Raw genomic sequence first — 56,414 nt, forward strand, 5'->3', positions numbered from 1 at the left:
CGCCATCACTCACCACAAGATGTCCATTTATCGATGATGGACATCTAGCTGATACTCCATCCAGTCGTCAGAGCGGGACAACCGGACGGATACGAACTGCCTCCTTCTCTACCTTTTCCTGAACCGTCCGGAAGACCTCCACACCAAATCCGCTATGTGTGCCCAGGATCAGACGCATCTTGATCCGATCCTCGCGCGGTTTTCGGATTGCCATATCCGTCAGATAGGTTGCGACCCTCGCTTCCTTCATCTTGGCTTTCAAAAGCCGCAAGATCTTCGTCTCGATGGAAGCCTCGGGCAGCGCCTCGAACGCTGCTTTCCAAGCAGGGTCCGCAAGGAACCGCCCAACAGACTCTGCGACACCATCCCAACCGGCATGACGGTTCACTTCCTCGGCCATGAAGTTGAACAGGAACTCCCCATTCAATGCTCTTAGGAAATCAAAGACCTTGAAGGATTCGACGTTCCAACCTGTGGGGTCGATGAACGTGAAGGTGAAGCCGTCGCGGCATTCACTTCGGATACCATCGAGATTGTCCTCAAAGGGACCGGAGAAAACCTTGATGTCAAACTCGGATTTCTGCGCCGCGAACTGCGTAAGTTTTGCGACTGAGGCCGGGTTTCGTTCGCAGAACCGGAAACGCACCTTGAGGCCTGGCCGCCCCATTTCGAGCAATGACTTGCGCACTGTTTCAAGCGTCTCAATGGCTTGCGAGAAGGAAGCGTCAGAGTACATGTTCGTGTCTGACACGCGCCAAGGCCCAGCGAATGCGTCGACGAAATTGAACACCGGCGATCTGCCCTGAAAAAGCTTGTAGGCGGCAGACTCGAGATATTTGTTAAGAAACAGGTGCTTGATGAATGACTGTTCGCGTCCTTGGTAGTTTTCGATCCGAGGCGGCATCAAGCATCCTCTGGCTGTAGAGCACGAATTATCGGTTCAGGGACGATCTGCCAAGGAAAGCCGTTCCACTCTTCGCCATCGAGCAGACGCCCCCCGGATTTTGGTCGCGCGCCGCCCCACTGTTTGAAAAAGAACGCTACATCGTCACGGTCGCAGGTGTCACGAAGCTCGCGAGCCCAAACTTCCTCCATGGGCCGCGCCCGGGGACCGCTTTCACCTCCGACGATGGCCCACGCGATCCCTCGCAGATTGACATCGCCGATCGCCCCGAGCAGCGGTTCAAACGAGATGAAGCGGGCATCCGAGTTGATCTGTTTCAGATGTTCGATACGGCTGGTGTGTGCGGCGTCCTCAACCGAGACGCCTAGCCAGATGTGGCGTGGGACTGGCCCGCCGTCATACCGCGTCCGGATATAGTTGCGCATGAGCGAACTCCGCTTGGTCAGAACCTGATAGACATGCCAATCCGCGTGCTCCATGGCGTCGAACACCTGGTCGATGTATGCGCGATCGATTTCCTTGTGGAAGAGGTCGCTCATCGAGTTCACGAAAATCATGCGCGGCTTTTTCCAAAGCGCTGGCTGTCGTAGCCTTGATGGCCACAGTTTCAGGTCGAAGCCTTGTTCGTACGGATGCCCCGGAATTCCACGCCAGCGCTCCGCGAAACGCTCTGCGTAACAGTTGTCACATCCCGGACCAACTTTGGTGCAGCCCGTGACCGGGTTCCAAGTTGCGTCTGTCCACTCGATCTCCGACTTCTGCGCCAACTGCTCGCCTCACGCTTTTTTGACATCGTAGCACGATCCTGGCACAGCACAAAGCGCGAACGGATATAGCGTTGTCATTTGGAAGCCGGAGTGGATTCACGGCCATCGCAGCTCTACTGTTCGATCTCGGTTCCGTCCGGCATCCGGATGAACTTGCAAAACTATCGAGATGCGCTGTTCCAATTAATGCTGCCACACCAATGCTTTAACGCTGATAACCGGAATGGCTGCGGTTAACAGGTCCGGAGAATAATGGCCCGGAGAGAACGCTTCCGGGCCTCATGCAACCGAAGCCGGTTAACAGCCCCACCCGCATAACCCTCGAAAACAACGGGAAATTCTGACCGCAGCCGGGTCGGGAGAAACGTTTCTCAGGGCAAGTGGCGGAGGCTCAGGGATTCGAACCCTGGGAGGGCTCACACCCTCGGCGGTTTTCAAGACCGCTGCAATCGACCACTCTGCCAAGCCTCCGTGGGCGGCGTCTTACTGCGGGACGCGGGCCACAGCAAGCGGCGACCGAAGGCCACAGGGCCCCCTGCTGCCGGGACGCCGAGCCGGCCTGCGGCCCCCTCACGCTTTGGCGAAAACCCGCGCCGGGACGGGGGCACGGCCTTTCATGTTGGCACGCGTCTCGCTAATGTGCCGAAAAATGCGGGTGGCCGGACCATCCGCACGGTTGGGTGCGCCGCACGACAGATCCTGTCGAACCGCTGGCGCAAACGCGAACACACGAGGGGCGAGCGATGGTCGACGGGCTGCAGATCACGATCAGGGACACTGGCACAGACTCCGGCCCCGCCCGCGGCCATGGTCGGGGCCTGCGGCGATGGGGCGCGCTTGCCGCGCTGCTGACCAGCGTGGCGGTCGCGGGCTGCGACAAGTTGCCGGCGCGCGATGCAGCAGCCGGTGCGGCCGACGCGGTCACCGCGGATGGCATGGCGCTGGCCGACAGCGACATCGAAGCGCCCGAGATCTTTTCCAAGTCCGAGGCGGGCCTGTGGGACGGTCGCCCGTCGCTGGGCGGCGTCTGGGTGGCCCACCCGGAGGTGACGGACCCGGAGCGCGTTATCATCCGCAATACCGCGAACGGCAACTTCGTGATCGGTGCGCTGTTCCGGCGCGAGCTGGAGAACCCCGGACCCGCGCTGCAGGTGTCGTCAGACGCCGCCGAGGCGCTGGGCCTGCTGGCAGGTGCGCCGGAAACGCTGGAGGTGGTGGCGCTGCGCCGCGCCGAAGCGCCGGCCCCCACGGCCACCGCGATCACCGATTTTGAGGCACCCGAGGTCATCGCCGCCGTGCCGCTGGACGATGCGGCACCGACCACCGGTGGCGCCGCGGCCTCGCCCGTGACGGAAACGGCGCTGGTGGACGACACCGCCACGGCGGCACCCGCCGCCCCCGCGCCAGCCGCCACCGTGGCCACCGGATCCGCCATCGCCCGTCCCTTCCTGCAGATCGGCATCTTCAGTGTCGAGGCGAATGCGAACGAGACCGCCGAACGGCTGCGCAGCAACGGCCTGTCGGCCAGCGTGCTGGCAGGGAACAGCCAGGGCAAGCCGTTCTGGCGCGTGGTCGTGGGCCCCGCCCCCACCGAATCCGACCGCGACGCGGTGCTGGCCACCGTGAAGGGGCTTGGCTTTCCCGATGCCTACGCCGTGACGAACTAGGACCCCAGACCCGGAGCGACTGCCATGATGCGTGCCCTGACCCGCCCCTTCCTCTTGTTCGCGCTGTGCCTGTCGGCCGGTGCGGCAGGTGCGCAGGCGCTCGAAACCACGGCCGGTGCCGCCTATGTGCTGGACGCCGGCACCGGCACGGTGCTGCTCGACAAGAATGCCGACCAGCCGCTGCCGCCCGCGTCGATGTCCAAGCTGATGACCATCTACATGGCGTTCGAGGCCGTCGCGGACGGCCGTCTGCGCATCGACGAAGAACTACCCGTGTCCGAACACGCGGCGTCCTTCGGCGGCTCCAGCATGTTCCTCGACACCACCGACCGGGTCAGTGTCGAAGACCTGCTGCGCGGCGTGATCGTGCTGTCGGGCAACGACGCCTCCGTCGTGCTGGCCGAGGCGCTGTCGCCGGACGGCACCGAGGGCGGGTTCGCCCGCATGATGACCGAACGCGCGCGCCAGATGGGCATGACGAATTCGACCTTTGCCAATTCCAGCGGCTGGCCGGCGGCGGGGCATCTGATGTCGATGCGCGATCTGGGCACGTTGGCCGATCACCTGATCACCGACTTTCCGACGTTCTATCCGATCTTTTCGGAAACCGAGTTCCCGTTCGACGGGCGCGTGCCGTCCAACACCCAGAACCGCAACCCGATCCTCGGGCTGGGCATCGGGGCCGACGGCCTCAAGACCGGCCACACCGAAGAGGCGGGTTACGGCCTTGTCGGGTCCGCACAGCAGGACGGGCGGCGCATCATCTTCGTGCTGACCGGCATGGACACCGCGGCGGAACGGCGCGAGGAATCGGAAAGGGTCGTCAACTGGGCGTTCCGCCAGTTCGCACAGCGCGACATGGCCCGCGCGGGCACCCGCATCGCGGACGTGGACGTGTGGATGGGCGCGCTGCCGCAGGTCGGCCTGACCGTGGCCGAGGATCTGTCGCTGCTGGTGCCCAGCCTGCAGCAGGACGGGATCGACGCACAGGCGGTGTTCAACACCCCCGTGCAGGCCCCCATCGCAGCGGGCGAGCAGTTGGGCGAGCTGGTCATCACGCTGGACGGTCTGCCCGAAAAGCGGGTCCCGCTGGTCGCCGACCGTGACGTGCCCATGGGTGGCTTCATGCCGCGGATGCGGACCGCGGCGCAGGTCGTGATGGGCAAGATCGTCACGCCGCCCGCCGAGGACGCCCCCACAAGCGCCCCGCAGGTTGAGGATGCCGAGGTCACCGACCCCGCATGACCGCGCCTGCGCCGGTGCCCGCGACACCCCAAGGGCGGTTCATCACCTTCGAAGGGATCGACGGGTCCGGTAAGTCCACGCAGGCCCGCCTGTTGGCCGACGATCTGGGCGCGCAGGGGACCGATGTCCTGCTGACGCGCGAACCGGGCGGCAGCCCCGGCGCGGAAGAGATCCGCAGCCTGCTGCTGACCGGCGATCCCGACAGATGGAGCGCGCAGACCGAGATCCTGCTGTTCACCGCCGCCCGCCGCGACCACATGGAAAAGACCGTGCTGCCCGCACTGGCGGCCGGGCGCACGGTGATCTCGGACCGCTTCGCCGACAGCACCCGCGTCTATCAGGGGGCGACGCGCGGCGATCTGCGCACCCTCGTGGACCGGCTGCACGACCTGATGATCGGGCGCGAGGCGGACCTGACCTTCGTCATCGACATGGATGCGGCCACGGCCCTGCGCCGGGGGCTCGCGCGGTCAAGCGGCGAGGACCGGTTCGAGGACATGGGGCTGGCCTTTCAGCAGGCGCTGCGCGACGGCTTCCTGTCGCTGGCGCAGGCGGCCACAGATCGCTGCATCGTCATCGACGGCGACCGCGATCCCGCAGTGGTCGCCGCAGACATTCGGTCGCACCTGTGACCGACCTGGCCGAACCCGACCGCATCACCGGCGCCCCCCACCCGCGCGAGACGCAGGTCCTGTTCGGTCAGGACGCCGCAATCGCCGATTTCCTGACCGCCTGGAACACCGGGCGGCTCCATTCGGGATGGATGCTGACCGGCCCGCGCGGCGTGGGCAAGGCAACGCTGGCGTGGAAGATCGCGCGTTTCCTGCTGTCGCAGCGCCAAACCGACGCGGGCGGCTTGTTCGGTGACCCACCCCCTGTTACGGCGCTGGACGTGGCCCCCGACAATCCCGACGCCCGCCTGATCGATGCAGGAAGCCATCCGGGCCTCTTCGTGCTGCGCCGCGTGCCCAACAAGGACGGCACGGCCCTGCAGCAGGACATCACCGTGGCCGCCCTGCGCGGACACGACGACGGCGACAACCGGCTCAAGCAGTTCCTGCAGATGTCCGGCACCGACGGCGGCCAGCGGGTCGTCATCATCGACGCCGCCGACGAAATGAACGTCACCGTCGCCAACTCCATCCTCAAGCTGCTGGAAGAACCGCCCGCCCGCACCACCTTCATGCTGATCGCGCACCAGCCGTCGCGGCTGCTGCCGACGATCCGGTCACGCTGCCGCGTGCTGCGCTGTAAGCCGCTGTCGCCGCAGGATCTGGGGGCGGCGCTGCTGCAGGCCGGGCACGACACGGCGGCGAGCGAGGCGCTGGCGACCCTGTCGGCCGGGTCCGCTGGCGATGCCCTGCGCCTGCTGACGCAGGACGGGCTGCAGACCTATGCCCAGATCATCGGGCTGCTGACCAGCCTGCCGCAGATGGACCGCACCGCCGCGATCAAGCTGGCCGAAGGCTGCACCGGGCGCGCGAACGAGGCCCGCTTCGCCCTGACCCTCGATCTCGTGGACCGGTTCCTTGGCCGGGCCGCGCGCGCCGGGCTGATGGGCGAACCCGTGACGCAGGGTGCGCCCGGCGAGGCGCGCCTGCTGGCCCGCCTGTCGCCGCACGATGCCGCCGCCCGCGCCTGGGCGGATGTGCAGCAGACGGCCACCGCCCGGGCCCGTCACGGGCGGGCGGTCAACCTTGACCCTGCGGCGCTGATCCTCGATATGCTGTTCAGCATCGAACGGACGGCACAGGCCACCGTCGCCCGCTGAAGGTATCCGCGCCATGATCCGTCCCACTCCCGTCGATGCGCACAACGTCGGTGATGCGCCCCCCCTCGTCGATGCGCACTGCCATCTGGATTTCGCCGACTTCGACGACGAACGCGACGCGGTGATCGCCCGTGCGCAGGCGGCGGGGGTGACGCGCATGGTGACGATCTGCACCAAACTGCCCAACGCCCCCCGCGTCGCAGCCATCGCGCGCGCCCATCCGGGCGTGTTCTGGGCCGCAGGGGTCCACCCGATGAGCGTGGCCGACCATGCCCCCGTCACCGTGGACGACCTCGTGGCCCTTGCTCAGGATCCCAGGATGGTCGGCATCGGGGAGACCGGCCTCGATTACCACTACACCGCCGAGACGAAGGCGGCCCAGCAGGACAGCCTGCGCATCCACATCGCCGCATGCCGCGAAACCCGCCTGCCGCTGATCATCCACGCGCGTGACGCCGACGACGACATGGCCCGCATCCTGACCGAGGAGCACGCCGCAGGCCCGTTCACCTGCATGATGCACTGCTTTTCGTCCTCGCCCGCGCTGGCGCAGGCCGCGCTCGACCTCGGGTTCTACCTGTCGATGTCCGGCATCGCGGCCTTTCCGAAATCGACCGACCTGCGCGCCATCTTCGCGTCAGCTCCCATCGAGCGCATCCTGATCGAGACGGACAGCCCCTACCTCGCCCCGCCGCCGCACCGGGGGCGGCGGAACGAGCCCGCCTTCGTGGCGCACACGGCGCAGGTCGGTGCCGACACCTTCGGCATGTCGCTGGAGGCGTTCGCCGCCGCGACCAGCGCCAACTTCGACCGGCTGTTCTGGAAGGCCGCATGACCTACCGCTTTACCATCCTCGGCTGCGGATCGTCGGGGGGCGTGCCGCGACTGGGCGACCGCCCCGGCGGCCACTGGGGCGACTGCGATCCAGGCGAGCCGCGCAATGCCCGCAGGCGGTGTTCGCTGCTGGTGGAACGCTATGGACCGGACGGCACCACCCGCGTCGTGATCGACACCAGCCCCGATTTCCGCGCGCAGATGCTGGACGCGGGCGTAGGCTCGCTGGATGCCGTCGTCTATACCCACCCCCACGCGGACCATGTCCACGGCCTCGACGACATCCGCATGGTCGTGTTCAACATGCGCAAGCGCCTCGACATCTGGGCCGACGCACCCACCACACAGGCCCTTCTCGACCGCTTCGGCTATGCGTTCGAGACGCCCCCCGGCTCCGCCTATCCGCCGATCTGCGATCTGCGCGCGATCCGGGGCGACGTGCACGTGGACGGCGCCGGTGGCCGCATCGTGCTGACACCGTTTCAGGTGGCGCACGGCACAATCCCGGCGCTGGGCTTCCGCATCGGCGGGCTTGCCTATCTGCCGGACGTGTCCGACATTCCGGGGCCGGTGTGGGACATGCTGTCGGATCTCGACATCTGGATCGTCGATGCGCTGCGCCGCACCCCGCACCCCAGCCACAGCCACCTGAGCCAGACGCTCGACTGGATCGCCCGCGCGCGGCCCCGGCAGGCGGTGTTGACCAACATGCACATCGACCTCGACTACCGCACCCTGCTGGCCGAGCTGCCCGCAGGCACCATCCCCGCCCACGATGGTCTCACGCTCACGCTGCCGTCCTGAGGCACCCCAACCCGGCCTCCACACTGTAGGCCTCGCTTTTTGCCAAATACTCCTGCCGGAGGCCCTTTCTTCCGCCCCTCCCCCCGCCACCGCCAGCCCGCGCATCATCCTGCCAAGAATACACCCGTCGGAGGCCCGTCCCTCGTTTCCACCCCGGCCCCCGCCCAATTCCCGGCCCCCGCCCCCATTGCCGGCCCCCGCCCCCAGCACAGGCCCCGCCCATGAGCGCGCTCCTCGACGTCATCCTGCCGGTCTTCCTCGTGATCGGCGGGGGCTATGCCGCCGTCTGGCGCGGCCTGTTCAGCGATGCGGGCGTGGACGGGTTGATGCAGTTCACCCAAAGCTTCGCCATCCCCTGCCTGCTGTTCCGCGCGATCAGCACGCTGGATCTGGGCCAGAACTTCAGCGCGGGGCTGCTCTTGTCCTTCTACACCGGGGCCACGGTCTGTTTCCTGGCAGTGCTGATCGGGGCGCGGGTCCTGTTCAAGCGCGACTGGGAGGATGCGGTCGTCTTCGGCTTCTGCGCGCTTTTTTCCAACACGCTGCTACTTGGCCTGCCGATCACCGAACGCGCCTATGGCACCGATGCGCTAGCCGCCAACTATGCGATCATCGCGGTGCACTCGCCCTTCGGCTATGCGCTGGGCATCACCGCGATGGAGGTGGCGCGCAACCGCGGGCAATCCGCCCGCGCCCTGCCGGGCAAGGTTGCGAAGGCGATCTTCAGCAACGGGCTGATCATCGGGATCCTGCTGGGACTGGCGGTGAACCTGTCGGGGGTGGCGCTGCCGGGCACGCTGACCGACGCCATCGATCTGATGGTGCGGGCTGCCTTGCCCGCTGCCCTCTTCGGACTTGGCGGCGTCCTCTATCGCTACCGGCCCGAAGGCGACATGCGCGCGATCCTGTTCGTCGTCTCGCTCAGCCTGATCCTGCACCCGGCGATCGTCTGGGTACTGTCGGGGCCTGCCCGTCTGACCGTGCCGGAACTGCGATCCGCGATCCTGACATCGGCGATGGCGCCCGGGGTGAACGCCTATGTCTTCGCCAACATGTATGGCCGCGCCCGCCGCGTCGCGGCGAGTGCGGTGCTGATCGCCACCGCCCTGTCGATCCTGACGGTCTGGGGCTGGCTGGCGATTTTACCCTGAAGGCTGGCCTGCCGTGACCGGCCCTCAGACCCCTTCGACGAGGATGATCGTGCTTTCGGCACAGGCGCGGCGGATGCCCGCGACCTCCTGATAGGCCGGATCCTCGTAGGCCGCTTTGGCTGCGGCATAGCTGTCGAACTCGATCACCACGTGGCGGCCCATGTCGACGCCTTCGGGTGTCACGCTGGCCCCGCCGCGCACGATGAACCGCGCGCCGTGGGATTCGAGGATCGGCGTGTCGCGCCGGACGTATTCGGGATAGCCTTCGGGGTCGGTGACCCGGATGTGGCCGATGAGGTAGCCTTTGGGCATGATCGCTGTCCTTTCGCTGAGCCGTTCGCAGCAGGATAGCGTGGGTGCGGGACAAACGACCAGCCCAAGCGCGACAGGTCACCGCCGGTGCATGTCGCCTCCGCTCTGACCATGATGTGGTGGGATTTGCCCTGGTGCGGTCGGGGGGACTCGAACCCCCACTCCGGTTAAAGAACAGCGACCTCAACGCTGCGCGTCTACCAATTCCGCCACGACCGCAAGCCAGGGCTGGCGCGCGTATAGACCGCCCCATCCGGCGTGCCAAGAGGCGAAATCGCACCCTTCCAAACCGCTCGCCGAACCGCCATATCGAGGGCATGGTGGAATGGATCATCTCCGACGGCCTCGTGCCCTATCCCTGCGCGCTCGCCGTCATGGAGGCGCGGGCCGCAGCCATCGCCGCAGGCGAGGCGGACGAGGCGATCTGGCTGCTGGAGCATCCGCCCCTTTATACCGCTGGCACGTCGGCCAAGGTGGCCGATCTGCGCGATCCGGACCGCTTTTCGGTGTTCGAGGCGCGGCGCGGCGGGCAATACACCTATCACGGCCCCGGTCAGCGGGTGGTCTATGTGATGCTGGACGTGGGACGGCGGGGGCGCGACGTGCGCCGTTTCGTGCAGGATCTGGAACACTGGATCATCACCACGCTGGACACGTTCAACGTGCGCGGCGAAATCCGCGCTGGCCGCGTCGGCGTCTGGGTCGCCCGCCCCGACAAGCCGCTGGGCCCCGACGGGGCCATCGCCGAGGACAAGATCGCAGCACTCGGCATCCGCCTGCGCCGCTGGGTCAGCTTTCACGGGCTGTCGATCAACGTGGAACCCGACCTGACCCATTTCGGCGGCATCGTGCCCTGCGGCATCAGCGATCACGGCGTCACCAGCCTCGTGGACCTCGGCCTGCCCGTGACTATGGCTGATCTGGACGCGGCCCTGCGGCAGACGTTCGACGCAACGTTCCCGCCGCTGGCCGCGCCGACGGCAGCCCCTGCGCCAAAGTAACCCATCGCGCACCGCCCTATCCGTGTTGCGACCGCCCCGATGACGCACTAGAACCATGCGCAAGCATGCCGCGCGTCGTCTGACTCGCACCTTGCGTCCGTAGCCAATACCCCAGGGAGAGCCACATGGCAGACGCCGCCATCCACGGCCATGACCACAAAGACGAACGCGGGTTCTTCACCCGCTGGTTCATGTCCACCAATCACAAAGACATCGGGATCCTGTACCTGTTCACCTCGGGGCTGGTCGGCTTCATCTCGGTGGCTTTCACGGTGTTCATGCGCATCGAGCTCATGGAACCCGGCGTCCAGCACATGTGCATGGAAGGCGCGCGCCTGTTCACCGACGCGGCATCCCCCTGCACGCCCAATGGCCACCTCTGGAACGTGCTGATCACCTATCACGGCATCCTGATGATGTTCTTCGTGGTCATCCCGGCCCTGTTCGGCGGTTTCGGCAACTACTTCATGCCGTTGCAGATCGGTGCCCCGGACATGGCGTTCCCGCGGATGAACAACCTGTCTTACTGGATGTTCGTCGCAGGCACGGCGCTGGGCATCGCGTCCATGCTGGCACCGGGTGGCAACGGCCAGCTCGGCTCCGGTGTGGGCTGGGTCATGTATCCGCCGCTCTCCACCTCCGAATCCGGCATTTCGATGGACTTCGCGATCTTCGCCGTGCACCTGTCTGGTGCCTCGTCGATCCTGGGTGCGATCAACATCATCACGACGTTCCTGAACATGCGTGCCCCCGGCATGACCATGCACAAGGTGCCGCTGTTCGCCTGGTCGATCTTCGTCACCGCATGGCTGATCCTGCTGGCCCTGCCGGTGCTGGCGGGTGCGATCACGATGCTGCTGATGGATCGCAACTTCGGCACGACCTTCTTCCAGCCCGAAGGCGGCGGTGACCCGGTCCTGTACCAGCACATCCTGTGGTTCTTCGGCCACCCGGAAGTGTACATCATCATCATCCCCGGCTTCGGCATCATCAGCCACGTGATCGCGACCTTCAGCAAGAAGCCGATCTTCGGCTACCTGCCGATGGTCTATGCGATGGTCGCGATCGGGGTGCTGGGCTTCGTCGTCTGGGCACACCACATGTACACGGCGGGTCTGTCGCTGACGCAGCAGTCCTACTTCATGATGGCGACGATGGTCATCGCGGTGCCCACGGGCGTCAAGATCTTCTCGTGGATCGCGACGATGTGGGGCGGCTCGGTCGAGTTCAAGACGCCGATGCTGTGGGCGATGGGCTTTTTGTTCCTGTTCACCGTCGGTGGCGTCACCGGCATCGTGCTGAGCCAGGCCGGCATCGACCGCGTGTATCACGACACCTACTACGTCGTGGCGCACTTCCACTACGTGATGAGCCTCGGCGCCGTGTTCGCCATCTTTGCGGGCATCTACTTCTACCTGCCCAAGATGTCGGGCCGCATGTATCCCGAATGGGCCGGCAAGCTGCACTTCTGGATGATGTTCATCGGCGCGAACATCACCTTCTTCCCGCAGCACTTCCTGGGTCGTCAGGGCATGCCGCGCCGCTACATCGACTATCCCGAGGCGTTCGCCCTGTGGAACTACGTCAGCAGCTGGGGTGCGTTCCTGTCCTTCGCATCGTTCCTGTTCTTCATCGGCGTGCTGTTCTACACCCTGTTCCGTGGCGCGAAAGTGACCGAGAACAACCCGTGGAACGAATGGGCCGACACGCTGGAATGGACCCTGCCCTGCCCGCCGCCCGAGCACACGTTCGAGCAGCTGCCCAAGCGCAGCGACTGGGACAAGAGCCACGCCCACTGACGCAGGCCATCCACACCATCCATCAAGGCCCCGGAGCGATCCGGGGCCTTTCGTCAATCAGGACCCCCACCATGCCAGCGACCCTCGAAACCCTGCTGCAGCGCTATCCCGGTGCCACCACCTTCACCTATGGCGACAGCGCGGCCCTGTCGGCGCGTCTCGTCGCGCTGACCGCCAGCGGTGCCAAAACCGCCACCACGGGCGCGCTGCGCGACTACGAGACGGGCGACGAGGTCCTGCCATGCGTCGGTCGCCGCGACATCGTGCTGGGCTGGGACGGCGCGCCCGTGCTGGTGATCGAGACGCTGGAGGTCGTCACCTGCCGCTTCGACGCGGTGACCGAGGAAATGGCCCTCGCCGAGGGCGAGAACGACGACCGCGCCGGCTGGGCTGCGGATCACGCCGCCTACTTTGCCCGCAACGGTGGTTACGCGCCCGACATGTTGGTCGTCTGGGAACGCTTCCGCGTGATCGCGGATCTGACCTGACCGCTGCACGATCAGACAGGACCCAAGGCGGCCTTTGATCCAGCGCGCCGATTTGTCCGACACCCGCGGGTGTCGGCCAGCCGCCGGACGCATCGCGGTCGTTTCGACCGCCGCCCCGTTCAGCCCGACAATCCGATGTCGTAGGTGACCCATGGGGTCTTGCGCGCCACCCGGTCATACACCGCCCGTGCGGCGGCGTTGTCGGCGGCCGTGATCCAGCGGATGACCGACCACCCTTCGGCGCGGCCCATGTCGGCCACGGCCGCGATCAGGGCCACAGCCACGCCCTGCCCGCGCGCGGCGGGGTCCACGAACAGATCGTCGAGGAACCCGCCCACCGACGCCGACAGGGGCCGCGCGAACGGCCTGACATGCGCCAGTCCCACCAGCGCGCCGTCATCCGTCACCGCAACCAGCCCGGTCGTGCCGTGCCCCGCATCCATTAGCCAGTCCCAGACCACCACCCGCATTGCAGGGGTCTGCGCCACGCCGTAGAAGGCGGCATATCCTGCATAGAGGGTCTCCCACCCCGCCCGGTCCCCGACCGCCACCGCCCGCACCGTCACAGCCATCGTGACACTCCCTGCATCGCCTCGACCGCCGCACCTTGGCACGCCTCCATCCATCTGACCAAGCAAACTCCCGCCGGAGGCGCACGACAATACCACGCCAGCCCAGCGCCCGCAGCATGACCGCCCCACGCGACCAAGCGGCGCAGTTGCCAGCCCGATCCGGCCTGATACAACCCGCCCATGCCTTACGAATGGTCACCCACCCCCGCACCGGATCAGCCAGAGTTCAGCCTCGCCCTCTGGCCCTACCGTTCGCTGTTGCGGCGGGATTTCGTGCTGTTCATGGGGGCGACGGCTGCGATCATCGCGCTGCCGCTGCTGACCGTGCTCGGCTCTGCGGCGCTGTGGGGCTTGCTTCCGTTCTTCGTCATCGCCTTCACCGGGCTGTGGTATGCGATCAACGTCAGCTACCGCCGCGGCGAGGTGCTGGAGGAGTTGCATGTCACCGGTGACACCGCCCACCTGACGCGCCACGATCCGCGCGGACGTCGCCGCGACTGGGAGGCGAACCGTTATTGGGTCAGCGTCCACCTGCACCCAAAGGGCGGGCCGGTCGAGAACTACATCACCCTGCGCGGCGGCGACCGCGAGGTCGAGATCGGCGCGTTCCTCGATGCCGCAGAGCGGCTGACGCTCTACGACGACCTCAAGCGGGCATTGCGGGGCAGCGATCGCGTGCACTAAACAGGGCGGCCGGCCCGTCTGTTCGACACGACACATCATATGGCGTCGCCAGAAGCCAGCCCGGCCAGGCCACTCCGACGCAGCCACCGCGACTTGCGGCAGTGCCCCTTCCAGCTTCTTCTGGTTGAAAATATCCTGGGGTCCGGGGCAAGGCCCCGGAAAATCTTGCGCCGCGCGGCCACCCGCCGAAAACAGATCGACGAGCGTGCTCGCCCCCCCAAACGTCAGCCCAGACGGTCCTTCACCAACGGCCCGACGCGACCGAAGTCCATCTGCCCGGTATAGCGGTCCTTCAGCGCCGCCATCACGCGGCCCATGTCGCGGATGCTCGCGGCCTCCGTCTCGGCGATGGCGGCATCCACAGCTGCCGCCGTCTCGTCTTCGGTCAACTGCCGAGGCAGGAATTCCTCGACGACCTTGATCTCGGCCAGTTCCTTCTGCGCCAGTTCCAGTCGTCCACCCTCCTCATAGGCGCGCGCGCTTTCCTGCCGCTGCTTGACCATCCGGCCCAGAATCGCCAGCACGTCCGCCTCGCCGACGACGGCACCCTCCTCGGCGCCGGTGCCGCGCAGGGCGATGTCGCGGTCCTTGATCGCGGCGTTGATCAGGCGCAGGGTAGACAGGCGGTCCACCTCCTTGGCCTTCATCGCATCCTTGAGAGCCAGTGAAAGCCGCTGTCGCACGTCCATGGTCGTTCCATTCCATAAGGTCGCAAGACCATAGGCCCACCCCCGGATGCTGACAAGCCGACCGGACGTGGCGTCAGCCTGCCTCTTGACCCCGCACCCCCACCTGCGTAGGACACCGCCGATGTGTGCGCCCGCACCTGTGCCCCGGACCTGCACCGGACGGCGCTGCGGTCCACCGCGCAGGCATCTGCAACGGGGGACCTATGACCAGCACGACCACCGCCCAATCCACGACACGACCGACCGCCTGCCTCGCCCTTGCCGACGGGACCGTGTTCTATGGCCGCGGCTTCGGCGCCACCGGGCAGACCACGGCGGAACTCTGCTTCAACACGGCCATGACTGGCTATCAGGAGATCATGACCGACCCGTCCTATGCGGGTCAGGTCGTCACCTTTACCTTTCCCCACATCGGCAACACCGGCACCAACGCCGACGACGACGAGACGGCGGACCCGGTCGCCGCCGGCATGATCGTGAAATGGGATCCGACGCAGGCGTCCAACTGGCGCGCGACCGAGGAGCTGACGACCTGGCTGGCCAAGCGTGGCCGCATCGGCATGGGCGGCATCGACACGCGCCGCCTGACCCGCGCGATCCGCCAGCAGGGCGCGCCGCATGTGGCGCTGGCCCACGATCCCGAAGGCAACTTCGACATCGCCGACCTCGTGGCCGCCGCACGCGGCTTCTCGGGCCTCGTGGGCCGCGACCTCGCACGCGACGTGACCTGCGCGCAAAGCTATCGCTGGGACGAGATGCTGTGGGCCTGGCCGGACGGCCACGGCCGCCAGACCGCCCCCCAGCACCGGGTCGTAGCAGTGGACTACGGCGCGAAGCGCAACATCCTGCGCTGCCTCGCCTCCGCCGGGTGCGACGTGACGGTGCTGCCTGCGACGGCGACCGCCGACGACATCCTGGCGCTGAACCCGGACGGCGTGTTCCTGTCCAACGGCCCCGGCGATCCGGCGGCGACCGGCGTCTATGCGGTGCCCACGATCAAGGGCGTGCTGGAGCGCAGCGATCTGCCCGTCTTCGGCATCTGCCTCGGTCATCAGATGCTGGCACTGGCGTTGGGGGCGCAGACGGTCAAGATGAACCACGGCCACCACGGCGCCAACCACCCGGTCAAGGACATGACCACCGGCAAGGTCGAGATCACGTCGATGAACCACGGCTTCACCGTGGACAGCCAGACCCTGCCCGCCGGCGTCACGGAAACGCACGTCAGCCTGTTCGACGGATCGAACTGCGGCATCGCACTGGCCGACCGGCCGGTGTTCTCGGTGCAATACCACCCGGAGGCCAGCCCAGGCCCGCAGGACAGCTACTATCTGTTCGAGCGCTTTGCCGCCGCCATGGCCGCCCGCAAGGCCGGCTGAGGCGGCAGGCCTTCGACACCGGCGGGCGGCCTTGGCCCGCCGACGTTAACCCCGCATTAACTTCGATCTGCGCTGATGTCGCCATAGCGCAGGTGGATCATGTCGTTCGTTGCCCCCCATCACCGACCACACGCCGGGTGTGCCACGGACGTCAATCCTGCGGCGGACGTCACCCCGGCGCGCGGACCGCCACCGCATCTGTCGGACCACCTCGTCGCCGGACGCCATCTGTCCCGTGGCAGCGCTGAGATTGCCTCGGTGATCGCCACCGCCGAGGGGCTTGATCTCGGGCGCGTGCTGCAGACACGCTTCGGGCTGTCGCAGCGCAGCCTTCTCGTCGCCGAGGGCGAGGCGTTGGCCGCACGGATCGTCGATCCGCTGGCGTTGCCGCCCGACGCGGCGCTGGTCTGCCGCTTTGGCGCGGCGGCGGCCATGGCCTGCGGGGTGCTGCCTTGGCGGCGGGCGGGGGATGTCACGCTGGTCCTGTGCGACACCTTCGCCACCTTCACCCTGCACAGACCAGCACTGGAACGCGCGCTGGGCCCGGTGCGCATGATGCTGTCCACCCGCGACCAGATTACCGGGGCGCTGTCCCGCGACCACGCCGCCGATCTGGTGATCCGCGCCGAAACGCGCCTGCCCGCCGGGCAAAGCAGCCGCAACTGGCGCGCGGGACGCGCGATGGCGGCGATGGCCGCCGGCACCGCGGCCCTGCTGGGGGCCGCCATCGCGTCGCCCGCAACCCTTCTGGCCGTGCTGTCCGCGCTGGCGGTGGTCCTGCTGGCGGTGAACGGCGCGGTCAAGGTGGCGGCCGCCCTCGCTGGTCTGCGCGCGCCGATCCCGGTCCCCATTCCGGCCCACCTGCACGGCCCCTCACCCGGCGACGGGTCCTTCGTCGACGCAGGCCCGCTTCCGGTGATCACGTTGCTGATCCCGCTCTACCGCGAACGGGCGATCGCGGAACACCTGCTGGCCCGCCTCAAGGCGCTGGATTACCCGCGCGAACTGCTCGACGTGTGCCTCGTGCTCGAGGACAACGACACCACCACCAGGGCCGCGTTGCACCGGGCGCGCGTGCTGACGTGGATGCGGCGCATCACCGTGCCGCAGGGCACCCTGCGGACCAAGCCGCGGGCACTGAACTATGCCCTCGACTTCGCGCGCGGCAGCATCGTCGGCGTCTACGACGCGGAAGACGCGCCAGCCCCGGACCAGCTGCGCGTCGTTGCCGCAACCTTCGCCCGCGCGGGGCCGCGGGTCGCCTGCCTGCAGGGTGTGCTGGATTACTACAACAGCAGCGCCAACTGGCTGACCCGCTGTTTCACCATCGAATACGCCAGCTGGTTCCGGGTCGTGCTGCCGGGCTATGCGCGGCTAGGGCTGGTGGTGCCGCTGGGGGGCACCACGCTGTTCTTTCGCCGCGACATCCTCGACGCGTTGCACGGCTGGGACGCCCACAACGTGACGGAGGATGCGGATCTGGGCCTGCGGCTGGCGCGGGCGGGCTACACCACCGTCTTCATCCCCACCGTCACGATGGAGGAAGCGAACGGCCGCCCCTGGACCTGGGTCAAGCAACGCTCGCGTTGGCTGAAGGGGTATGCGGTCACGTGGTGCGTCCACATGCGCGACCCGGTGCGCCTGTGGCGCGATCTGGGGGCGTGGCGGTTCTTTGGCGTGCAGGTGCTGTTCGCGGGCACCTTGTCGCAATTCCTGCTGGCACCGCTCCTATGGGCGTTCTGGCTGATCCCGCTCGGGTTGCATCACCCCCTCGCAACGCTGTTGTCGCCGCAGGCATTCCGGGCCATGGTCGGTCTGTTCATCGCGGCCGAAGTCGCGAATTTCGCCATCGCAGCCCTTGCGCTGCACCGCGCGGACAAGCGCTGGCTGGTGCCATGGGCGCTCAGCCTGCAGCTTTACTTTCCGCTGGGCGCGCTGGCGGTGTACAAGGGACTGCTGGAACTGGCGTGGAAGCCATTCTACTGGGACAAGACGCAGCATGGCCTGCTGCTGCCGCCGGATCACCGGGTCACGGCACGCGTGCCAACCGTTCTGGCGTCCCGTGACAGCGCGGCCCCCGTGGACGCCGATACACCCGCACCCACCCCCGCGCCCGCCGATACGCCGCCTGCAGCGACTGGAAACGAAGGCCGCCTTACGGTCCTGCCTCGACCTTTGCCGCGTCCAGCTTCAGCCGCGTGACGAACGCCTGAGAGATGTGGTCGCGCAGCGCCGCATCGGCCCCGTCGCCGTCGCCATCGGCAATCGCCGCCACGATCCGCGCATGTTCCGCCAGCGTATCGCCGCCCCGCCCCTGCGCGGAAATGGATGTCGTCGCCAGCAGCGCCATCGACCGGTGCACCAGATCCAGTTGCTGCACGAGGAAGCGGTTGTGCGACGCCAGATGGATCTGCTTGTGGAACCGCCGGTTGGCACGTGACAGCGCGTCGGGATCGTTCACCAGCGCCTGATCGGCGGCCAGCATGTCGCGCAGCACCGCCACCTCTTCCGGCGTGGCGTGGCGGGCGGCCAGACGCGCCGCCAGCCCCTCCAGCACGCCGCGCACGACGTAGAGTTCGGACATCTGCGTATGATCGAGCGAGGCCACGATCAACGACCGTCCGTCGCGGGTCAGCAGGTTCTGCGTTTCCAGCCGTTGCAGCGCCTCGCGCACCGGGGTGCGGCTGACGCCCAGCCGGTCGGCCAGATCGCTTTCCACCAGACGATCGCCCGGTTTGTAGATGTGACTGTCGATGGCCTCGAGGATCAGCGCATAGGCGTCCTTCTGTGGTGTCGCGCGATCCGCCATGGTGTGTGTCCTTCCCGTGATGCTGCAGCATAAGGGGGCCACCTGCGGACCCGCAAGGGTGCGCCACAGCGCTGTCGTCGTCATGTCGCAGCCGCGCGGTCTTTGCGGGGCCCCGCCCATGGCCTACATACGGGGCATGGACACACAGCATACAGACATCCTTATCAGCGGCGGCGGCGTGGCAGGCCTTGCGGCCGCGGCGGCTTTCGGTGCTGCCGGTTTCACCGTCACCCTCGTCGATCCGGCGCCCCCCGTCACGGATGCGGCCACGGATGGGGCCGACCTGCGCACCACGGCCTTCCTGCAACCGGCGCAGGCATTTCTGGACCGCGCCGGCGTCTGGGATGCGGTCGCCCCGCATGCGACCGCGCTGCAGACCATGCGCATCGTCGATGCGGGCCGCGACCCCGCCGTGACCCGCGATTTCGTGGCCGCCGACATTTCCGACGCGCCGTTCGGCTGGAACGTGCCGAACTGGCTGATACGGCGGGTGCTGGTGGACCGGATCGCCGCCTTGCCCGGCGTCACCCTACGCACGGGCGTGGGGTTCGAGGGGATGGTGCCGCGTCTGGACACCGCCATCGTACGCCTGACCGACGGCACACGCTTGCGGGCGCGTCTGGTGATCGGGGCGGACGGGCGCAATTCCGCCGTGAGGCAGGCAGCGGGCATCGACGTGACGACCACGCGCTATGGGCAAAAGGCGATCACCTTTGCCGTGACACACCCCGCCCCACACGACGGCGTGTCGACCGAGGTCCACCAGTCGGGCGGCCCCTTCACGCTCGTGCCGTTGCCGGACCACGACGGCCAGCCCTGCAGTTCCGTGGTCTGGATGGACGGTGGCGCACGGATCGCGGCGCTGGCCGCGATGGACGATGCAAGTTTCACCGCCGCCGCCAATGCCCGCAGCCACGGCGTGAACGGCCCGCTGACGCTGGTCGGCAAACGGTCGGTCTGGCCCATCGTCAGCCAGATCGCGGACCGAATCACCGCCCCCCGCACCGCACTGGTGGCCGAGGCCGCCCATGTGATGCCCCCCATCGGCGCGCAGGGCCTGAATATGTCGCTGGCCGACATGGCGGGCCTGCTGGACCTTTCCGTGGCGACGCCGGATGCCTTGGGCGAGGCACCGATGCTGGCGGCCTATGCGCGCGCGCGCCATGGCGACATGCGCCTGCGGGTCACGGGGATCGACGCGCTGAACCGCGCCTCGATCGCCGTCAGCCCGCTGGTCCACGATCTGCGGGCACTGGGCGTGCGCGCCCTGCACGACGTGGCCCCGGTGCGCCGCCGCCTGATGCGGCTGGGGCTGGGCGCGCGCTAGGCCTTTGCCGCCAGCACGCGGTCCAGCACCGGCGTCAGCCGCGCCAGCGTGGCGTCCACGTCGACCAGCTTGTCCAGCCCGAACAGGCCCAGCCTGAAGGTCATGAAATCGTCGGGCTCGCCCACCTGCAACGGCACGCCCGCCGCGATCTGCATGCCCTCGGCCATGAACGCCTTGCCGGACTTGACCGCCGGCTCGTCGGTATAGCTGACGACCACGCCCGGCGCCTCGAAGCCTGCCGCCGCGACCGACTGCACCCCCAGCCCCGCCAGATGCGCGCGCACGGCGCGACCCAGGCCCCACTGCGCGGCCTTCACGGCCTCAAACCCCACACCTTGCGTCTCGACCATCGCATCGCGAAACGCGCGCAGCCCGTCGGTCGGCATCGTCGCGTGATATGCATGGCCGCCATCCTCGTAGGCCTGCATGATCTGCCGCCATTTCTTCAGATCGCCAGCAAAGCTGGTGGAAGTCGTTTCGGCCAGTCGCGCCACGGCCCGGTCCGACAGCATCACCAAACCCGCGCACGGCGTGGCCGACCACCCCTTTTGCGGGGCGGAGATGAGCACGTCCACGCCTGTCGCCGCCATGTCGACCCAGACGCAACCCGACGCGATGCAATCCAGCACCATCAGCGCGCCGACGTCATGCGCCGCCGCCGCCATGGCGGTGATATAGTCGTCCGGCAGGATCAGCCCCGCGCTCGTCTCCACATGGGGCGCGAAGACAACGTCGGGGCGTGCCTCAAGGATCGCCTGCACCACCTCTGCGATGGGCGGCGGCGCATAGGGGGCCTGATGCGCGTTGCCGGACCGGGCCGCCATCTTCACCGTGGTCTGCGCGGCAAAGCCGCCGGCGTCGATGATCTGGCTCCAGCGGTAGGAGAACCAGCCGTTGCGGACGATCATGCAATGCGCACCGCCGCCGAACTGCCGCGCCACCGCCTCCATCGCGAAGGTGCCGCCACCGGGCACGATGGCCACGGCAGTCGCTGCGTAAACCTCCTTCAGCATGGCCGATATGTCGGTCATCACGCCCTGAAATGCGCGGCTCATGGAATTGAGTGACCGGTCGGTGAACACCACCGAAAACTCCATCAGCCCGTCCGGGTCAACCGCCGAGCCCGTGTTCATCGCATCCCTCATCGCACCCTCCATCGTTGCGCCACCCTAGGCCCGTCGCGGCGCGTCTGGCAAAGCCAAACCGACGCCTCCTCACAGCGGGCCCGGCCTGCGCTCCTCGCTCAGCAGCACGTTGGCCTCGACCGTGCCCACGCCGGGCAGCGTCATGATCCGGCGCCGCAGGACCCGTTCGAAATCCGCCAGATCCCGCGCCACGACCCGCAGGCGATAGTCATAAAGGCCCAGCACATGCGTCACGACCTGCACCTCGGGGATTGCCCCCACGGCCCGCTCGAAATCCTCGAGGCTGACGCCCCCCTTGGTCGCGAGCTTGACCCCCAGAAACACCGTCACCCCGAACCCCAGTGCTGCGGCATCCAGCACCAGCCGCCGCCCCGCCAGCACGCCTGCGTCCTGCAACCGCTTCACCCGCCGCCATGTCGCGGGCTGGCTCAACCCCAGCTGCCGCCCCAGCACGCTGGCCGGCTGGCCTGCGTCGGCCACCAGCAGGCGCAGCAACGCGCGATCAGTATCGTCGAGGGTCACAGCGGCAACCTCTCGTCCGCCTTCACCGCCGCCACGTCCATCAGCGCCTCGATGTCGGCGATATGCGGCAGCGACAGGATGCGTGTGCGGTAGAGCGTCTGGTAATGTGCCAGATCCCGCGCCACGAGGGCCAGGCGCACATCGACGCGGCCAAGAAACGTCTGGATCTCCAGCACCTCCGCCACATCCCGCGCCGCGGCCAGAAAGGCGTCGAACGTCCCCGGCACCGTCTTGTCGAGCGTCACCCGCAGACTGACCCGCAGGGGATAGCCCAGTGCCGCCCAGTCGATTACCGCCACCTGCCCCCGGATCACGCCGTCCGCCGCAAGCCGGTCCAGCCGCCGCGCCGTCTGCCCCGGCGACAGGCCTGCCAGCACGGCCAGTTCCGGCACGGTCAGGCTCGGCTCAGCCTGCCAGCGCCGCACCAAGGTCCTGTCCACATCGTCAAGCATGAAATCTCCGTAGACGATCAAATCGACGCATGACTATCATTCATCCGATCAAATAAACTCGAAAAATCTTCCTTACAACCCTGTCCCAAATCCCTATGGTCCCCCCAAATCCAACCAACCGAAGGACGACACCCATGCGCGTTTACTACGACCGCGATTGCGACGTGAACCTGATCAAGGACAAGAAGGTCGCGATCCTCGGCTACGGCTCCCAGGGCCACGCCCACGCCTTGAACCTGCGCGACAGCGGCGCGCGCAACCTCGTCGTCGCGCTGCGCGACGGCTCGCCCTCTGCCAAGAAGGCCGAGAGCGAGGGCCTGAAGGTCATGGGCATCGCGGAAGCCGCCGCCTGGTGCGACGTCATCATGTTCACCATGCCGGACGAGCTGCAGGCCGAGACGTATAAGAAATACGTCCACGACAACCTCAAGGAAGGCTCCGCCATCGCCTTCGCCCACGGCCTGAACGTGCACTTTGGCCTGATCGAGCCGAAGCCCGGCGTCGACGTCATCATGATGGCCCCCAAGGGCCCCGGCCATACGGTGCGCGGCGAATACACCAAGGGCGGCGGCGTGCCCTGTCTCGTGGCCGTGCATCAGGATGCGTCGGGCAAGGCGATGGACATCGGCCTGTCCTATTGCTCCGCCATCGGCGGTGGCCGGTCCGGCATCATCGAGACGAACTTTCGTCAGGAATGCGAAACCGACCTGTTCGGCGAACAGGCCGTGCTCTGCGGCGGTCTGGTCGAGCTGATCCGGATGGGCTTCGAGACGCTGGTCGAGGCCGGTTACGAGCCCGAGATGGCCTATTTCGAGTGTCTGCACGAGGTGAAGCTGATCGTCGACCTGATCTATGAAGGCGGCATCGCCAACATGGACTACTCGATCTCGAACACTGCCGAATACGGCCAGTATGTCTCCGGCCCGCGCATCCTGCCCTACGACGAAACGAAGGCACGGATGAAGGCCGTCCTGAAGGACATCCAGTCGGGCAAGTTCGTGCGAGACTTCATGCAGGAAAACGCCGTGGGCCAGCCGACGATCAAGGCATCGCGCCGCGCCAACGACGAACACCAGATCGAGGTCGTCGGCGGCAAGCTGCGCGAGATGATGCCTTGGATCAGTGCGGGTCGCATGGTGGACAAGGCGCGCAACTAAGGCCGCATCACCCTGATACGCAAAAGGCCCGCCATCACGGCGGGCCTTTTCACATCAACGGTCCAGCGTCTTCACCGGATCGGGTCCGGGTCCGTCTGTGGCCAACGCCGACTTCGGCGCGGTGGGATCTTTGCGCTTCCGGTCGGTCGCGGCCTTGCTGTAAAGCGAGAAGACGAGGGCCGCGAGCAGCGTGAACATGGCCAGCAGCGGCAGCAGAAAATTGAAATCCATGGCATTTCTCCAGATGGGCTCGGGATGTGGCGTGGTGGGGTATGGTAACGCAATGCATGGAACGGCATCCGGTTCCCCGGCACTTCCCGTGGCGACCGCACCGACACCGGCCAATTGGGCGGCCATCGGCCTGCTGGGCCTCGTCTGGGGCGGGACCTTCATGGTCGTCGCGGTGGCCCTGCAGGGCTATGGCCCCCTGACGGTCGCCTGCGCCCGCACGACGCTGGGCGCGGTGGCGCTGCTGGCGGTGCTGGCCGTCCTGCGCCGCCCGTGGCCCGCGTGGCACCCCCGCCTGATCCGGTCCATCGCCGTGATCGGCGTGCTGAACACCGCCGTCCCGTTTGCCCTGCTGGGCTGGGGCCAGCAATTCGTGCCCTCGGCGTTCGCGGGGATCTCGATGGCGGCGCTGCCACTCTTCGTGCTGCCGATGGCCCATGCCTTCGGCGGAGAGCCGATGTCACGCAACCGGCTGATCGGCGTCATCGTGGGCTTTGCCGGTGCAGTGGTGCTGGTCGGCCCCGGCGTCCTGCGCATCGGCTCGGGGATGGAGCCGCTGGGCCAGATCGCCTGCCTTGGCGCCGCCTTCTCCTACGCCTGCGGCAGCATCATGACGCGCCGCTGCCCGCCCGTCGATCCAATCCTGCTGGCTGGCCTGACGCTGTGCGTGGGCGCCGTCATCCTGATCCCCGCCATGCTGGCCGTCGAAGGCGTCCCCGCCCTCGCAGCCCCCCTGCCCACCGCCGCCATCGTATTCCTCGGCCTGCTGCCGACGGCACTGGCAACGCTGCTGCGGGTCGTCATCATCCGCTCGGCGGGGTCGGTGTTCATGACTCTGGTGAACTACCAAGTGCCGCTGTGGTCGGTCCTGTTCGGCGCGCTCCTGCTGTCAGAGGAGTTGCCGCTGCGCTTTTTCGCCGCCCTCGGGCTGATCCTGTTGGGCCTCGCGATCAGTCAGTGGGCCAGCCAGCGCCGCCTGATCGGTCGCGCAGGCAACTGACGCCAGCCCGCGGCACGACGTCAGCCTGTCCCCTTCTTCTGGTTGAAAATATCCCGGGGTTTGGGGCAGCGCCCCAAGACGTTCAGCGCAGGCTCCGCTCCACCGCCGCCACGATGCCGTCCACCACCTCGACCAGCACCGCGTCGTCCTCGCATTCCGCCATCACGCGGATCAGCGGCTCGGTGCCGGACTTGCGGATCAGCAGACGGCCCTGACCCTGCAACCGCGCCTCGGCGGCCTTGATGCAGTCCTGCACCGCCGCATGGCCCAAAGGATCGGCACCGGCGGCATAGCGCACGTTCTTCAGCATCTGCGGCACGGTGGCGAACTGCTGCGTCAGCGCACTGGCGGGCTGGCCCGTCTCGATCATCGCGGCAAGGAACTGCAACCCCGCCAGCAAGCCGTCGCCTGTGGTGGCATAGTCCGTCATCACGATATGGCCGGACTGTTCGCCGCCCAGATTGTGCCCGCCCGCCCGCATTGCCGTGACCACGTGGCGGTCGCCGACGGCGGTCCGCTCCAGCGTGATGTCACGCTCCGCCAGATGCCGTTCCAGCCCAAGGTTGCTCATCACCGTGGCGACCAGCGTGCGGTTGGCGAGCCGCCCCGCATCGGCCCAGCGGGTGGCCATCAGCGCCATCAGCTGGTCGCCGTCGGCGACACGGCCATCCTCGTCCAGAATCATCACCCGGTCGGCATCACCGTCCAGGCAGATGCCCACGTGCGCGCCCTGCTCGACCACCGTGCGGGCGGCCAGCGCCGTGCTGGTCGATCCGCAGCCGTCGTTGATGTTGAACCCGTTGGGCGCGGTGCCGACAGGGATCACCGTCGCACCCAGTTCCCACAGCACCTCCGGCGCGACCCTGTGGGCGGCGCCATGGGCGCAGTCGATCACCACCCGCAGACCGTCCAGACGCATGCCGTGCGGAAAGGTCGCCTTCAGCCGCTCCGCATAGCGGAACCGGCCATCGTCGATCCGCTTGGCGCGGCCGATGTTGGCGGCCTTTGCAGGCTCCACCCCGTCGTGGATCAGGCGGGTGATCTCGGCCTCGGCCGCGTCCGACAGCTTGAACCCGTCGGGGCCGAAGAACTTGATCCCGTTGTCGTGCGCCGGGTTGTGGCTGGCCGAGATCATGATGCCCAGATCCGCCCGCATCGACTGCGTCAGCAGCCCCACGGCGGGCGTGGGCACCGGCCCCAGCAACAGCACGTTCATGCCGGTGCTGGTCAGGCCTGCGGTCAGCGCGCTCTCGAACATGTAGCCGGACAGGCGCGTATCCTTGCCGATCACGACACGGTGGCCATTGCTGCCGTCGTTGCGGAAATACCGCCCCGCCGCAGCGCCGATCCGCAGTGCCATGTCGGCGGTCATCGGGGCCACGTTGGCGGTGCCGCGGATGCCGTCGGTGCCGAACAGGGTCTCAGTCATCATGCTCTCCGCCTAGGGCCTGCATCATCGCGAGGGCCGCCACCGTGTGGTGTGTATCGTGGACCCGGTGGATCTGCACCCCCTGTGCCACACCGGCCAGCGTCACTGCGAGGGAACCCGCCACCCGGTCTGCGGCCAGCGGCGTATCCGTGATCGTCCCGATGAAGCGCTTGCGCGATGCGCCCAGCAACACCGGGCACCCCAGCGCGTGGAACAGCGACAGGCGGCGCAGCAGAGCGAGGTTATGCGCCTGCGTCTTGCCGAACCCGATCCCCGGATCGACCACGATACGGTCCCGCGCGATGCCCGCGGCCAGTGCCGCATCGATGCGCGCCGACAGGTGATCATAGACGTCCAGCACCACGTCGTCGTAGCGCGGGTCGGACTGCATCGTCGCGGGATCGCCCTGCGCATGCATCAGGCAGATCGCAGCACCGCTGTCCGCCACGACACGCGCCATGTCCGCGTCCCACGTCATCGCCGACACGTCGTTCACCAGTACCGCACCCGCGTCCAGCGCCGCCTGCGCCACGGCGGCCTTGCGGGTGTCGATGGACACCGCGACACCCCGTGCCGCCAACGCCTGCACCACGGGCTGCGTGCGGGCCGTCTCCTCGGCGTCAGGGATCAAGGCGGCACCGGGCCGTGTGCTTTCGCCGCCGACGTCGATCAGATCGGCCCCCGCCGCATGCATCGCCAGACCCTGCGCGACCGCCGCCGCCGCGCCGTCGAACAGGCCGCCGTCGGAAAAGCTGTCCTGCGTGACATTGAGGATGCCCATGATCTGCGGTCGGTCCATCGCGAGCCCCGCGACGGGTGGCCGCGGCGCGGTCAGCAGGTCGCGCACATCGGATGGCAGGTCCGCGACCGCGATCACCTGCGGCGACCTGCGGCGCGACAGCACCTCCACCTGCGCGAACCGGCACCAGCCGCCCGCCAACCGCAGCGCACCGGGCAGACGCACCGCATCGGCCAGCGGGATCGGACGGTAGTAGGCGGTCACGGCAGTCGCGCGTCGTGCAGCACGACCGTCCGCACAGGGACCCCCGCCTGCGGCGCGTCCGCGCCGATCACCAGCAGTTCGACCGCGGCCATGCGGTCCGCGAACCATGCGGCAAGGGCCGCCCCGTCACGGGCCGGGCCACCGGGGTCGTCCACCGCATCCAGCACCATCTTGGACGGTGCCCACAGACAGGTCTGACCATTCTTCATCGCCCAGTCCAGTTCGGTGCGGCTGGCCACCACGATCAGGCGCGGGTCGCGGGCGGCCAGCACCCAGACGGCCTGTTCCACCGCCAGCAGGTCGATCCGCCGCTGCGCCAGTGCGTGACCCGCCTGCGGTGTTGGCATCGTCAGCCCCTCGGTGCACACGATCAGGGGTGCGGCCATCGCGGTCGCCTGATCCAGCCAACTCCCCAGCAGACCGCTGGCCGCCGCCTGTGCCGACAGGAACAGGACGCGGGGCTGCGGCGCATCCGTCGCGGTTGCGTCAACCGGCATCGCCGCATCGCGGGTGCGCACGATTTCGACCCCCAAGGCAAAGGGCCCCCGGTCCAGCTTTTCGATACGGACAAACACCCGCTGCGCCTGCGGTTCGGCCAGGATACGCTCCGCCACGCGGGCGGCCAGCGTTTCCAGCAGGTTGATGCGCTGTGCGCCCAACTCTGCGGCGATCGCCTCTGTCACGCGGTCATAGGACAGGATGCGGTCCACGTCGTCGTCGATGGGGCCGGTCAGGGGCACCACCTCGACCACCACGTTGAAGCGGATCCGCTGCAGGTGCCCGCGTTCCTGCTGGAAGGCCCCGATCTCGACCTCGACCACGTAGTCGCGCAGGGAAATCCGGTCATGCGGCAGACCACTGCTGGCCGCCGCCCGTTCGGCCGGATGCGCAAAGGCAAGGCGGATGTCATCGGTCATGGAAGGCCCCGTCGCGGCGGCAGGCGATGCTGCGATGGCACCGCCATAACCGCAGCCCCGCCGCCCTGCAAGGCGCCCGCCGAACAGCGATCAGTTCGACGCGGTGCGCGTCGGCTGCTTGTAGAACAGGTGCGCACCGATGCTGGCGGTGCGCGGAAAGCGGTTCGCCCACGACGGGTGCACGGCGCGCGTGTGGTAATGCGTGGCCCCCTGCGTCAGGATGCGCGGCACGCCGTCCATCAGCAGCTTGGCAACCTTGGACACGCGGGCGAACGCGGTGCGGTTGCCGATGGCGTCGGAATTGCTGTCACAGGTCCACGTGAACTGGCAGGCGTATTGCCGCCCCGTCCCCTGATGCACCACACCACACACGGTGCCCGGATAGTCCGGGCTGTCGACGCGATTGAGGATAACCTCGCCCACGGCGAACACGCCCTGCACCGATTCGCCGCGCGCCTCGAAATACAGCGCCTCTGCCAGACATTCGAGGTCGGCACTCACCGCAGGCACGCTCATGCTGGACACGTAGGCCTCGGTGATCACTGCGTCGGTGTCGGTGGGCGCCGTGTTGCGCCGTGCGTCCTGCGGCATGGCCGTCAATGCGGACAGGCGGGTGTCGGAAACGATCCCCAGTGCCTGACGTTCCTGCCCGAGGACTGCGCCCAGTCGGGCGGCCAGTGCGCTGTCGGCCGACGCCTGCGTGGCGGAACCGAGGGTGGCGAGGCAGGCGGTGACGGTCAACGCGTGACGCAGGGCATGGTTCATCTGGCGGGCCTTGAGTGTCGCACGGCAAGCCCCGCGCAGGCAGGGGGTGCATAACCAATGCGTCAACCGAGGTCCACCCGAGGGGGTCGGCACGAAGCTGCCAGCGCGGCCCAGCCCTGTCGATTGGCCGCTTTACGCTGTCATCTCAGACCTTTGGCGGTGCGGCGGGTGGCTGGGCACCCACCGGTAAGCGCGCCTCCAGCGCCAGCTGGGCGGCGGAAAGCCGCGCAAGGGGCACCCGGAATGGCGAGCACGACACGTAATCGAATCCCTGCGTGCGACAGAATCCGATGGCCGCCCGCGTGCCGCCGTGTTCGCCACAGATCGACACGACCACGTCGGGCCGCCCTGCGCGTCCCCGCGCCGCACCGATCGCCAGAAGCTCGCCCACCCCCTCCAGATCGAGGGTGTGGAACGGGTCCTCGGCATAGACGCCCTGCTGGACATAGGTGGACATGAAACGCCCGGCATCGTCGCGCGACAGCCCGTAGGTCATCTGCGTCAGATCGTTCGTGCCGAACGACAGGAAGGCCGCGTGCTTCACCAGATCCTCGGCCCGCAGCGCGGCGCGGGGCGTCTCTACCATCACGCCGAGCTTGAAGGCGAAGGCCGTCCCCGTCTCGCGCTGGACGGCCAAGGCCACCGCATCGACGCGGGCCTTGATGATCTCGACCTCGCGCGCGGCACTGATAAGGGGGATCATGATCTCGGGCTGCACCGCCAGACCGCGCGCCACCACGTCAGCCACCGCCTCGAAGATGGCGCGGGCCTGCATTTCATAGATCTCGGGGATGGCGATGCCCTGACGCACGCCGCGCATGCCCAGCATGGGGTTGTATTCCGACAGCGCCTGCACCCGTTCGGTCACGTCCGTCACGGGCATGGCTAGCTGTTCCGCCAGATCGCGCTGTCCCGCGCGGTCATAGGGCAGGAATTCATGCAGCGGCATGTCGAACAGCCGGATGCAGACGGGCCGCCCGTCCATGATCGCGAACAGGTCGGCGAAATCGGCCCGCTGCATGGGCAGCAGCCGGTCCAGCACCGCCCGCCGGTCGTCGGCGGTTTCGGCAAAGATCATCTCGCGCATGACACCCAGCCGATCGCCCTGAAAGAACATGTGTTCCGTCCGGCACAGCCCGATGCCTTCGGCGGCGAAATTGCTGGCGGTCTGCGCGTCCGCCGGCGTGTCCGCATTGGCGCGCACGCCGATGTCGCGAAAATCGTCGGCCCACGCCAGCAGCGTCTGGAACGCATCGTCCAGCACCGCCTCCAGCATGGCAGGCGCACCCGCAAGCACTGCGCCCGTCGTGCCGTCGACGGTGATCGTGTCGCCCACCGCGAACCGCCGCCCGCCGGGGGCCACGATCACGCCGCGCTTGCGGTCGATGGTCAGGTCGGACGCCCCCACCACGCAGGGCAGCCCAAGGCCGCGCCCGATCACCGCCGCGTGGCTGGTGATGCCGCCGCGCATGGTCAGCACCGCCTGAGCGGCGTGCATGCCACGGATATCCTCCGGCGTCGTTTCGCGCCGCACCAATACGCAGGCCTCGCCGCGCGCCGCACTCGCCTGCGCCTCGCTTGCGGTCAGCACGATGCGGCCGGTGGCGGCACCGGGGCTGGCGGCGATGCCGCGCACGATCACATCGCGGGGCTCTGCCGGGTCGATCTGGCGGTGCAGCATTTCCGACAGGGCGTTGGGCGGCACGCGCATCACCGCCTCTTCGCGCGGGATGATGCCGTCGGTGGCCAGCGCCACGGCGATCTGGACCTGCGCGCGACTGGACCGTTGCACGCGCACGGCGTCGAGGATGTGCAGCACGCCGCTTTCCAGCGTGAATTCGATCTGCATTTCCTCGCGCAGGCGCGACCGGGCGGTCCAGCCGTATTCCAGCAGTTGCGCAAAGATGTCGGGGCACAGATCCTCGAGCGCGGGACCGCGCCCGTCCTGCGTCAGATAGATCGCGCCCGTCTTGTCGTTCAGAGCGTCGCGGCCCTGCGACTGTGACAGATAGCGGCCGACCACGCGCGGCTGGCCGGTCTGCGCATCGACGAACTGGATCACGCCGGATCCGCTTTCGCCCATGCCCACACCCAGCGCCAGTTCCTGCACCACCAGCCCCAGCCCCGCATCGCGCGGCGCGCCCTTGGCCTCTCGCAGCAGGCGGGCAGAGGTGCCGTCCCACGCCCGGGCCATTGATCGCAGCACCTCGGCCAGTTGCACCTGCACATCCTGCGGAAAGCGCTGCTCGGCCTCCTGTTCGTACATGTCGAGGGCGGCATGCAACGCATGGGCGCCGGTCAGGTTGGGAAAATCGAACGCATCGGGGTCCAGACGGGCCACATGAACGGCATAGGATTGCACGAATCGAAGGTAGAGGGCGGTCGCCGCCGCCTCGCCCACGCGCATGCTCAGACTGCGGTGGACCGCGTCGGTCATGCCGATGTTCAGGATCGCCCCCGGCCCGCCCCAGTCCGGGTCCTGCGAGGACGGGCGCACCGACAGCAACGGGGCATCCCCGAACGGGGCCAGCAACGCGCCCATATCGGGCAACTGCCCCTTGGCGCAGCGCAGCACCGCGTCAAAGGACAGCGCCAGCGTGGTAGGCACGGGCATGCCCAGCCGCACGAGGCGCTGCAGGCATTTCGCGCGCCCGCCATGCACGGCGGGCGACATGGGGGCGGTGGGCGTGATGAGGGTCACATCGGGGATGTCGGGGTCGTGCTGCACTGCGGCAATCCTTGGCTTCGCGTCACCATAGGACTGCCGCGGGCGGCCTGTAAAGCGCGCCGGACAGGCAATGTGTCATGACCGAAGGTGTCAGCCCTCGATCCGTGTCAGGTCGGCCACCGACAGGCAGATTGTGCGGATCCGCGACAGCAGATTCAGTCGGTTGCGCCGCAGGATCTGGCTGTCCGCATTCACCTGCACGGCGGTGAAGAACGCGTCGATCGGCCCCCGCAGCGCGGCCATGGCGGCCATCGCGGCACCGAAATCCTCACTCCGCATCGCTGGCGCGATCTGCTCTTCGGCAGCGTCGAGGGCGGCGAACAGGTCCTTCTCCTCGGGCGCCTCGGCGAACTTCAACTCGGCACCATAGGAGTATTCGACGCCGTCCTTCGCCTCGGCCTGCGTGAGGATGTTGTTGGCCCGCTTGAAGCCCTGCAGCAGGTTGATCCCGTCGTCGGTCTGCAAGGTCGCCTGCAAGGCACGGGCGCGTTTCACCAGCAGGGTCAGGTCGTCGTTGCCGGGCATGGCGATGCAGGCGTCGATCACGTCGTGCCGGATGCCCTGATCCTTGAGATAGACCTTGAGGCGGTCATGGAAGAAGGAGAGGAGGTCGTTGGCGATAGCTTCCTTGTTTCGAATACGTTCTGGACGGTAACCATTATCACCTATTGTCGGTTGCAAGGTCACATCACCAGCCACCACAAATGATTTCACCTCATCAGAAGTCATCTTAACATACTGAGAGTCATAAACATTGTAGGCCCCCAACATCCAATTCTCGTCCCCATCGCTTTCTCCAAGCAAGATGCTTCCTAGCCCTGCTTCGACAGTCGATATGATCGTATTGATGTATTGGTCTTCTAGAATTGATTTGATCTTCAAGGTCAGATCATTCTCCAACACCAGCCGGATCACCCCCAGTGCGGCGCGGCGCAGCGCGAAGGGGTCCTTCGACCCCGTGGGCTTCTCGTCAATGGCCCAGAAGCCGGTCAGCGTATCGAGCTTGTCGGCCAGCGCCACGGCGACGCTGACGGGGGCCACAGGCACCGCGTCGGACGGGCCCATCGGCTTCCAGTGTTCCTCGGCGGCCGCAGCCACCTCTGGCGCGCGGCCCGCAGCGGCGGCGTAGTAGCGGCCCATCAGGCCCTGCAGTTCGGGGAACTCGCCCACCATCTCGGACCGCAGGTCGGCCTTGGCGATCTGGGCGGCCTCGAACGCCTGATCGGGGTCTGCACCCACACTCGGCGCAATCTCTCGCGCCAATGCGGCAATCCGGTCGATCCGGTCGCGCTGCGACCCCAGCTTGTTGTGGAACGTCACCGCCGACAGACCGTCCAGCCACGGCTGCATGCCCGCCTGCGCCACGGCAAGGTCGTTGTCGTAGAAGAACTGCGCATCCGACAGGCGTGCGGACAGCACGCGCTGGTTGCCGGTCAGGATCGTCTCGCCGCCGTCCGCCGCCTCTATGTTGGCCACGGTGACGAAGCGTTCGATGCGGCCCGACTTGGGGTTGCGCACGGAAAAGAACTTCTGATGCGCCCGCATGGAGGTTTGCAGCACCTCCGGCGGCAGAGCCAGAAAGCGGTCGTCGATCCGGCCCGTCAGGACCACGGGCCATTCGACCAGCCCCGCCACCTCGGCCAGCAGGGCGCGGTCTTCGACGACTTCCAGCCCGGTGGCAAAGGCCTGCGACGTGGCCTCGGCCCAGATCGCATCGGCCCGCGCTTCGGGGCGCAGCATGACGCGGGCGCGCATCAGCTTCGCCTCGTAATCCTCGAAGGACGTGAGAGAAAATGCATCGGGCGCCATGAAGCGGTGGCCGCGCGTGACGTTGCCCGACGTGATGTGATCGACGGTGACGGGCACCACCTCTGCCCCGTCGTCGCCCGTCAGGATGCACAGGATCGCCTGCAGCGGGCGCACCCAGCGCAAGCTGCCATTGCCCCAGCGCATCGACTTGGGCCACGGGAAGGTGCGGATCGTGCGTTCCAGCACTTCGGCCACGATGTCGGCAGCCTCGCGCCCCGGCTTGTCGATGACGGCGACGTAGAACGCGCCCTTCTTGTCCTCGCGGCTTTCCAACTGCTCCACCGTCAGCCCGGTGGACCGCAGGAAGCCGTCCAGCGCCTGTGCCGGTGCGCCGACCTTGGGGCCCTTGCGCTCTTCGCGCACGGGGCGGCTGCGGTCGGTCAACCCTTCCAGATGCAGGGTCAGGCGGCATGGCGTGGCAAAGGCCGCGGCAGAGGCATAGGTCAGACCCGCCTCGACCAGACCGTCCGTCACCAGCGTCTTCAGGTCGGCGCTGGCCTGCGCTTGCATCCGGGCGGGGATTTCTTCGGAGAAGAGCTCAATCAGCAGGTCGGGCATCAGCGCGTGCTTTCGGGTGGGGGTGGGCAGCCTTCGGGGGCGGGATTGCCGTCGAAGACGACCTCGCCGCAGGCGTTGATCTCGTGCCAGGCAAAGGCGCGGCCATCGGGATAGACCGCCACGATGCGGTCGATGCCATATTGCACGTCGCCCTGCCCCAGAAACGCGATCGCGGTGCCGGATTGCAGATCTGCGCCGATCTGTCCCGCGTCGAAGCAGTCGAACCAGCCGGGGCCCACGCGCGGTTCTGCGCCGTCCGCGATCACGTAGGTTTCCGTCAGCATCGCAAGGCTGGCGGGCATGGTATAGCACGCGCGGTAGCGCAGCGGGCTGCTGTCGCTGTTGATGCCCTGATAGCCCTCGAACGCCACGGGCTCCGCCGTGCCGGTGGTCAGTGACACCATCTGCACGTTCGCGTCCGCCACGGGCACTTCGGCGTAATAGGCATAGACCTGCAGGTAATACAGGGCGACGCCTGCGATCACGGCAATCAGCACGATGGCACCTATCCAGAGTTTCGCGATCATGCGGCGGCACCGCCTGCAGGGGTCTGCACAAAGGCATCGGCGCAGGCCTTGGCCAATGTCCGCACCCGCCCGATATAGGCCTGCCGTTCGGTCACGGAAATCACGCCGCGCGCGTCCAGCAGGTTGAACAGGTGGCTGGCCTTGATGGCCTGGTCATAGGCCGGATGCGCCATGCGGATGGTCCGCCCCGTGCGCGGGTCGGTCGCGTCCTGTGCGAGGATGCGGGCGCACTCCGCCTCTGCATCCTCGAAATGCCGCAGCAGCGTGGTCGTATCCGCCACGTCGAAATTCCAGCGCGCATATTCCTGTTCGGTCTGCAGGAAGATGTCGCCATAGGTCAGCGGAATCGGCGCACCCGGCGCGTTGAACGGCATGTCCATGACGTGATCGACGCCAAGGACATACATCGCCAGCCGCTCCAACCCATAGGTCAATTCGCCCGATACGGGCGCGCAGTCGTGGCCGCCGATCTGCTGGAAATAGGTGAACTGAGACACTTCCATGCCGTCGCACCAGACCTCCCACCCCAGACCCCAGGCACCCAGTGTCGGGCTTTCCCAGTCATCCTCGACAAAGCGAATGTCGTGCACCGCAGCGTCGATGCCGATGGCGGCGAGGCTGCCCAGATACAGGTCCTGCATGTCGGGCGGGCTGGGTTTGATGATGACCTGATACTGGTAGTAATGCTGAAGGCGGTTCGGATTTTCGCCGTAACGCCCGTCGGTCGGGCGGCGCGACGGCTGGACATAGGCGGCAGCCCACGGCCGAGAGCCGAGCGCGCGCAGGGTGGTGGCGGGGTGGAACGTGCCTGCCCCCACCTCCATGTCGTAGGGTTGCAGCACGGCGCAGCCTTGCGCCGCCCAATAGGTCTGAAGCGCCAGGATGATGTCCTGGAAACACGTCGGTCGGTCGGCCATGTCGCCCCCTTGTCAATACGCGTGATCCATAGGGGGTGCGTTGCACAGGGTCAATCGTGCCACAGCCGATTGAATCCCGTCCCGACACGCGGTTTTGTGCTGCACGGATGGGCCAGACGTGCCAGACCGCGCGCGGGCGACGGGCCGGTTTTAAAGGGTTGGGATGCGATGAAGCGGTGTGCGGTCTGGATCGTGGCGGCGGCCTTTGGCGCGGTGGCACAGGGTGCCATCGCCCAGTCCGCAAACGTGGGTGGCATCGTCGCCGACGCCCCCGTGACCGGCACCTGGATCCAGCTGGAGGCGCAGCCGACATTGACCGCCGCCGAGACCCGCGTGCGGGTCTATGCGGGACAGGCGGATGCGACCACGGCCGCGACCATCGCGGGCTTCTCCGTGGGGCCGACATGGTATGCGGTGGTCAGCGGTCCCTATGCCGACCGCGCAGCGGCGCAGGACGGGCTGCGCGCCCTGCGCGCGCAGGGCCTTGCGCCGTCCGACGCCTTTCTGACCAATGGCGACAGCTTTAGCCGTCGGTTCTGGCCTGTGGCCGGGGCCACGGTTGCAACCGCCCCGGCGGTTACGATCACCACACCCCCCGCCACTGCGCCGGACACAGCGCGACCCGGCGATCCTGCAGCCGCCCCCGACGCGGCCCCGCAGATCGTCGTCACGATACCATCCCCGGCACCGGAGGAGTCGCTGCAGGACGCCCGCGTTTCCGAACAGGCCCTGACCCAGGAGCAGAAGGAACAGTTGCAGACCGCCCTCGGGGATGCAGGCTTCTATGACGCGACCGTGGACGGTGCCTTCGGTCGCGGGACCCGTGCGGCGATGGAGGCGTGGCAACTCGCCAACGGCTTTTCCCCCACCGGCGTGCTGACCACAACGCAGCGCAAGCGGCTGGTGGACGCCTACAACGCCGTGCTGGCGGGCCTCGATCTGCAACGGGTGCGCGACAGTGCCGCGGGGGTGGAGGTTCTGATCCCCACGGCCGTCGTCACCTTTGCGGGCTACGAGCCGCCCTTCGCCCGGTTCGGCCCGGCGGGCGACCTGCCCGCGCAGGTGCTGCTGATCAGCCAGACCGGCGACGCCAACCGTCTGGCCGGCCTGTACGAAATCCTGCAGACCCTCGACATCTTTCCCGCCGATGGTCCGCGCGCGCGCACCGAGACGGGATTCGAGATCGCGGGCACCGGCAGCGACCTGCAATCCTATGCGACCGCGACGCTGACTGGTGACACGATCAAGGGCTTTGCCCTGATCTGGCCCGCAGGCGACGCCGCCCGGTTCGAGCGTTTGCGCAGCGAGATGGCCGCGAGCTTTACCGCGACCGACGGCGTGCTGGACCCCGCCCTGACGGCACCGGGCACGGATCAGGCCATCGACCTGATCGCCGGGCTAGAGATCCGGACACCCAAGACCACCCGCAGCGGGTTCTACATCGACGACCGGGGCCGCGTGCTGACCGACGCGACCGGCGTGGCGGACTGCGAGGACATCACCATCGACGGCACCCACACAGCGACCGCGACGCTGGTCTACGCAGCACTCGGCCTTGCGGTGCTGACCCCGCAGGACGCGCTGTCACCGCTGGCGGTGGCCGCGTTCCAGACACAGGTGCCGCGCCTGCAGACCGAAGTGGCGGTGGCGGGCTATCCCTATGGCGGGGTGCTGGCACGACCGGCGCTGACCTTTGGCCGCCTTGCGGACGTGCGCGGGCTCGACGGCGACGACGGGGTCAAGCGGGTCGCCCTGCGCGCCGCCCCCGGCGATGCGGGCGGGCCGGTCTATGACAACAGCGGTGCGGTGCTGGGGATGCTGCTGCCCCGCGCGACGGGCGGCGACCAGGTGCTGCCGGACGATGTTGCGTTCCTGCGCAGCGGCGACGCGATCGTGGCCGCCCTGACGGGGGCGGGCATCGCGCCGCAGACGACCGACACGCTGACCTTCATGCCGCCAGAGGCGCTGACCCGCCGCGCCGCCGACACCACCGTGCTGGTCAGCTGCTGGTAACCCTCAGCTGCGCCAGAACCGGCCCGTGAAGATCACCAGCACGACCATGATCTCCAGCCGGCCGACCCACATGGCGATCGACAGCAGCCACGTCGCCGTGTCGTTGATGCCCGCAAAATTGCCCGCAGGCCCGATCTGCGCGCCCAGACCCGGCCCCACGTTCGCCAACGCCGTCGCCGCCCCCGACACGGAGGTGATGAAGTCGAGCCCCGTCAGCCCCAGCAGGACCGAGAACAGGCCCAGCAGCAGCACGAAAGCCACGAAGAACGCCATGACGGAGTTCAGCACGTCCGGTCCGACGGGCCGCCCGTCGTAGCGCGGCACGAAGACGCCGTGCGGCGCGTGGATCTGACGGACCTGCGCCTTGATCGCGGCGAAGAGCAGTTGATAGCGGAATACCTTGATCGAACAACTCGTCGATCCGGCGCAGCCGCCGATCAGCCCGATGAAGAAGAACATGACGACCGGGAACGTACCCCACTGCATGTAGTCTGCACTGGCGAACCCGGTGCCGGAGATGATCGAGACGACGTTGAACAGCGCCTCGCGGAACGCGACCTCGCTCACCTGCCCTTCCAGACCCCAGAGCCATGCGGTCATCAGCAGCGTGATGATCGCGATGATCCACAAAAACACCCGCACCTGCGTGTCGCGCAGCAGCGGGGTGGAGGTGCCTGCCAGCAACTGCACGTAGCGCACGAACGGCAAGGCCGCGAGGATCATGAACAGTACGGCGGCGTAATGGATCGGCCCCGAATATCCGCCGAACGAGCTGTCGAGGTTGGCCATCCCGCCGGTCGAGACGGTGGACATCGCATGGCACAGCGCATCGAAGATCGGCATGCCGAGCGCGTTGTAGATCATCATGCAGGCGACGGTCAGCGCCACGTAGATGCCGGAAATCTGGCTGGCGATCTGACCCGCGCGGGGTAGGATCTTGCCCATCGTGTCGAACGCCTCCGACCGGAAGATCTGCATGCCGCCGACCCGCAGTTCCGGCAGGAATGCCATGGCCACCACGATGATCCCGATGCCGCCCAGCCATTGCAGCGTCGCGCGCCACAGCTTGATGCCCGCAGGCAGCGCCTCCAGCCCGCCAAAGACCGAGGCACCGGTGGTGGTGACGGCGGACATTGCCTCGAAATAGGCATCCGTCAGGCTGGCGTTGGTGGCCCCGATCATGAACGGGATCGCGCCGAAGAACGGCAGGACGAACCAGATGCCGGAGGTCAGCAGGAACGTCTGCCGCAGGGTCAGACCGGCGCTGACGCCATTGGCGCAGGACAAAGCCATCAGGCCACCGACGAGCGCGGTCACGATGGCCGCCTGCAGGAAGACCGGCGCATGACCGTTGTCGGCCACCAGATCGGCCATGGCCGCCGGCAGCATCGTCACCCCGAGGGCGGCAATGAGCAGGCCGATCACATATCCGACGGGGCGCAGGTCGATCATCGCACCGGGGTGCTATGCGCGTGCGGGGCTGTCAAGGCGCGGAGCGCATCGGGGCCGCGGTGTGGGCTGAAGCTGTGGCTGGGCCGATGCGGCAGCATTATCTGGTAAGGGCCGTCACGGGGGCCAGCCCCCGGACCCCCGGGATATTTCCAACCAGAAGAAGGGCTGGACGGGTTATGATCTGATGCGGCGGGGTGCGAACCCCGCCGCAGCAGTCAGCCGACGTGGAACAGCGACGCGAAGAGGCGCGGGTCGAGCGATTGCGCGGCGAAGGTCGGCCCTTCGGTCAGCACCGACACGGCGTCGTGGCTGTGCAGGCTTTCCTGATGGCTGGCGATCACGCGGAAGTCGCCGATCCGGGGGTCGAGCTGCAGCTGTTCCGTGAACAGGCGCGCCGCATCCTCGACGAAGATCGGGTTGGCGGCGTTGAGTTCGGCGAACGCCTGCTCGTCCTCGCGTTTCACCATGACCTGCGTTTCAGTCGGCACCGCCGCGCGGGCCATGTCGATCAGGTCCTCGAACCACGTCACCGGCTGGCCGGGTTCCAGTGCCACCGAGATGCGCGCCACCGACCGCTGCGAATGCGGCGTGGCGAGCTGGCCGCGGAACTGGCGGGCGTGTTCCGACAGTTCCAGCGAACACGGGCAGGTGCTGGAATAGACGTAGTCGAGGTGCACGATCTTGCGGCGCACACCGCCCTGTTCCACCAGTTCCAGCGCGATATCGTAATATTGGTAACCCTGCAGGCCGGACCGCAGGCTTTGCACCTTCATCGGAAAGCTGAAGCGCATCTGGATGCGGGCGTCGAAGCTGTCGAGGTCGGTCTTGTAGGCATCCAGCGCGCGTTCGATCACGTCGAAGCTGAACGTTTCCTCGGCATGGGCGTAGAATGTCCGCATGATGCGGGACATGTTGATGCCCTTCTTCTCAGCCTCCAGCGACACGGTGCCTGTGACGCTGGTTTCCAGCGTCAGGTCACCGTTGTCGCGGGTGTGGAACCGGATCGGCAGCCGGAAGTTGGAAATCCCGACGTGCTGGATCTGTTGCTGCGCGCCGCGGATCAGGCTGCTGGGGCCGTTCTGCAGATCGGGCATGGATGCCTTGTAGGCCGCATCGACGGCGAAATCCTCGGGGTAGGCGCGTGCGAGTGCGGGATAGTCGGGGACGGCCCGACCGGGGATCAGACGACCCACCAGCGGGTCGAGCGTGGTGATCTCGTCTGCTGTGGCCGTATCGGCCCAACGCCGCAACAGGCTCAGCGCGGCTTCGGCTTCGGCCCGGCTGGGATGCCGGTCCATGTCACGAGAATGGTGGTTCATGGCGATAGCCCCCTCAGGCAGTTCCGAAGGTGGTAGATGGGGTGCGGCCACCGGGTTTCAATTCCACTGACATGGATCAACAAAATGTCGCACCCCACAGCACGGCCTGCTGCGGCGTGCGTCGCGATCACGCCTGATCGAGCGCCTGCTTGAGGTCCGCCAGCAGATCGTCCGCATCCTCCAGCCCGACCGACAGGCGGATGAGACCGGGGGTGATCCCCAGATGCGCCTTCTGATCCGCAGGCAGGCGCTGGTGCGTGGTCGAGGCGGGCGGCGTGGCAATGGATTTCGCATCGCCGAGGTTATTGGAGATCAGAAAGATCCCGAGCGCGTTGAGCATCCGGAACGACGCCTCCTGAGAGCCGGTGTCGATCGCCAACACGGTGCCGCCGACGCCCATCTGCGCCACGCAGAGGTCATGCTGCGGGTGGCTGGGCAGGCCCGGATAGATCACGCGCGTCAGCTTCGGGTGCCCCTCCAGCGCGCTTGCGATGTGCAACGCACTTGCCGCCTGCGCGCGCACGCGCAGGTCCATGTGTTCCAGCCCCTTGACCAGCATCCACGCGGTGAAGGGCGACATGCTGCCGCCGGTATGCTTCATGTAGGGTTCGACCGTGCCCCGGATGAATGCCTTGGACCCCAGGATCACGCCGGCCAGTGCCCGCCCCTGCCCGTCGATGTGCTTGGTCGCGGAATAGATCACCACGTCGGCACCCAGTTCGAACGCGCGCGAATAGACTGGCGTGGCGAACACGTTGTCCACCATCACGAGCGCCCCCTGCGCGTGCGCCAGCGCCGCGATGCCGGCGATGTCGGCCACCTCCAGCGCGGGGTTCGAGATGGACTCGAAGAACGCCACCTTCGTATCGGGGCGCAGCGCCGCGCGCCACTGGTCCAGATCGGTGCCGTCGACGAAGGTCACCTCGACGCCGTAGCGGGTCAGCACCTCCTCCAGCACGTAAAGACACGACCCGAAGAGCGCGCGTGCGCTGACCACGTGATCGCCGGCCTTCAGCACGGCCATCAGCGCGCCGGACACGGCGGCCATGCCCGAGGCGGTGGCGAAGGCATCCTCGGCCCCTTCGATGGCGGCGATGCGATCCTCGAACATGGCAGTCGTGGGGTTGCCGTAGCGGGCGTAGATGAACTCGTCAGGCCCCGCCTTGACGAAGCGGGCCTGCGCATCCTCGGCCGTGTCATAGACGAAGCCCTGCGTCAGGAAGATCGCCTCGGAGACTTCGTTGTACTGGCTGCGGCGGGTGCCGGCGTGCACGGCCTTGGTACGCTTGTTCCATGTCGTCATGGCGGTGTCCTTTCGGGACAAAGAAAAACCCCGATACCGCACGGGTATCGGGGCGTATCCCCGTCACCCTTTTAGCGGTTTGTTTAACGTGGCCCGCAATCCGGCATCAAAGCACCACGGATCGTGTCTAGGCGCAGGCGCGCCGTGCGTCAAGCGAGGCCCCTCAGGGCTGTGGCGCGTCGTCCTGTTCGATCATATGGGCGTTCAGCACGCCCATCTGGCTGACGAAGAACACCATCATCAGCACCGGAAATCCGAAGGTTTCGATCTTGACCCACAGGTCGGTCGATTGCGTGCGCCAGACCACCTCGTTCAGCAGCGCCATGAAGGCGAGGAACAGGGTTATCCGCCGGGTCAGGATCATCCAGCCGCTGCGCCGCATGGGCAGCACCTCGCCCATCACCCATTCCAGCCAAGACCGGCCCTGCAGCAACCCCAGCGCCAGCACCGCCGCCAGCGCGCCATAGACGATCGTGGTCTTCATCTTGAAGAACCGCTCGTCGTTGAAATAGGCGGTCAATCCGCCGAAGAAGATCACCATGAAGGCGGTGAAGACCTGAATCCGCGACAGTTGCCGGGTCAGCGCCCACAGGATGCCCATGGCTGCAAGCAGGATCGGCACGAACACCAGCGTGGCCACGATGAAGCCGGAATACTCCACCCCGCCAAGGATATAGGTGTTGTCCTTGATGCGGGTATAGACAATGAAGAACAGGATCGTCGGACCCAGTTCGAGGATCTGCTTCAGGATCGGATTGATGGTGCGTGCAGCCATGGACGGCCCTCCTCGTGACAATGCGGTACGGCGGCAGTTGGGGGTTCAGTCGCCCAATCCGACCAGCGCGCGGGCGAAATCCTCGGGATCGAAGGGGGCGAGGTCGTCGATCTGCTCGCCCACGCCGATGGCATGGATCGGCAGGCCGAACTTGTCCGCAAGCGCCACCAGCACGCCGCCCTTGGCGGTGCCGTCGAGCTTGGTCATCACAAGGCCAGAGACGTCGGCCAACTCCTGAAACACCTTGACCTGTTGCAGGGCGTTCTGCCCGGTCGTCGCGTCCAGCACCAGCAGCGTGTTGTGCGGCGCGTCCGGGTCCTTCTTGCGGATCACGCGGACGATCTTGGACAGCTCCTCCATCAGGTCGCTGCGATTCTGCAACCGCCCCGCGGTGTCGATCAAGAGCAGGTCCGCGCCGTCGGCCTGCGCGCGGGTCATTGCGTCCCACGCGAGGCTGGCCGGGTCGGACCCCTGCGCCGCCGTCATCACCGGCACACCGGCGCGGTCACCCCAGACCTGCAACTGTTCGACTGCCGCCGCGCGGAAAGTGTCACCGGCGGCGATCACAACGGACTTGCCTGCGGCGCGGAACTGGCTGGCGAGCTTGCCGATGGTCGTGGTCTTGCCCGATCCGTTCACGCCGACGACCAGCACCACCTGTGGCTTCTGATTGTATAGCGGCATGGGACGCGCGACCGGGTCCATGATCCGGGCCACTTCCGTCGCCAGCAACTGCTTGATCTCGTCCACCGACAACCGCTTGCCCAGTCGCCCCTCGACCATGTTGGCGGTCACGCGCAGGGCGGTCTCCACCCCCATGTCGGCGGCGATCAGCAACTCCTCCAGCTGTTCGACCATCGCATCGTCCAGCGTGCGGCGCGCGACCTCTGGCGTATCTGCGGCGAACATGCGGTTCAGGATCCCTGCGCGCGGCGCGGCCGTCGGGGGCGTGACGGGGGCCGGGTTCGGCGCGGGCACGACCGGCTGCGGTGCCGCCTCAGCCACGATGGCATCGAGACCTGCGTCCAGTTGCGACGACGACCGGAACATCCGGTCCTTCAGCTTCTTGAAAAATGCCATGTCGCCGTCCTGTATTCCGCGTCAACCCTAGCTAATCGCTGGCCCGCCCAAAGGAAAGGGCACGGGTGCTTGACGACGCCGCATCCCCTGCGCCAAAGCTGGCACCATGTGGCGCGCCCTTTGCCTGTTGGTCCTGACGATCCTGCCCGGTGCTGCGCGCGCCCAGGAGGGGACGTCGTGCAGCACCGGCACCCACGGCCCCGTCCAGTGCATCAGGCCCGCAGAGTTCGCCGTCGACACCTGTCAGGCGATCGCGGCTTTTGCCGCACACAACGCCATCGACCCGCATTTCTTTGCCCGGCTGATCTGGCAGGAAAGCCGGTTCGACCCCAACGCCCTGTCCCCCGCCAATGCCCGCGGCATCGCCCAGTTCATCGACGGCACAGCCGCCCTGCGCGGTCTGCGCGACAGCAACAACCCGGCGGAAGCGCTTGAATATGCGGCTGAATACCTTGGCGATCTGATCGACCGCTTCGGCAATCCGGGCCTTGCCGCCGTGGCCTACAACGGAGGAGAGGCGCGGGCGGCGGGCCTGATCGCCGGCACCGGCGGGCTGGCGCGGGAAACCATCGACTACGTGCGCATCATCACCGGCCTGCCCGCCGAGGTCTGGCGCGATGCCCCGCCCGACGCCCCCGATTTCCGCCTGCAGGGCGACATGGCGTTCCTGCCCGCCTGCCGCGACATGGCGGTGAACCGCAGCTACACCGCCTTTACCCCGCCACCGCCGGACTATGCCCCGTGGGGCGTGCAACTGGCCTACGGGCGCACGATGGAGGAGGCGCGGGCCGCCTTTGACCGCAGGGCCACGGCGTGCCGCGACACGCTCGCGGATCTGCCGCTCGACCTCATCTTCACCCGCAACCGGGTGTCGGGGCGGGCGGGCTTCTACATGGCGCGGGTGGGGGCCCAGACGTCGCGCGACGCCAACGGGCTGTGCAACGCGATCCGGGAGCAGGGCTGCACCTGCGCGGTCTATCGCAACTAGATCAGCGGCTTGCACATCGCAGGCTGTCGCATCCAGAAACCCCGCATCAGCAGGGCCGCCCAGCGGCCACGCGCACCTGTGACGAATGGTCGTGGGTCGGTAATTGGCCCTCAGCCTCACCGTGCAAGGTGTTAGATAGGTCGCGAATCGTCAGGTCGTCCGCCATGTTCAACGCCATCCTCTTCCCGCTCGTGACCCTTGCGCCACTGCCGCTGATTGCGCTGGCGGCGGTGCAGGGTGGCGCGTGGGTCGCCCTTGCGCTGGCCTGGATGACCCTGCTGACCTATCTGCTGGACCAGTTCGTGGCCATCGCCACCCCCACCGACGCCGACGCCGATCCGGAGATGGAGTTTCCGGCCGCCGATCTGCTGTGCACCGTACTGGCATTGGGGCATTTCGCCCTGTTGGCGCTGGTCGTGCTGTCGGTGGGCCGTGGGGGCCATGGGCTGGCGGCGGACGTGGGCGTGATCGTGGCCGCCGGGCTGTGGCTCGGTCAGGTCAGCAATTCGAACGCGCACGAGCTGATCCACCGCGGGGCACGTCCCCTGCACCGGCTGGGCAATTGGGTGTTCATTTCGCTGCTCTACGGTCACCACACCTCGGCCCATGTGCTGATCCATCACAGGCTGGTCGCGACCCCAGACGACCCCGCCACCGCGCGCGCCGGCGAAGGGTTCTATGGCTATGCCCTGCGCGCGTGGACCGGCGCCTTCCGTCAGGGTTATGCCGCCGAGGTCGCGCGACTGGCCCGGGTGGGTCGCAGCCCGTGGCACAACCCCTATGTCATCTACGTGGCCGGCGGCCTGGTGTTCTGCGCCGGGGCCGTCGCCATCGGCGGGGCGCGGGGACTGGCCGCCTACTTGGCGCTGGCGGCCTATGCGCAGGTGCAACTGCTGCTGTCGGATTACGTGCAGCATTACGGCCTGATGCGAAGGCTAGGGCCAGAGGGCAAGCCGGAGCCGGTCGGCCCGCGTCACAGCTGGAATGCGCCGCACTGGTTTTCCGCAGCACTGATGTTGAACGCCCCGCGCCATGCGGACCATCACGCCCATCCCGGTCGTCCGTTTCCCGCCCTGCGCGACGATCCCGCAGGGCCGATGCTGCCACGGTCGCTGCCCGCCATGGCAACCCTCGCGCTGGTCCCGCCCCTGTGGCGGCGCGTGATGGACCGCCGCCTGCGCCACTGGACGAGACCCGCGTGATCCGTGTGCTGGCCCTGATCCTGTGGGCGGCACCCGCGATGGCCGAACCGCTGGATGCTGCGGCGTTCGCGGCCTATGTCACGGGTCGCACGCTTGTGTTCGCCGCCCGGGACGGCAGCGTGGCCGGGGTCGAAGCCTATGGCCCCGACCGCAGCGTGACATGGTCGAGCGTCCCGGGGCAGTGCCAGCAGGGCCGCTGGTTCGCGCAGGGCGGCCAGATCTGCTTTGCCTACGACGGCGATCCACTGCCGAAATGCTGGGTCGTCAGCCGCACCGCCGGCGGCCTGCAGGCGGTCTCTACCGGCGGCACGATGCTGGTCGAGGCGCAGGAGGCCGATACGCCACTCGTTTGTCCCAGCCCGGACCTGCTGTCCTGACCCCTAGGCCTTGATCGGCGCCACCGGCACGCGCCCGTCCGCGAACTCGATCTCGACGCGGGTGGCGTGCCGCACCGCATCCACCCCGGTCGCCAACTGCCCATCCGCGCGCACCACGGCATAGCCGCGCCGCAGCGTCTCTCGGTAGCCGAGCGTTTCGCGCAGACGGTCGAGCGCATCGAGACGGTTGCGCTGCCGCTCGATATTGGCGTTCGCCCGGTCGGACAGCCGCTGTACGCGGACCTGCAAGCGTTCGCGCGCGCGCCCCAGATCGGGCGGCGCCACCCGCAGGGTTCCCAGTTTGACCTGCGCCTCGGCCAGCCGCCGCGCCAGCGCCGGGTCCAGACGCTGCGCCAGACCGTCCAGACGCCGCCGCTGTTCCGCAAGCCCGCGGTGCAGCAGGCCGGGTCGCAGCGCCGCATCCGCCAGCCGCACGCGGCTGCGCCCCGTCGCCGCCGTCAGGGCGGCGGGCAACCGCTCGCCCAGATAGTCCAACCGCTGCCGTGGCCCCTGCAAAAGCGCATCCTTTTGCGGCAAGGCGCGGCTCAGGTCGCGGACCCGCTGCTGGCGCAGCGTGACCGCCTGCGCCACGGCGCGGCGCAACCGCCCGCCCTGCGCATCCAGCGTCGCGAACAGATCCAGCCGCACCGGCACCGCCATTTCCGCCGCCGCCGTGGGCGTGGGCGCGCGCCGGTCGGCCACGTAGTCGATCAGCGTCGTGTCCGTCTCGTGCCCCACGGCGGATATCAGCGGGATGCGGCTGGCAAAGACAGCGCGCGCCACGATCTCTTCGTTGAAACCCCACAGATCCTCGATCGACCCGCCGCCGCGCGCGACGATCAGCAGGTCCGGGCGCGGCAACGCGCCACCCGGCGTCATCGCGTTGAACCCGCGAATCGCCGCCGCCACTTCTGTCGCACAGCGCGCACCCTGCACGGCGACGGGCCACACCAGCACCTTGCGCGGGAACCGATCGCGCAGGCGGTGCAGGATGTCGCGGATCACCGCGCCGGTGGGCGAGGTGACGACGCCGATCACCTCTGGCAGAAACGGCAGCGGCTGCTTTCGCGCGCTGTCGAACAGTCCTTCGGCCTGCAACTGCGCCTTGCGCTTTTCCAGCATCGCCATCAGGGCACCGGCCCCTGCGGGGGCGATGTCGTCGATGATGATCTGATACTTCGACTGGCCGGGGAAGGTCGTCAGCTTGCCTGTCGCCACGACCTCCATCCCCTCCTCCGGCAGTTGCGGCAACGCGTCCGCCCGCCCCTTCCAGATGATGCCGGAGATCACGGCGCGGTCGTCCTTCAGGTCCAGATACATGTGCCCGGACTTGGGACGCATGACGCGACCGACCTCGCCACGGATGCGGACATGACCGAACTCGCCCTCGATCACCGCCTTGATCGCACCGGCGATCTCGCTGACCGTGAACTCCGGCCCATTGCTGGCCGGTGTGGTGGCGTGTTCGAACAGGTCCATCGCGGTGCCCTTGTGATGTGCGCATCCGCACCCTAGAACACGCGCCATCTGGGGCCAAGCGGAGAGCGGCGTGAACATCCTTATCCTGGGATCAGGCGGGCGCGAACACGCCCTTGCCTGGGCGATCCTGCAGAACCCCAAATGCGACCGCCTGATCGTGGCCCCCGGCAACGCGGGGATCGCGCAGCTCGCCGAATGTGCCGCCCTCGACATCCTCGACGGCGAGGCGGTCGTGGCCTTTGCCACCGACCACGCCGTCGACCTCGTGGTCGTGGGGCCGGAGGCACCTCTGGCGGCCGGTGTCGCAGACATTTGCCGCGCGGCAGGGCTTGCAGTTTTCGGACCTTCTGCAGCTGCCGCGCGGCTGGAATCGTCAAAAGTTTTCACAAAAGCGATCTGCGCCGCCTGCGACGCGCCGACCGCCGCCTATGCCCATTTCATCGACGCCGCCGCCGCCCGCGCCTATGTCGCCGCACAAGGCGCGCCGATCGTGGTCAAGGCCGATGGCCTCGCCGCGGGCAAGGGCGTCGTCGTCGCAATGACGATGGCAGAGGCGCTCGCTGCCGTGGACGACATCATGGGCGGCGCCTTGGGTGACGGCGGGGCCGAGGTCGTGATCGAAGCGTTCATGACCGGCGAGGAGGCATCGTTCTTCGTTCTTTGCGACGGCACGACCATCCTGCCGGTCGGCACTGCGCAGGACCACAAGCGCGCCTTCGACGGCGACACCGGACCCAACACCGGCGGCATGGGGGCCTACACCCCCGCCCCGGTGATGACGCCCGCCGTCACGCAGGCCGCGATCGACCGGATCGTGCGACCTGTGGTCGCTGAAATGGCCGCCCGTGGCACACCCTTTACCGGCGTCCTCTTCGTCGGCTTGATGATCGAGGCCGGTGCCCCACGGTTGGTGGAGTTCAACGTCCGCTTCGGCGACCCGGAATGTCAGGGGCTGATGATGCGGCTGGGCGGCCAGATCCTCGACCTGCTGCAGGCCTGTGCTACCGGGCGTCTGGACACCCAGCAGGTCCATTGGGCGGACGATCACGCGCTGACGGTGGTGATGGCCGCGAACGGCTATCCCGGTGCCTACGCCAAGGGCAGCGCGATCCGCGGTCTCGACACCCTGGCCGAGGACAGCTTTCACATGACGTTCCACGCTGGCACCGCCCAGCGCGATGGCCGGATCACCGCCGATGGTGGTCGTGTGCTGGGCGTCACCGCCCGTGGCGCCACGCTGAACGAGGCGCGCGATCGCGCCTACGGGATGGTCGATGCGATCGACTGGCCGGACGGGTTCTGCCGCCGCGACATCGGCTGGCGCGCCCTGTAACCCATCATCTTGCCTGAAATATTCCCGCCGGAGACATCGGGTTTTCCCTTTGGAAAACCCGACCCCCATCCGCTGGAGGAAAGAAAGGCCGCACCCTCCCAAGTGCGGCCTCTCCTCCTCCCCTGACAGGCCGGGCTTACGCCGCGCGACCCACCAGAACCGAACCGATTTCCTCTGCCGCAGCCTTTTCGTCATGGCCCGCGACAGCGGCGATTTCCCGCGTCAGACGCTCCAGTGCGGCCTCGTAGAGTTGCCGCTCCGAGTAGCTCTGCTCGCGCTGATCATCCGCACGATGCAGATCGCGCACGACTTCTGCAATAGCAATCAGATCGCCGGAGTTGATCTTTTGCTCATATTCTTGCGCGCGGCGTGACCACATGGCCTTCTTGACCTTGGCCTTGCCGCGCAGCGTCTTCATCGCGTGGCTGACAACGTCCGGCGTGGACAGGGCGCGCATGCCCACTTCGGTCGCCTTGTGCGTCGGCACCCGCAGGGTCATCTTGTCCTTGTCGAAGGCGATGACGAACAGTTCCAGCTCGAATCCCGCCACTTCCTGCGTTTCGACGGATACGATCCGGCCCACGCCGTGCGCGGGATAGACGACGAAGTCGTTGGGCTGAAAGTCTTTCTTCTTCGATTTGGTCATGGCATTCCTTTCTGCGATCCCGACGGCAAAAGACCCCGGCAACTTGCGTCAACGGGGTGTCACACTTGGTACGGGGATCAGTTCACTGGCAGCATCGTTGTGATCGTATCACAAAATGCCGCATCATCAAAGTACCTTAGCAAACTGGTGAATCAGCAGCCTTTTCAACCCTTTCCGGGCCGACGGATCTGCGAATCAGCCACCCTCGCCAGCGGCTTCGCTGAACAGGTCCATCTTGCCGGTCTTGCCATCCATGTCCTCGGCACCCGGCAGCGGGTCCTTGCGGGTAATGATGACGGGCCACTTTTCCGCATATTTGCGGTTGAACTCGACCCACTTCTCCATGTCCGGCTCCGTGTCCGGGCGGATCGCGTCGGCGGGGCATTCGGGTTCGCATACGCCGCAGTCGATGCATTCGTCCGGGTGGATCACCAGCATGTTCTCGCCCTCGTAGAAGCAGTCCACCGGGCAGACTTCGACGCAGTCGGTGTATTTGCAGGCGATGCAGTTGTCGTTGACGATATAGGTCATGGCAGGATCATCCGGGTCTGGTGTGCGGCCCTGACTAGGCCAGCGGGGTGTATCATTCAAGCGGATTGGGATCGGTCCGGTCGCGCGCGGCCATCATGTCGCGCCGATCCTTGCCCGTGGGTCGTCCGCCACCGTCATAGCGGGGGTTGGCAGGTTCTGCCACGACGGGCGGCGAAAGGTCGTCATAGAGCCCCTGCGCCTCCGGTGCGGGACCACGCCGGGTCCCGCAGGCGAGGATGCGCACGACGCGCACCTGCCGTTCCTGCGCAAAGGTCAGTACGTGCCCCGCCCCCACCTCGCGGGCGGGTTTGGTCACCACCACGCCGTCGACGCGTACCCGACCCGCACCGACGATCTCGGCCGCAATGCTGCGCGATTTGAAGAACCGCGCCTGCCACAGCCACTTGTCGATGCGGATCGTGTCGCGCGCTTCGCTCACGCCCCGCTCACCGGGCCTTGAAGCCTTGCAGGGCGGCGGCGAACGGGTTGTCCGGGTCGATCTTCTTTTCAACCTTGGCCGGTTTCGCGTCGAAGGTCTGCGGCTTGTCCACGGGCTTGGGTCCGCGCGCGCCACCGGGTTTGCCCTGCGGGCGCGCCTGCGGTTTTTCGTGCGGTGTGCCGTCGGCATTGGGCTGTGGCTTGAAGCGCGACCGGTCTGTGGCACCGCTGCGACCTTCGGGCTTGGCGCGACGGCCACCCTCCTTGCGTGGCGCGTCGCCCTCGGTCACGGATGCATCGCCGCGTGTGGCGTCCCGGCGCGGTCCACGATTTCCCTGACGGGCCGCACGACCCCAGGTGAATGTGTAGAAGGTCTCGACCTCGACGGGCTTCGCGTCTTCTTCGCTCTCGGCCAGTTGCGGTGCATCGGCGGGGGGGACCTCCGGCGCGTCGGCGGGCGGGGGCGCGGGGGCATCCGGCGCGGGCGCGTCCGGCGCAGGTTCCTCCACCGGCGCATCCGGGGCAGGCCTGTCTTCGGGCTCGACCGGGACACCCTCGCCGGGGGCGTCACCGGGTTTGTTGGTCGCGGCTGGCGCGGATTTCGCGGCCTTGAACTTGGGCCGTTCCGCCTTTTCCGCATGATAGCCGAGTCCGCCCATCAGATCGGCGAACTGATCCAGCGTGGTGCCGGTGATCGACAGCATCTCTGGCACGGCCTCGAATCCCGCCTTGCTGTCACGGTCGCGGAGCAGGTCGGCCAGCCGTTCCAGCATGTCGATGCGGATGGCACGGGCACCGGCGGCGCGGTAACCCGCCATCGTGTAATAGCCCTGTGCGGCGGTCGCGTCCGCAGGCACCGTCACCAGTCCCGGCGGCGGGCTTTCGGGGAACTCCTGCAGGCCCTTGGCCAGCGACCACAGCACCAGCCGCAGGCGCGTCGGCGCGGGTTTCAGCAGCAGCGGCTGAAAGATCGTGAACTGGCCGAACCGGATGCCGTGCTTGCGCAGGGCCGCCCGCGCGTCCTGGTCCAGCGCCTTCACCTCTTCCACCACGTCGCTGCGCGAGATGATCCCGAACTGTTCGGCCATCCGGTAGGCGAAGCCGCGCGCGGCACCTGTCAGCGTTTCGTCGTTCTTGAGCGCCAGCAGCGGTTCGAACGCCGTAGCGATCTTGCGGTCGATGAAATGCTGCAGGCGGCGCTGCACCTTGGTGGCCACGTCGGCCCCCGCATCGTCGTCGACGAAGGCCACGACGCGCGGCTTCAGGGGATCGTCGCCCGCCACCAGCTTGCCCACCGCGGCGGTGCCCCACATCAGGCCACCCTGTTCGGTGATGTCCATTTCCGTGTCGGGTGCGTTGTAGAACCGGTCCGCCCGCAGGTGGAACTGCGGTGCCAGCGCCTGCGCGCTCGCTTGCCGCAATGTCTTGGCCTCGTCAGGGCTGCCCGCCTTGTCCATGCGAAAGCGGAAGCCTTCGAGGCGGCCGATGAATTCGCCCTCGACCGTCACTTCGCCCTTGTCGTTCACGTCAGCCAAGAGGCTCTCCTTTTGTTTGAGCCGGCGCAGCAACACAGAGGTGCGCCGGTCCACGAATCTTTGCGTCAACGCGCCATGCAACGCATCCGACAGGCGATCTTCTACAGCGCGGGTGTGGTCGCGCCAATGGCTTTCGTCCCGCAGCCACCCCTTGCGCTGGGCGACGTAGGTCCATGTGCGGATAAACGCCAACCGTTTGGACAGCGTATCGATGTCGCCGTCGTTCCGGTCGATCCGCGCCACCTGCAGCGCGAACCAGTTTTCATCCACATGGCCCGTCTGATGCAGGTCGGTGAATATACGCATGAGCAGGCCCGCGTGTTCCCCCCGACTGATGCCGCGAAAGTCCGGAATGCGGCAGACGTCCCACAACAGCCGCACCGATGGCCCGTCGCTTGCGCGGGCCGCCACGATCTCGTCCGCACCAAGGGCGCGCAGCGCAGCCAGATCGTCGCTTTCGCGCACGCGGGTCAGCCAGTCGTTGTCGGTCCGCGCCTCCAGCGTCTGTAACAGGCGCTTGACCGATCCGAACTGCAGATCGGTGTTGCGCCATTGCAGTCGCTTCAGCGGCGGAAACTGGTGGTTGACGATCTGGCCGATCACGCCCTCGTCGAACTCCTGCGCCTCTCCTGTTACGCCAAAGGTTCCGGACGCCAGATGCCGCCCCGCCCGCCCCGCGATCTGCGCCAGCTCGTCTGGCCGCAATTCCCGCATCCGCGCGCCGTCGAACTTGGCCGTGGCGGAAAACGCCACATGCGTAATGTCGAGGTTCAGGCCCATCCCGATGGCATCTGTGGCGACGAGGTAATCCACGTCGCCATTCTGATAGAGCTCGACCTGCGCATTGCGCGTCCGGGGGCTGAGTGCGCCCATGACGACCGCCGCACCGCCCTTCTGACGGCGGATCAGTTCTGCGATGGCATAGCAATTTTCAACCGAAAAGCCGACGATGGCGGCCCGTGCGGGCATCCGGCTTAGCTTTTTCGAACCAGCGTAGGTCAGTTCCGAAAACCGCTCCCGCCGCTGGATCACGACGCCGGGGATCATCGCCACGATGGCCTGCCGCATGGTGTCGGCCCCCATGAACAGCGTCTCGTGCAGGCCGCGGGCATGCAGCAGGCGGTCCGTGAACACGTGCCCGCGTTCCGGATCGCCGCACAGCTGGATTTCGTCCACGGCAAGGAAATCGCAACCCAGCCCTTCGGGCATCGCCTCGACCGTGCAGACCCAATAGGCGGTGCGCGGCGGCACGATCCGCTCCTCGCCCGTCACCAGCGCCACGACCCCCGGCCCGCGCGCCTTGACGATGCGGTCATAGACCTCTCGCGCCAGAAGCCGCAGCGGCAACCCGATGACGCCGGTGCGATGGCCCAGCATCCGCTCGATCGCGTGATGGGTCTTGCCGGTATTCGTCGGCCCCAGAATGGCCGTAACGCGAGAGGGTTGCATAGCGTCCCCGCAGGGACGGCGCGGGCTTACAGGGCCAGGCCGTCCAGTGTGACAGTCAGGCGTCGGGCGGCATCAGCGACACCCTCCGCATGGGGGGCAATCCCGAGGATCCGGTCATAGACCTCGAGGGCGTCTTCGGGGCGATCCAGTTCTTCCAGGATCACGGCCAGTCCGCTCATCGCGCCGAAATGGCGCGGGTTCAGGGCCAGCGTCGTCTGAATGTCGGCCAGTGAGGGGCCGATCTGACCGGCCAAGTAGAACGCGGTGGCCCGGCCGTTGTAACCTTCGGCGAATTCGGGGGCATGGTCGATCAGCGCGCTGTAGTGCTGGATCGCCAGCGGGGTGTCGCCCGCCGCCATCGCATCAGCACCGCGTCGCAGCAGCAGGTCCATCGCGGTAGACCCGCTGCGCGACCACATCTCGGCGATCCGGTTCTGGATGCCGGGGGTCGCCTCCGGGTCCGCGTCGGCCAGTTCCGCAAACAGCGCATCCAGTGCGGCCGCATCGGCGCCGGGGGCACCGGGCGCGGGGGTGGCGGGTGCATCGTCGGTGACCGGCGCATCAGGGGCGCCGCCCTGCGGCACCTCGAACCCCGGCGCGGTGCCGCCATCCGGCATCGGCACCTGCGCGGCACCACATGTGGCCCACAACAGTGCGACTGCCGTCACGAAAGGATTGATGCCTGATCGCCGCATGGTCATACCGTGAATGTAGCGTAACCTGCGCCCGATACCAGTGGGCGCACCCTCACAACCACGACAAGGATAACCAGCATGAGCGATGTCATCACACAGGCCGTCGATTCCCTGAACGCCAAGATGGACGCAGGCTTCGACGGCACGGCCAAGTTCGTGATCGAAGGCGAAGGCGCCATCATGATCGACCAGTCCGGCGCCCGCGCCGGCGACGACGAGGCCGACGTCACCATGACCGCCAGCCGTGACACGTTCGAAGGCATCCTGAGCGGCGATGAGAACCCCACCGCCGCCTTCATGTCCGGCAAGCTGACCATCGACGGCGACATGGGCAAGGCGATGCAGCTGGCAAGCGTCCTCGCCTGATGCGGTACGCCCCCCTGCATGCGGATGTCGCAGACGGCCCGGATGCAGGGGCGGCGCATTGGATCAAGACCACCGACCACGCCCGGATCCGGGTCGGGCACTGGGTCAGCGGCGCCGACCGGGGCACCGTCCTGCTGTTCCCCGGCCGTACCGAATACATCGAGAAATATGGTTGCGCCGCCGCTGACCTGCGCGCCCGCGGCTATGCCACGATCACCGTGGACTGGCGCGGTCAGGGTCTGTCGGACCGGACCGCGCCCGACCGCGCCATCGGCCATGTCGCGGACTTCGGCGACTTCCAAAAGGACGTGGCGGCGATGCTGACCCACGCCCGCGACCTCGGCCTGCCGAAACCCTTCTACCTGATCGCGCATTCCATGGGCGGTGCCATCGGCCTGCGTGCGCTGCTCGAGGGGTTGCCCGTGCGCGCCGCTGCCTTTTCCGCGCCGATGTGGGGCATCCGCATGTCCGCCCTGCAACGCCCCTTTGCCTGGGGACTGTCCAGCGCCGCGCGCCGCATGGGGTTCGATCAGCGCATGTCACCCGGTCAGGACCCGGACAGCTACCTGACCCGCGTGGCACTGGCCGACAACACGCTGACCTCCGACCCCGACATGTTCGACTACATGCGGGGCCAGCTGAGCACCTATCCCGACCTCGCCCTCGGCGGCCCGTCCCTGCGGTGGCTGAACGAATCGCTGCGCGACATGCGCCGCATGGCGCGGCTCGACAGCCCCCGCCTGCCCGCCGTCACCTTTCTCGGCACAGCGGAGGCGATCGTCGATCCCGCACGCATCCGCGACCGCATGGCCCGCTGGCCCAACGGCACGCTCGAGATCGTGGACGACGGCAAACACGAGACGATGATGGAACGCCCCGCCATCCGCACCCGGTTCTTCGACACGGCGACACGACTGTTCGACGCGCACCACTGACGCCCACCGCCGACGCACCGCCGCCCGACTGGTGCGCCCGGCTCACCTGCCCTCGCTTTTTTCCAAATACTTCCGCGCGGCGCGCGCCTGCCCTCTCCCCGCACGCCACGGTCGCCCCGGCCATCATCCTGCCCCAAATACGCCCGCCCGAGGCGCACCGCGCACAGCCACCGCGCACTGGCAACGCCCGCCCGGCGCCCTAACTCCCTCGCATGGCTGACGTCCTCACCTTCACCGACCGCGGCATCTACTGCCCCGCTGGCGATTTCTACATCGACCCGTGGCGGCCCGTGGACCGCGCGCTGATCACCCACGGCCACGCGGACCATTCGCGTTGGGGAATGCAGCGCTACCTCGCGACCGAGGCTGCGGCCCCGGTCATGCGTCATCGCCTTGGCGACGTGACCCTGCAGACGATCCGTTACGGCGAGGAGCGTCGCATCGGTGATGCCACCGTCAGCTTCCATCCCGCCGGCCACGTCCCCGGCTCCGCCCAGATCCGGGTCGAGGTCAAAGGCGACGTCTGGGTCGCCTCCGGCGACTACAAGACCGTGGCGGACGGCCTGTCGGAGCCGTTCGAGCCGGTGCGCTGCCATGCCTTCATCACCGAATGCACCTTTGGGCTGCCGGTGTTCACATGGCTGGCCGAGGATGTGCTGACCGCACAGATCAACGGCTGGTGGGCCGCCAATGCCGCCGCTGGGCGCACGTCGATCATCGGCGCCTATGCGCTGGGCAAGGCGCAGCGCCTGCTGACCTGCGTGGACCCGTCCATCGGCCCGATCCTGACGCATGGCGCGGTGGAGAACACCAACGCGGTGCTGCGGGCGCAGGGGATCGCGCTGCCCGACACGATCCGCGTCACGCCGGACACCAAGGGGGCCGACCATCCCGGCGCGCTGGTCATCGCCACGCCGTCGGCGCTCGGCACCACATGGGCGCGGCGGTTCGGCCCCTCCTCCACCGCCTTCGCGTCCGGCTGGATGGCCCTGCGCGGCGTGCGCCGCCGCAGAGCCGCAGACCGGGGATTCGTCGTCAGCGACCATGCGGACTGGGACGGTCTGAACGCCGCGATCAAGGAGACGGGCGCGACCAGGATCTTCGCAACCCACGGCTATACGAGCGCCTTCCAGCGCTG

The 56,414-nt window shown here is 67.5% G+C and carries 53 protein-coding genes, 2 tRNA genes and 1 riboswitch (1 of these 56 running past the window's edge); of the genes, 24 read left to right on the plus strand and 31 right to left on the minus strand.

Annotated elements, in window-relative coordinates:
• Positions 1–67: 67 nt before the first annotated feature.
• From tcmP to BMX16_RS12165, 3 genes are all read right to left on the minus strand, one after another.
• Positions 68–904 (minus strand): three-Cys-motif partner protein TcmP, encoded by an 837-nt coding sequence (gene tcmP / locus BMX16_RS12155; protein WP_089903882.1) that lies wholly within the window; start codon positions 902–904, stop codon positions 68–70.
• Positions 904–1,671, minus strand: coding sequence for a DUF5131 family protein (locus BMX16_RS12160; protein WP_089903885.1), 768 nt, complete (start codon positions 1,669–1,671; stop codon positions 904–906). Before BMX16_RS12160 ends, tcmP begins: the two co-directional genes overlap by 1 nt.
• A 381-nt stretch (positions 1,672–2,052) precedes the next feature.
• Positions 2,053–2,142 (minus strand) — tRNA-Ser (locus tag BMX16_RS12165).
• A gap of 272 nt (positions 2,143–2,414) precedes the next feature.
• Between BMX16_RS12165 and BMX16_RS12170 the strand changes: the two genes are divergently transcribed.
• The 7 genes from BMX16_RS12170 (at position 2,415) to BMX16_RS12195 (ending at position 9,143) form a co-directional block, all read left to right on the plus strand.
• A complete protein-coding gene (locus tag BMX16_RS12170; protein ID WP_089903887.1) occupies positions 2,415–3,338 on the plus strand; it encodes an SPOR domain-containing protein in 924 nt (307 codons plus the stop codon).
• A gap of 24 nt (positions 3,339–3,362) precedes the next feature.
• Entirely contained in the window at positions 3,363–4,583 is a 1,221-nt protein-coding gene (locus BMX16_RS12175; RefSeq protein ID WP_089903890.1) for a D-alanyl-D-alanine carboxypeptidase family protein, read from the plus strand.
• Positions 4,580–5,215 (plus strand): dTMP kinase, encoded by a 636-nt coding sequence (gene tmk, locus BMX16_RS17980; protein ID WP_245731515.1) that lies wholly within the window; start codon positions 4,580–4,582, stop codon positions 5,213–5,215. The genes BMX16_RS12175 and tmk overlap by 4 nt, the downstream gene beginning before the upstream one ends.
• A complete protein-coding gene (locus BMX16_RS12180) occupies positions 5,212–6,354 on the plus strand; it encodes a DNA polymerase III subunit delta' (protein ID WP_245731517.1) in 1,143 nt (380 codons plus the stop codon). The genes tmk and BMX16_RS12180 overlap by 4 nt, the downstream gene beginning before the upstream one ends.
• Positions 6,355–6,367: 13 nt before the next feature.
• Positions 6,368–7,189, plus strand: coding sequence for a TatD family hydrolase (locus BMX16_RS12185; protein WP_089903898.1), 822 nt, complete (start codon positions 6,368–6,370; stop codon positions 7,187–7,189).
• The gene (locus BMX16_RS12190; RefSeq protein ID WP_089903901.1) at positions 7,186–7,992 is read left to right on the plus strand and encodes an MBL fold metallo-hydrolase; all 807 of its coding nucleotides are present in this window, start codon (positions 7,186–7,188) and stop codon (positions 7,990–7,992) included. Before BMX16_RS12185 ends, BMX16_RS12190 begins: the two co-directional genes overlap by 4 nt.
• A gap of 221 nt (positions 7,993–8,213) precedes the next feature.
• Positions 8,214–9,143 (plus strand): AEC family transporter, encoded by a 930-nt coding sequence (locus BMX16_RS12195; RefSeq protein WP_089903903.1) that lies wholly within the window; start codon positions 8,214–8,216, stop codon positions 9,141–9,143.
• Between the two features lie 24 nt (positions 9,144–9,167).
• On the opposite strand, the gene BMX16_RS12200 is transcribed toward BMX16_RS12195, so the two are convergent.
• Both BMX16_RS12200 and BMX16_RS12205 read right to left on the minus strand, forming a co-directional pair.
• Complete coding sequence (locus tag BMX16_RS12200) at positions 9,168–9,455, minus strand: DUF1330 domain-containing protein (protein WP_089903905.1); 288 nt, start codon at positions 9,453–9,455, stop codon at positions 9,168–9,170.
• A gap of 132 nt (positions 9,456–9,587) precedes the next feature.
• Positions 9,588–9,674, minus strand: a tRNA-Leu gene (locus BMX16_RS12205).
• 98 nt (positions 9,675–9,772) lie between these two features.
• Between BMX16_RS12205 and lipB the strand changes: the two genes are divergently transcribed.
• The 3 genes from lipB to BMX16_RS12220 all read left to right on the plus strand — a co-directional run bounded on the left by lipB (position 9,773) and on the right by BMX16_RS12220 (position 12,743).
• A complete protein-coding gene (lipB, locus tag BMX16_RS12210; protein WP_089903908.1) occupies positions 9,773–10,456 on the plus strand; it encodes a lipoyl(octanoyl) transferase LipB in 684 nt (227 codons plus the stop codon).
• A 125-nt stretch (positions 10,457–10,581) separates the two neighbouring features.
• Positions 10,582–12,255 carry a cytochrome c oxidase subunit I gene (ctaD, locus tag BMX16_RS12215; RefSeq protein ID WP_089903911.1) on the plus strand — a complete coding sequence of 558 codons (1,674 nt, stop codon included), beginning with the start codon at positions 10,582–10,584 and terminating at the stop codon, positions 12,253–12,255.
• A gap of 71 nt (positions 12,256–12,326) precedes the next feature.
• Positions 12,327–12,743, plus strand: a complete 417-nt coding sequence (locus tag BMX16_RS12220; protein ID WP_089903914.1) for an ASCH domain-containing protein — start codon at positions 12,327–12,329, stop codon at positions 12,741–12,743.
• Between the two features lie 119 nt (positions 12,744–12,862).
• Here BMX16_RS12220 and BMX16_RS12225 read toward each other — a convergent pair whose 3' ends face one another.
• Positions 12,863–13,315, minus strand: coding sequence for a GNAT family N-acetyltransferase (locus BMX16_RS12225; RefSeq protein WP_089903917.1), 453 nt, complete (start codon positions 13,313–13,315; stop codon positions 12,863–12,865).
• Between the two features lie 180 nt (positions 13,316–13,495).
• Here BMX16_RS12225 and BMX16_RS12230 point away from each other — a divergent pair, with 180 nt between their 5' ends.
• Entirely contained in the window at positions 13,496–13,999 is a 504-nt protein-coding gene (locus tag BMX16_RS12230) for a DUF2244 domain-containing protein (protein ID WP_089903920.1), read from the plus strand.
• 224 nt (positions 14,000–14,223) lie between these two features.
• Here the strand turns inward: BMX16_RS12230 and BMX16_RS12235 are convergent, their stop codons facing one another.
• Entirely contained in the window at positions 14,224–14,688 is a 465-nt protein-coding gene (locus BMX16_RS12235; protein WP_089903924.1) for a GatB/YqeY domain-containing protein, read from the minus strand.
• A gap of 203 nt (positions 14,689–14,891) precedes the next feature.
• Between BMX16_RS12235 and carA the strand changes: the two genes are divergently transcribed.
• Positions 14,892–16,067: a glutamine-hydrolyzing carbamoyl-phosphate synthase small subunit gene (carA, locus tag BMX16_RS12240; RefSeq protein WP_089903929.1), complete on the plus strand. Its 1,176-nt coding sequence runs from the start codon at positions 14,892–14,894 to the stop codon at positions 16,065–16,067.
• Between the two features lie 99 nt (positions 16,068–16,166).
• Complete coding sequence (locus BMX16_RS12245; RefSeq protein ID WP_089903932.1) at positions 16,167–18,269, plus strand: glycosyltransferase family 2 protein; 2,103 nt, start codon at positions 16,167–16,169, stop codon at positions 18,267–18,269.
• Here the strand turns inward: BMX16_RS12245 and BMX16_RS12250 are convergent.
• Entirely contained in the window at positions 18,223–18,876 is a 654-nt protein-coding gene (locus BMX16_RS12250; protein WP_089903935.1) for a GntR family transcriptional regulator, read from the minus strand. The genes BMX16_RS12245 and BMX16_RS12250 overlap by 47 nt on opposite strands.
• A gap of 118 nt (positions 18,877–18,994) precedes the next feature.
• Between BMX16_RS12250 and BMX16_RS12255 the strand changes: the two genes are divergently transcribed.
• Entirely contained in the window at positions 18,995–20,203 is a 1,209-nt protein-coding gene (locus tag BMX16_RS12255) for an FAD-dependent monooxygenase (protein ID WP_245731519.1), read from the plus strand.
• On the opposite strand, the gene BMX16_RS12260 is transcribed toward BMX16_RS12255, so the two are convergent.
• The 3 genes from BMX16_RS12260 to BMX16_RS12270 form a co-directional block, all read right to left on the minus strand.
• Positions 20,200–21,348, minus strand: coding sequence for an aminotransferase class V-fold PLP-dependent enzyme (locus BMX16_RS12260; protein ID WP_245731520.1), 1,149 nt, complete (start codon positions 21,346–21,348; stop codon positions 20,200–20,202). The genes BMX16_RS12255 and BMX16_RS12260 overlap by 4 nt on opposite strands.
• A gap of 69 nt (positions 21,349–21,417) precedes the next feature.
• Positions 21,418–21,870, minus strand: a complete 453-nt coding sequence (locus BMX16_RS12265; RefSeq protein WP_089903943.1) for an Lrp/AsnC family transcriptional regulator — start codon at positions 21,868–21,870, stop codon at positions 21,418–21,420.
• Positions 21,867–22,322: an Lrp/AsnC family transcriptional regulator gene (locus BMX16_RS12270; protein ID WP_089904063.1), complete on the minus strand. Its 456-nt coding sequence runs from the start codon at positions 22,320–22,322 to the stop codon at positions 21,867–21,869. Before BMX16_RS12270 ends, BMX16_RS12265 begins: the two co-directional genes overlap by 4 nt.
• 134 nt (positions 22,323–22,456) lie before the next feature.
• Between BMX16_RS12270 and ilvC the strand changes: the two genes are divergently transcribed.
• Complete coding sequence (gene ilvC, locus BMX16_RS12275; RefSeq protein ID WP_089903947.1) at positions 22,457–23,479, plus strand: ketol-acid reductoisomerase; 1,023 nt, start codon at positions 22,457–22,459, stop codon at positions 23,477–23,479.
• A gap of 54 nt (positions 23,480–23,533) precedes the next feature.
• Here the strand turns inward: ilvC and BMX16_RS17635 are convergent, their stop codons facing one another.
• On the minus strand, positions 23,534–23,710 hold the full coding sequence (locus BMX16_RS17635; RefSeq protein ID WP_177174652.1) for a hypothetical protein: 177 nt from the start codon (positions 23,708–23,710) through the stop codon (positions 23,534–23,536).
• A gap of 88 nt (positions 23,711–23,798) precedes the next feature.
• On the opposite strand from BMX16_RS17635, the gene BMX16_RS12280 reads away from it, so the two are divergent.
• Positions 23,799–24,707, plus strand: a complete 909-nt coding sequence (locus tag BMX16_RS12280; protein ID WP_089903950.1) for a DMT family transporter — start codon at positions 23,799–23,801, stop codon at positions 24,705–24,707.
• An 82-nt stretch (positions 24,708–24,789) separates the two neighbouring features.
• On the opposite strand, the gene glmM is transcribed toward BMX16_RS12280, so the two are convergent.
• From glmM to BMX16_RS12320, 8 genes are all read right to left on the minus strand, one after another.
• Positions 24,790–26,136, minus strand: coding sequence for a phosphoglucosamine mutase (gene glmM, locus BMX16_RS12285; RefSeq protein ID WP_089904065.1), 1,347 nt, complete (start codon positions 26,134–26,136; stop codon positions 24,790–24,792).
• Positions 26,129–27,139, minus strand: coding sequence for a dihydropteroate synthase (gene folP, locus BMX16_RS12290; RefSeq protein ID WP_245731521.1), 1,011 nt, complete (start codon positions 27,137–27,139; stop codon positions 26,129–26,131). Before folP ends, glmM begins: the two co-directional genes overlap by 8 nt.
• The gene (locus BMX16_RS12295; RefSeq protein WP_089903956.1) at positions 27,136–28,056 is read right to left on the minus strand and encodes a dihydroneopterin aldolase; all 921 of its coding nucleotides are present in this window, start codon (positions 28,054–28,056) and stop codon (positions 27,136–27,138) included. The genes folP and BMX16_RS12295 overlap by 4 nt, the downstream gene beginning before the upstream one ends.
• A 90-nt stretch (positions 28,057–28,146) precedes the next feature.
• On the minus strand, positions 28,147–28,821 hold the full coding sequence (locus BMX16_RS12300; RefSeq protein WP_089903959.1) for a cell wall hydrolase: 675 nt from the start codon (positions 28,819–28,821) through the stop codon (positions 28,147–28,149).
• A 145-nt stretch (positions 28,822–28,966) separates the two neighbouring features.
• Positions 28,967–31,495, minus strand: a complete 2,529-nt coding sequence (locus tag BMX16_RS12305) for a putative PEP-binding protein (RefSeq protein ID WP_089904068.1) — start codon at positions 31,493–31,495, stop codon at positions 28,967–28,969.
• A gap of 144 nt (positions 31,496–31,639) precedes the next feature.
• Positions 31,640–33,916: a glycine--tRNA ligase subunit beta gene (gene glyS, locus BMX16_RS12310; RefSeq protein ID WP_089903962.1), complete on the minus strand. Its 2,277-nt coding sequence runs from the start codon at positions 33,914–33,916 to the stop codon at positions 31,640–31,642.
• Entirely contained in the window at positions 33,916–34,443 is a 528-nt protein-coding gene (locus BMX16_RS12315) for a DUF6446 family protein (protein ID WP_177174653.1), read from the minus strand. Before BMX16_RS12315 ends, glyS begins: the two co-directional genes overlap by 1 nt.
• Entirely contained in the window at positions 34,440–35,360 is a 921-nt protein-coding gene (locus tag BMX16_RS12320) for a glycine--tRNA ligase subunit alpha (protein WP_089903965.1), read from the minus strand. The genes BMX16_RS12315 and BMX16_RS12320 overlap by 4 nt, the downstream gene beginning before the upstream one ends.
• A gap of 168 nt (positions 35,361–35,528) precedes the next feature.
• On the opposite strand from BMX16_RS12320, the gene BMX16_RS12325 reads away from it, so the two are divergent.
• Positions 35,529–37,373 carry a trypsin-like peptidase domain-containing protein gene (locus BMX16_RS12325; protein ID WP_089903968.1) on the plus strand — a complete coding sequence of 615 codons (1,845 nt, stop codon included), beginning with the start codon at positions 35,529–35,531 and terminating at the stop codon, positions 37,371–37,373.
• 3 nt (positions 37,374–37,376) lie between these two features.
• On the opposite strand, the gene BMX16_RS12330 is transcribed toward BMX16_RS12325, so the two are convergent.
• From BMX16_RS12330 to ftsY, 5 genes are all read right to left on the minus strand, one after another.
• Positions 37,377–38,825 carry a TrkH family potassium uptake protein gene (locus BMX16_RS12330; RefSeq protein WP_089903973.1) on the minus strand — a complete coding sequence of 483 codons (1,449 nt, stop codon included), beginning with the start codon at positions 38,823–38,825 and terminating at the stop codon, positions 37,377–37,379.
• Between the two features lie 215 nt (positions 38,826–39,040).
• The gene (folE2, locus tag BMX16_RS12335) at positions 39,041–40,144 is read right to left on the minus strand and encodes a GTP cyclohydrolase FolE2 (protein WP_089903976.1); all 1,104 of its coding nucleotides are present in this window, start codon (positions 40,142–40,144) and stop codon (positions 39,041–39,043) included.
• A gap of 127 nt (positions 40,145–40,271) precedes the next feature.
• Entirely contained in the window at positions 40,272–41,447 is a 1,176-nt protein-coding gene (gene metZ / locus BMX16_RS12340) for an O-succinylhomoserine sulfhydrylase (RefSeq protein WP_089903979.1), read from the minus strand.
• A gap of 50 nt (positions 41,448–41,497) precedes the next feature.
• Positions 41,498–41,575, minus strand: a riboswitch (SAM riboswitch).
• 35 nt (positions 41,576–41,610) lie between these two features.
• Entirely contained in the window at positions 41,611–42,222 is a 612-nt protein-coding gene (locus BMX16_RS12345) for an inner membrane-spanning protein YciB (RefSeq protein ID WP_089903984.1), read from the minus strand.
• A gap of 45 nt (positions 42,223–42,267) precedes the next feature.
• Entirely contained in the window at positions 42,268–43,302 is a 1,035-nt protein-coding gene (gene ftsY, locus BMX16_RS12350; protein ID WP_089903987.1) for a signal recognition particle-docking protein FtsY, read from the minus strand.
• 106 nt (positions 43,303–43,408) lie between these two features.
• Between ftsY and BMX16_RS12355 the strand changes: the two genes are divergently transcribed.
• The 3 genes from BMX16_RS12355 (at position 43,409) to BMX16_RS12365 (ending at position 45,869) form a co-directional block, all read left to right on the plus strand.
• Complete coding sequence (locus tag BMX16_RS12355; RefSeq protein ID WP_089903989.1) at positions 43,409–44,290, plus strand: lytic transglycosylase domain-containing protein; 882 nt, start codon at positions 43,409–43,411, stop codon at positions 44,288–44,290.
• Positions 44,291–44,454: 164 nt separating this feature from the next.
• Positions 44,455–45,492 carry an alkane 1-monooxygenase gene (locus BMX16_RS12360; protein WP_089903992.1) on the plus strand — a complete coding sequence of 346 codons (1,038 nt, stop codon included), beginning with the start codon at positions 44,455–44,457 and terminating at the stop codon, positions 45,490–45,492.
• Complete coding sequence (locus tag BMX16_RS12365; RefSeq protein WP_089903995.1) at positions 45,489–45,869, plus strand: hypothetical protein; 381 nt, start codon at positions 45,489–45,491, stop codon at positions 45,867–45,869. Before BMX16_RS12360 ends, BMX16_RS12365 begins: the two co-directional genes overlap by 4 nt.
• A 3-nt stretch (positions 45,870–45,872) precedes the next feature.
• Here BMX16_RS12365 and xseA read toward each other — a convergent pair whose 3' ends face one another.
• Positions 45,873–47,348 (minus strand): exodeoxyribonuclease VII large subunit, encoded by a 1,476-nt coding sequence (xseA, locus tag BMX16_RS12370; protein ID WP_089903998.1) that lies wholly within the window; start codon positions 47,346–47,348, stop codon positions 45,873–45,875.
• Between the two features lie 70 nt (positions 47,349–47,418).
• Between xseA and purD the strand changes: the two genes are divergently transcribed.
• Positions 47,419–48,681 carry a phosphoribosylamine--glycine ligase gene (purD, locus tag BMX16_RS12375; RefSeq protein WP_089904002.1) on the plus strand — a complete coding sequence of 421 codons (1,263 nt, stop codon included), beginning with the start codon at positions 47,419–47,421 and terminating at the stop codon, positions 48,679–48,681.
• 136 nt (positions 48,682–48,817) lie between these two features.
• Here the strand turns inward: purD and BMX16_RS12380 are convergent, their stop codons facing one another.
• The 5 genes from BMX16_RS12380 to BMX16_RS12400 form a co-directional block, all read right to left on the minus strand.
• The gene (locus BMX16_RS12380) at positions 48,818–49,327 is read right to left on the minus strand and encodes a CarD family transcriptional regulator (protein ID WP_089904005.1); all 510 of its coding nucleotides are present in this window, start codon (positions 49,325–49,327) and stop codon (positions 48,818–48,820) included.
• Positions 49,328–49,522: 195 nt separating this feature from the next.
• Positions 49,523–49,858, minus strand: coding sequence for a ferredoxin FdxA (gene fdxA, locus BMX16_RS12385; protein WP_089904009.1), 336 nt, complete (start codon positions 49,856–49,858; stop codon positions 49,523–49,525).
• A gap of 52 nt (positions 49,859–49,910) precedes the next feature.
• A complete protein-coding gene (locus BMX16_RS12390; protein WP_089904012.1) occupies positions 49,911–50,297 on the minus strand; it encodes an RNA-binding S4 domain-containing protein in 387 nt (128 codons plus the stop codon).
• A 7-nt stretch (positions 50,298–50,304) separates the two neighbouring features.
• Positions 50,305–53,280, minus strand: a complete 2,976-nt coding sequence (locus BMX16_RS12395) for a helicase-related protein (protein ID WP_089904015.1) — start codon at positions 53,278–53,280, stop codon at positions 50,305–50,307.
• Positions 53,281–53,306: 26 nt separating this feature from the next.
• Positions 53,307–53,975, minus strand: coding sequence for a tetratricopeptide repeat protein (locus BMX16_RS12400; RefSeq protein WP_245731522.1), 669 nt, complete (start codon positions 53,973–53,975; stop codon positions 53,307–53,309).
• Positions 53,976–54,053: 78 nt separating this feature from the next.
• Here BMX16_RS12400 and BMX16_RS12405 point away from each other — a divergent pair, with 78 nt between their 5' ends.
• The 3 genes from BMX16_RS12405 to BMX16_RS12415 all read left to right on the plus strand — a co-directional run.
• Positions 54,054–54,341 (plus strand): SCP2 sterol-binding domain-containing protein, encoded by a 288-nt coding sequence (locus tag BMX16_RS12405; RefSeq protein ID WP_089904018.1) that lies wholly within the window; start codon positions 54,054–54,056, stop codon positions 54,339–54,341.
• The gene (locus BMX16_RS12410) at positions 54,341–55,276 is read left to right on the plus strand and encodes an alpha/beta fold hydrolase (RefSeq protein ID WP_089904021.1); all 936 of its coding nucleotides are present in this window, start codon (positions 54,341–54,343) and stop codon (positions 55,274–55,276) included. Before BMX16_RS12405 ends, BMX16_RS12410 begins: the two co-directional genes overlap by 1 nt.
• Positions 55,277–55,488: 212 nt before the next feature.
• Positions 55,489–56,414 carry the 5' portion of a ligase-associated DNA damage response exonuclease gene (locus BMX16_RS12415; protein ID WP_089904024.1) on the plus strand. 178 nt of this gene lie beyond the right edge of the window, so the window shows 926 of its 1,104 coding nt (coding positions 1–926); its start codon is at positions 55,489–55,491; its stop codon lies off the right edge, out of view.

Source organism: Loktanella fryxellensis (assembly GCF_900110065.1).
GTDB classification, from domain to species: domain Bacteria; phylum Pseudomonadota; class Alphaproteobacteria; order Rhodobacterales; family Rhodobacteraceae; genus Loktanella; species Loktanella fryxellensis.

What these genes read in the sequence shown, in the direction of transcription:
- tcmP (WP_089903882.1), bottom strand. Translation starts at nt 904, where the DNA reads ATGCCGCCTCGGATCGAAAACTACCAAGGACGCGAACAGTCATTCATC.
- BMX16_RS12170 (WP_089903887.1), top strand. Translation starts at nt 2,415, where the DNA reads ATGGTCGACGGGCTGCAGATCACGATCAGGGACACTGGCACAGACTCC.
- BMX16_RS12175 (WP_089903890.1), top strand. Translation starts at nt 3,363, where the DNA reads ATGATGCGTGCCCTGACCCGCCCCTTCCTCTTGTTCGCGCTGTGCCTG.
- tmk (WP_245731515.1), top strand. Translation starts at nt 4,580, where the DNA reads ATGACCGCGCCTGCGCCGGTGCCCGCGACACCCCAAGGGCGGTTCATC.
- BMX16_RS12185 (WP_089903898.1), top strand. Translation starts at nt 6,368, where the DNA reads ATGATCCGTCCCACTCCCGTCGATGCGCACAACGTCGGTGATGCGCCC.
- BMX16_RS12190 (WP_089903901.1), top strand. Translation starts at nt 7,186, where the DNA reads ATGACCTACCGCTTTACCATCCTCGGCTGCGGATCGTCGGGGGGCGTG.
- BMX16_RS12195 (WP_089903903.1), top strand. Translation starts at nt 8,214, where the DNA reads ATGAGCGCGCTCCTCGACGTCATCCTGCCGGTCTTCCTCGTGATCGGC.
- BMX16_RS12200 (WP_089903905.1), bottom strand. Translation starts at nt 9,455, where the DNA reads ATGCCCAAAGGCTACCTCATCGGCCACATCCGGGTCACCGACCCCGAA.
- lipB (WP_089903908.1), top strand. Translation starts at nt 9,773, where the DNA reads ATGGTGGAATGGATCATCTCCGACGGCCTCGTGCCCTATCCCTGCGCG.
- ctaD (WP_089903911.1), top strand. Translation starts at nt 10,582, where the DNA reads ATGGCAGACGCCGCCATCCACGGCCATGACCACAAAGACGAACGCGGG.
- BMX16_RS12220 (WP_089903914.1), top strand. Translation starts at nt 12,327, where the DNA reads ATGCCAGCGACCCTCGAAACCCTGCTGCAGCGCTATCCCGGTGCCACC.
- BMX16_RS12225 (WP_089903917.1), bottom strand. Translation starts at nt 13,315, where the DNA reads ATGGCTGTGACGGTGCGGGCGGTGGCGGTCGGGGACCGGGCGGGGTGG.
- BMX16_RS12230 (WP_089903920.1), top strand. Translation starts at nt 13,496, where the DNA reads ATGCCTTACGAATGGTCACCCACCCCCGCACCGGATCAGCCAGAGTTC.
- BMX16_RS12235 (WP_089903924.1), bottom strand. Translation starts at nt 14,688, where the DNA reads ATGGACGTGCGACAGCGGCTTTCACTGGCTCTCAAGGATGCGATGAAG.
- carA (WP_089903929.1), top strand. Translation starts at nt 14,892, where the DNA reads ATGACCAGCACGACCACCGCCCAATCCACGACACGACCGACCGCCTGC.
- BMX16_RS12245 (WP_089903932.1), top strand. Translation starts at nt 16,167, where the DNA reads ATGTCGTTCGTTGCCCCCCATCACCGACCACACGCCGGGTGTGCCACG.
- BMX16_RS12250 (WP_089903935.1), bottom strand. Translation starts at nt 18,876, where the DNA reads ATGGCGGATCGCGCGACACCACAGAAGGACGCCTATGCGCTGATCCTC.
- BMX16_RS12255 (WP_245731519.1), top strand. Translation starts at nt 18,995, where the DNA reads ATGGCCTACATACGGGGCATGGACACACAGCATACAGACATCCTTATC.
- BMX16_RS12260 (WP_245731520.1), bottom strand. Translation starts at nt 21,348, where the DNA reads ATGAGGGATGCGATGAACACGGGCTCGGCGGTTGACCCGGACGGGCTG.
- BMX16_RS12270 (WP_089904063.1), bottom strand. Translation starts at nt 22,322, where the DNA reads ATGCTTGACGATGTGGACAGGACCTTGGTGCGGCGCTGGCAGGCTGAG.
- ilvC (WP_089903947.1), top strand. Translation starts at nt 22,457, where the DNA reads ATGCGCGTTTACTACGACCGCGATTGCGACGTGAACCTGATCAAGGAC.
- BMX16_RS17635 (WP_177174652.1), bottom strand. Translation starts at nt 23,710, where the DNA reads ATGGATTTCAATTTTCTGCTGCCGCTGCTGGCCATGTTCACGCTGCTC.
- glmM (WP_089904065.1), bottom strand. Translation starts at nt 26,136, where the DNA reads ATGACTGAGACCCTGTTCGGCACCGACGGCATCCGCGGCACCGCCAAC.
- BMX16_RS12295 (WP_089903956.1), bottom strand. Translation starts at nt 28,056, where the DNA reads ATGACCGATGACATCCGCCTTGCCTTTGCGCATCCGGCCGAACGGGCG.
- BMX16_RS12300 (WP_089903959.1), bottom strand. Translation starts at nt 28,821, where the DNA reads ATGAACCATGCCCTGCGTCACGCGTTGACCGTCACCGCCTGCCTCGCC.
- BMX16_RS12305 (WP_089904068.1), bottom strand. Translation starts at nt 31,495, where the DNA reads ATGTCGCCCGCCGTGCATGGCGGGCGCGCGAAATGCCTGCAGCGCCTC.
- glyS (WP_089903962.1), bottom strand. Translation starts at nt 33,916, where the DNA reads ATGCCCGACCTGCTGATTGAGCTCTTCTCCGAAGAAATCCCCGCCCGG.
- BMX16_RS12315 (WP_177174653.1), bottom strand. Translation starts at nt 34,443, where the DNA reads ATGATCGCGAAACTCTGGATAGGTGCCATCGTGCTGATTGCCGTGATC.
- BMX16_RS12320 (WP_089903965.1), bottom strand. Translation starts at nt 35,360, where the DNA reads ATGGCCGACCGACCGACGTGTTTCCAGGACATCATCCTGGCGCTTCAG.
- BMX16_RS12325 (WP_089903968.1), top strand. Translation starts at nt 35,529, where the DNA reads ATGAAGCGGTGTGCGGTCTGGATCGTGGCGGCGGCCTTTGGCGCGGTG.
- BMX16_RS12330 (WP_089903973.1), bottom strand. Translation starts at nt 38,825, where the DNA reads ATGATCGACCTGCGCCCCGTCGGATATGTGATCGGCCTGCTCATTGCC.
- folE2 (WP_089903976.1), bottom strand. Translation starts at nt 40,144, where the DNA reads ATGAACCACCATTCTCGTGACATGGACCGGCATCCCAGCCGGGCCGAA.
- metZ (WP_089903979.1), bottom strand. Translation starts at nt 41,447, where the DNA reads ATGACGACATGGAACAAGCGTACCAAGGCCGTGCACGCCGGCACCCGC.
- BMX16_RS12345 (WP_089903984.1), bottom strand. Translation starts at nt 42,222, where the DNA reads ATGGCTGCACGCACCATCAATCCGATCCTGAAGCAGATCCTCGAACTG.
- ftsY (WP_089903987.1), bottom strand. Translation starts at nt 43,302, where the DNA reads ATGGCATTTTTCAAGAAGCTGAAGGACCGGATGTTCCGGTCGTCGTCG.
- BMX16_RS12355 (WP_089903989.1), top strand. Translation starts at nt 43,409, where the DNA reads ATGTGGCGCGCCCTTTGCCTGTTGGTCCTGACGATCCTGCCCGGTGCT.
- BMX16_RS12360 (WP_089903992.1), top strand. Translation starts at nt 44,455, where the DNA reads ATGTTCAACGCCATCCTCTTCCCGCTCGTGACCCTTGCGCCACTGCCG.
- xseA (WP_089903998.1), bottom strand. Translation starts at nt 47,348, where the DNA reads ATGGACCTGTTCGAACACGCCACCACACCGGCCAGCAATGGGCCGGAG.
- BMX16_RS12380 (WP_089904005.1), bottom strand. Translation starts at nt 49,327, where the DNA reads ATGACCAAATCGAAGAAGAAAGACTTTCAGCCCAACGACTTCGTCGTC.
- fdxA (WP_089904009.1), bottom strand. Translation starts at nt 49,858, where the DNA reads ATGACCTATATCGTCAACGACAACTGCATCGCCTGCAAATACACCGAC.
- BMX16_RS12395 (WP_089904015.1), bottom strand. Translation starts at nt 53,280, where the DNA reads ATGCAACCCTCTCGCGTTACGGCCATTCTGGGGCCGACGAATACCGGC.
- BMX16_RS12400 (WP_245731522.1), bottom strand. Translation starts at nt 53,975, where the DNA reads ATGCGGCGATCAGGCATCAATCCTTTCGTGACGGCAGTCGCACTGTTG.
- BMX16_RS12405 (WP_089904018.1), top strand. Translation starts at nt 54,054, where the DNA reads ATGAGCGATGTCATCACACAGGCCGTCGATTCCCTGAACGCCAAGATG.
- BMX16_RS12410 (WP_089904021.1), top strand. Translation starts at nt 54,341, where the DNA reads ATGCGGTACGCCCCCCTGCATGCGGATGTCGCAGACGGCCCGGATGCA.